The sequence below is a fragment of the Psychromarinibacter sediminicola genome (assembly GCF_029168335.1).
GTDB lineage: Bacteria > Pseudomonadota > Alphaproteobacteria > Rhodobacterales > Rhodobacteraceae > Psychromarinibacter > Psychromarinibacter sediminicola.
Genome location: NZ_JARGYC010000008.1, coordinates 1 through 55,355 on the forward strand (window position 1 = coordinate 1; position 55,355 = coordinate 55,355).

The 55,355-nt window shown below is 69.4% G+C and carries 52 protein-coding genes (1 of these 52 running past the window's edge); 25 read left to right on the forward strand and 27 right to left on the reverse strand.

All coding sequences use genetic code 11. From position 1 onward, the window contains the following. Positions 1–259 precede the first annotated feature (259 nt). The 3 genes from dusA to P1J78_RS04535 form a co-directional block, all read right to left on the reverse strand. Positions 260–1,258, reverse strand: a complete 999-nt coding sequence (gene dusA, locus P1J78_RS04525) for a tRNA dihydrouridine(20/20a) synthase DusA (RefSeq protein WP_275566137.1) — start codon at positions 1,256–1,258, stop codon at positions 260–262. A 568-nt stretch (positions 1,259–1,826) separates the two neighbouring features. After that, complete coding sequence (locus P1J78_RS04530; protein WP_275566138.1) at positions 1,827–3,368, reverse strand: sulfatase family protein; 1,542 nt, start codon at positions 3,366–3,368, stop codon at positions 1,827–1,829. 99 nt (positions 3,369–3,467) lie between these two features. After that, a complete protein-coding gene (locus P1J78_RS04535; RefSeq protein ID WP_275566139.1) occupies positions 3,468–5,252 on the reverse strand; it encodes a sulfatase in 1,785 nt (594 codons plus the stop codon). A gap of 278 nt (positions 5,253–5,530) precedes the next feature. Between P1J78_RS04535 and P1J78_RS04540 the strand changes: the two genes are divergently transcribed. From P1J78_RS04540 to P1J78_RS04570, 7 genes are all read left to right on the forward strand, one after another. Continuing rightward, positions 5,531–7,051, forward strand: a complete 1,521-nt coding sequence (locus tag P1J78_RS04540; protein WP_275566140.1) for a sulfatase — start codon at positions 5,531–5,533, stop codon at positions 7,049–7,051. A gap of 31 nt (positions 7,052–7,082) precedes the next feature. Then, a complete protein-coding gene (locus P1J78_RS04545) occupies positions 7,083–8,381 on the forward strand; it encodes an extracellular solute-binding protein (RefSeq protein WP_275566141.1) in 1,299 nt (432 codons plus the stop codon). 64 nt (positions 8,382–8,445) lie between these two features. Then, positions 8,446–9,357 carry a carbohydrate ABC transporter permease gene (locus P1J78_RS04550; RefSeq protein WP_275566142.1) on the forward strand — a complete coding sequence of 304 codons (912 nt, stop codon included), beginning with the start codon at positions 8,446–8,448 and terminating at the stop codon, positions 9,355–9,357. Continuing rightward, positions 9,354–10,187 (forward strand): carbohydrate ABC transporter permease, encoded by an 834-nt coding sequence (locus P1J78_RS04555; RefSeq protein ID WP_275566143.1) that lies wholly within the window; start codon positions 9,354–9,356, stop codon positions 10,185–10,187. Before P1J78_RS04550 ends, P1J78_RS04555 begins: the two co-directional genes overlap by 4 nt. A gap of 8 nt (positions 10,188–10,195) precedes the next feature. Further along, positions 10,196–11,311: an ABC transporter ATP-binding protein gene (locus P1J78_RS04560; protein ID WP_275566144.1), complete on the forward strand. Its 1,116-nt coding sequence runs from the start codon at positions 10,196–10,198 to the stop codon at positions 11,309–11,311. Beyond that, positions 11,311–12,246 carry a DUF4432 family protein gene (locus tag P1J78_RS04565; RefSeq protein WP_275566145.1) on the forward strand — a complete coding sequence of 312 codons (936 nt, stop codon included), beginning with the start codon at positions 11,311–11,313 and terminating at the stop codon, positions 12,244–12,246. Before P1J78_RS04560 ends, P1J78_RS04565 begins: the two co-directional genes overlap by 1 nt. Positions 12,247–12,455: 209 nt before the next feature. Continuing rightward, on the forward strand, positions 12,456–13,370 hold the full coding sequence (locus P1J78_RS04570) for a LysR family transcriptional regulator (RefSeq protein WP_275566146.1): 915 nt from the start codon (positions 12,456–12,458) through the stop codon (positions 13,368–13,370). Positions 13,371–13,376: 6 nt separating this feature from the next. Here P1J78_RS04570 and P1J78_RS04575 read toward each other — a convergent pair whose 3' ends face one another. Together P1J78_RS04575 and P1J78_RS04580 are read right to left on the reverse strand one after the other, a co-directional pair. After that, positions 13,377–14,336: a formylglycine-generating enzyme family protein gene (locus P1J78_RS04575; protein WP_275566147.1), complete on the reverse strand. Its 960-nt coding sequence runs from the start codon at positions 14,334–14,336 to the stop codon at positions 13,377–13,379. Between the two features lie 421 nt (positions 14,337–14,757). Continuing rightward, positions 14,758–15,735, reverse strand: coding sequence for a DUF808 domain-containing protein (locus P1J78_RS04580; RefSeq protein WP_275566148.1), 978 nt, complete (start codon positions 15,733–15,735; stop codon positions 14,758–14,760). Positions 15,736–15,850: 115 nt separating this feature from the next. Between P1J78_RS04580 and P1J78_RS04585 the strand changes: the two genes are divergently transcribed. Together P1J78_RS04585 and P1J78_RS04590 are read left to right on the forward strand one after the other, a co-directional pair. Further along, positions 15,851–16,897 (forward strand): NAD(P)-dependent oxidoreductase, encoded by a 1,047-nt coding sequence (locus tag P1J78_RS04585; protein WP_275566149.1) that lies wholly within the window; start codon positions 15,851–15,853, stop codon positions 16,895–16,897. 96 nt (positions 16,898–16,993) lie between these two features. Further along, the gene (locus P1J78_RS04590; RefSeq protein ID WP_275566150.1) at positions 16,994–17,899 is read left to right on the forward strand and encodes an MBL fold metallo-hydrolase; all 906 of its coding nucleotides are present in this window, start codon (positions 16,994–16,996) and stop codon (positions 17,897–17,899) included. Between the two features lie 20 nt (positions 17,900–17,919). On the opposite strand, the gene P1J78_RS04595 is transcribed toward P1J78_RS04590, so the two are convergent. The 13 genes from P1J78_RS04595 to P1J78_RS04655 form a co-directional block, all read right to left on the reverse strand. Continuing rightward, positions 17,920–18,984 (reverse strand): YeeE/YedE family protein, encoded by a 1,065-nt coding sequence (locus P1J78_RS04595; protein ID WP_275566151.1) that lies wholly within the window; start codon positions 18,982–18,984, stop codon positions 17,920–17,922. Between the two features lie 114 nt (positions 18,985–19,098). Then, the gene (locus tag P1J78_RS04600) at positions 19,099–19,530 is read right to left on the reverse strand and encodes a DUF302 domain-containing protein (protein ID WP_275566152.1); all 432 of its coding nucleotides are present in this window, start codon (positions 19,528–19,530) and stop codon (positions 19,099–19,101) included. A gap of 66 nt (positions 19,531–19,596) precedes the next feature. Next, a complete protein-coding gene (locus P1J78_RS04605) occupies positions 19,597–20,853 on the reverse strand; it encodes an NAD(P)/FAD-dependent oxidoreductase (RefSeq protein WP_275566153.1) in 1,257 nt (418 codons plus the stop codon). 27 nt (positions 20,854–20,880) lie between these two features. Further along, a complete protein-coding gene (locus P1J78_RS04610) occupies positions 20,881–21,588 on the reverse strand; it encodes a c-type cytochrome (RefSeq protein ID WP_275566154.1) in 708 nt (235 codons plus the stop codon). Further along, entirely contained in the window at positions 21,588–22,865 is a 1,278-nt protein-coding gene (locus P1J78_RS04615) for a c-type cytochrome (RefSeq protein WP_275566155.1), read from the reverse strand. Before P1J78_RS04615 ends, P1J78_RS04610 begins: the two co-directional genes overlap by 1 nt. After that, positions 22,849–24,120 (reverse strand): sulfite dehydrogenase, encoded by a 1,272-nt coding sequence (soxC, locus tag P1J78_RS04620; RefSeq protein WP_275566156.1) that lies wholly within the window; start codon positions 24,118–24,120, stop codon positions 22,849–22,851. The genes P1J78_RS04615 and soxC overlap by 17 nt, the downstream gene beginning before the upstream one ends. Positions 24,121–24,146: 26 nt before the next feature. Next, positions 24,147–25,844: a thiosulfohydrolase SoxB gene (gene soxB / locus P1J78_RS04625; protein WP_275566157.1), complete on the reverse strand. Its 1,698-nt coding sequence runs from the start codon at positions 25,842–25,844 to the stop codon at positions 24,147–24,149. Positions 25,845–25,936: 92 nt separating this feature from the next. After that, the gene (gene soxA, locus P1J78_RS04630) at positions 25,937–26,791 is read right to left on the reverse strand and encodes a sulfur oxidation c-type cytochrome SoxA (RefSeq protein WP_374213167.1); all 855 of its coding nucleotides are present in this window, start codon (positions 26,789–26,791) and stop codon (positions 25,937–25,939) included. Between the two features lie 58 nt (positions 26,792–26,849). Next, entirely contained in the window at positions 26,850–27,179 is a 330-nt protein-coding gene (soxZ, locus tag P1J78_RS04635) for a thiosulfate oxidation carrier complex protein SoxZ (RefSeq protein ID WP_275566158.1), read from the reverse strand. Between the two features lie 21 nt (positions 27,180–27,200). Then, the gene (gene soxY / locus P1J78_RS04640) at positions 27,201–27,617 is read right to left on the reverse strand and encodes a thiosulfate oxidation carrier protein SoxY (protein WP_275566159.1); all 417 of its coding nucleotides are present in this window, start codon (positions 27,615–27,617) and stop codon (positions 27,201–27,203) included. A gap of 29 nt (positions 27,618–27,646) precedes the next feature. Further along, the gene (gene soxX / locus P1J78_RS04645) at positions 27,647–28,120 is read right to left on the reverse strand and encodes a sulfur oxidation c-type cytochrome SoxX (protein WP_275566160.1); all 474 of its coding nucleotides are present in this window, start codon (positions 28,118–28,120) and stop codon (positions 27,647–27,649) included. A gap of 125 nt (positions 28,121–28,245) precedes the next feature. Further along, positions 28,246–28,815: a thioredoxin family protein gene (locus tag P1J78_RS04650; protein WP_275566161.1), complete on the reverse strand. Its 570-nt coding sequence runs from the start codon at positions 28,813–28,815 to the stop codon at positions 28,246–28,248. Between the two features lie 17 nt (positions 28,816–28,832). Next, positions 28,833–29,564 (reverse strand): cytochrome c biogenesis CcdA family protein, encoded by a 732-nt coding sequence (locus P1J78_RS04655; RefSeq protein ID WP_275566162.1) that lies wholly within the window; start codon positions 29,562–29,564, stop codon positions 28,833–28,835. A gap of 70 nt (positions 29,565–29,634) precedes the next feature. Between P1J78_RS04655 and P1J78_RS04660 the strand changes: the two genes are divergently transcribed. The 3 genes from P1J78_RS04660 to P1J78_RS04670 all read left to right on the forward strand — a co-directional run bounded on the left by P1J78_RS04660 (position 29,635) and on the right by P1J78_RS04670 (position 31,548). Beyond that, entirely contained in the window at positions 29,635–30,030 is a 396-nt protein-coding gene (locus tag P1J78_RS04660) for a thioredoxin fold domain-containing protein (RefSeq protein WP_275566163.1), read from the forward strand. 127 nt (positions 30,031–30,157) lie between these two features. Continuing rightward, on the forward strand, positions 30,158–30,454 hold the full coding sequence (locus tag P1J78_RS04665; RefSeq protein ID WP_275566226.1) for an ArsR/SmtB family transcription factor: 297 nt from the start codon (positions 30,158–30,160) through the stop codon (positions 30,452–30,454). Between the two features lie 38 nt (positions 30,455–30,492). Further along, positions 30,493–31,548 (forward strand): YeeE/YedE family protein, encoded by a 1,056-nt coding sequence (locus P1J78_RS04670; protein WP_275566164.1) that lies wholly within the window; start codon positions 30,493–30,495, stop codon positions 31,546–31,548. A 39-nt stretch (positions 31,549–31,587) separates the two neighbouring features. Here P1J78_RS04670 and P1J78_RS04675 read toward each other — a convergent pair whose 3' ends face one another. After that, the gene (locus P1J78_RS04675; RefSeq protein WP_275566165.1) at positions 31,588–33,411 is read right to left on the reverse strand and encodes an ABC-F family ATP-binding cassette domain-containing protein; all 1,824 of its coding nucleotides are present in this window, start codon (positions 33,409–33,411) and stop codon (positions 31,588–31,590) included. Positions 33,412–33,512: 101 nt separating this feature from the next. Then, positions 33,513–34,232: a GNAT family N-acetyltransferase gene (locus P1J78_RS04680; protein ID WP_374213168.1), complete on the reverse strand. Its 720-nt coding sequence runs from the start codon at positions 34,230–34,232 to the stop codon at positions 33,513–33,515. Between the two features lie 150 nt (positions 34,233–34,382). On the opposite strand from P1J78_RS04680, the gene msrB reads away from it, so the two are divergent. Further along, on the forward strand, positions 34,383–34,802 hold the full coding sequence (msrB, locus tag P1J78_RS04685) for a peptide-methionine (R)-S-oxide reductase MsrB (protein ID WP_275566167.1): 420 nt from the start codon (positions 34,383–34,385) through the stop codon (positions 34,800–34,802). Between the two features lie 288 nt (positions 34,803–35,090). Here the strand turns inward: msrB and P1J78_RS04690 are convergent, their stop codons facing one another. Then, a complete protein-coding gene (locus P1J78_RS04690; protein WP_275566168.1) occupies positions 35,091–35,546 on the reverse strand; it encodes an outer membrane protein assembly factor BamE in 456 nt (151 codons plus the stop codon). A gap of 72 nt (positions 35,547–35,618) precedes the next feature. Here P1J78_RS04690 and P1J78_RS04695 point away from each other — a divergent pair, with 72 nt between their 5' ends. From P1J78_RS04695 to P1J78_RS04725, 7 genes are all read left to right on the forward strand, one after another. Then, the gene (locus P1J78_RS04695) at positions 35,619–36,185 is read left to right on the forward strand and encodes a YceD family protein (RefSeq protein ID WP_275566169.1); all 567 of its coding nucleotides are present in this window, start codon (positions 35,619–35,621) and stop codon (positions 36,183–36,185) included. A gap of 108 nt (positions 36,186–36,293) precedes the next feature. After that, complete coding sequence (locus P1J78_RS04700) at positions 36,294–36,899, forward strand: DUF4833 domain-containing protein (protein ID WP_275566170.1); 606 nt, start codon at positions 36,294–36,296, stop codon at positions 36,897–36,899. A gap of 70 nt (positions 36,900–36,969) precedes the next feature. After that, positions 36,970–38,094 carry an inositol-3-phosphate synthase gene (locus P1J78_RS04705; RefSeq protein WP_275566171.1) on the forward strand — a complete coding sequence of 375 codons (1,125 nt, stop codon included), beginning with the start codon at positions 36,970–36,972 and terminating at the stop codon, positions 38,092–38,094. Further along, positions 38,091–38,876, forward strand: a complete 786-nt coding sequence (locus P1J78_RS04710) for an SDR family oxidoreductase (RefSeq protein WP_275566172.1) — start codon at positions 38,091–38,093, stop codon at positions 38,874–38,876. Before P1J78_RS04705 ends, P1J78_RS04710 begins: the two co-directional genes overlap by 4 nt. Continuing rightward, a complete protein-coding gene (locus P1J78_RS04715) occupies positions 38,873–39,784 on the forward strand; it encodes a phosphatidate cytidylyltransferase (protein ID WP_275566173.1) in 912 nt (303 codons plus the stop codon). Before P1J78_RS04710 ends, P1J78_RS04715 begins: the two co-directional genes overlap by 4 nt. 83 nt (positions 39,785–39,867) lie before the next feature. Continuing rightward, positions 39,868–41,091, forward strand: a complete 1,224-nt coding sequence (locus tag P1J78_RS04720) for an LptF/LptG family permease (RefSeq protein WP_275566174.1) — start codon at positions 39,868–39,870, stop codon at positions 41,089–41,091. Further along, complete coding sequence (locus tag P1J78_RS04725; protein ID WP_275566175.1) at positions 41,088–42,194, forward strand: LptF/LptG family permease; 1,107 nt, start codon at positions 41,088–41,090, stop codon at positions 42,192–42,194. Before P1J78_RS04720 ends, P1J78_RS04725 begins: the two co-directional genes overlap by 4 nt. A 24-nt stretch (positions 42,195–42,218) precedes the next feature. Here P1J78_RS04725 and P1J78_RS04730 read toward each other — a convergent pair whose 3' ends face one another. After that, positions 42,219–42,992, reverse strand: a complete 774-nt coding sequence (locus P1J78_RS04730; RefSeq protein WP_275566176.1) for a phosphocholine cytidylyltransferase family protein — start codon at positions 42,990–42,992, stop codon at positions 42,219–42,221. Positions 42,993–43,155: 163 nt separating this feature from the next. Between P1J78_RS04730 and P1J78_RS04735 the strand changes: the two genes are divergently transcribed. After that, complete coding sequence (locus P1J78_RS04735; protein ID WP_275566177.1) at positions 43,156–44,274, forward strand: glycosyltransferase family 4 protein; 1,119 nt, start codon at positions 43,156–43,158, stop codon at positions 44,272–44,274. Here P1J78_RS04735 and P1J78_RS04740 read toward each other — a convergent pair. Continuing rightward, entirely contained in the window at positions 44,271–45,365 is a 1,095-nt protein-coding gene (locus tag P1J78_RS04740; protein ID WP_275566178.1) for a fatty acid desaturase, read from the reverse strand. The two genes, P1J78_RS04735 and P1J78_RS04740, sit on opposite strands and share 4 nt — an antisense overlap. A 66-nt stretch (positions 45,366–45,431) precedes the next feature. Then, positions 45,432–46,397 carry a stealth family protein gene (locus P1J78_RS04745; RefSeq protein WP_275566179.1) on the reverse strand — a complete coding sequence of 322 codons (966 nt, stop codon included), beginning with the start codon at positions 46,395–46,397 and terminating at the stop codon, positions 45,432–45,434. 107 nt (positions 46,398–46,504) lie between these two features. On the opposite strand from P1J78_RS04745, the gene P1J78_RS04750 reads away from it, so the two are divergent. The 3 genes from P1J78_RS04750 to P1J78_RS04760 are packed head-to-tail and all read left to right on the forward strand — an operon-like array spanning position 46,505 to position 50,396. Continuing rightward, positions 46,505–48,049, forward strand: coding sequence for a xylulokinase (locus P1J78_RS04750; RefSeq protein ID WP_275566180.1), 1,545 nt, complete (start codon positions 46,505–46,507; stop codon positions 48,047–48,049). Continuing rightward, the gene (locus P1J78_RS04755; protein ID WP_275566181.1) at positions 48,046–48,663 is read left to right on the forward strand and encodes a CDP-alcohol phosphatidyltransferase family protein; all 618 of its coding nucleotides are present in this window, start codon (positions 48,046–48,048) and stop codon (positions 48,661–48,663) included. Before P1J78_RS04750 ends, P1J78_RS04755 begins: the two co-directional genes overlap by 4 nt. A 50-nt stretch (positions 48,664–48,713) precedes the next feature. Beyond that, positions 48,714–50,396 carry a cyclic peptide export ABC transporter gene (locus P1J78_RS04760; RefSeq protein ID WP_275566182.1) on the forward strand — a complete coding sequence of 561 codons (1,683 nt, stop codon included), beginning with the start codon at positions 48,714–48,716 and terminating at the stop codon, positions 50,394–50,396. 82 nt (positions 50,397–50,478) lie between these two features. Here the strand turns inward: P1J78_RS04760 and P1J78_RS04765 are convergent, their stop codons facing one another. The 3 genes from P1J78_RS04765 to P1J78_RS04775 form a co-directional block, all read right to left on the reverse strand. After that, entirely contained in the window at positions 50,479–52,758 is a 2,280-nt protein-coding gene (locus P1J78_RS04765; protein ID WP_275566183.1) for an AfsR/SARP family transcriptional regulator, read from the reverse strand. A gap of 147 nt (positions 52,759–52,905) precedes the next feature. Continuing rightward, the gene (locus tag P1J78_RS04770) at positions 52,906–53,520 is read right to left on the reverse strand and encodes a CPBP family intramembrane glutamic endopeptidase (protein WP_275566184.1); all 615 of its coding nucleotides are present in this window, start codon (positions 53,518–53,520) and stop codon (positions 52,906–52,908) included. A 293-nt stretch (positions 53,521–53,813) separates the two neighbouring features. After that, positions 53,814–55,001 (reverse strand): hypothetical protein, encoded by a 1,188-nt coding sequence (locus tag P1J78_RS04775; protein ID WP_275566185.1) that lies wholly within the window; start codon positions 54,999–55,001, stop codon positions 53,814–53,816. Positions 55,002–55,289: 288 nt separating this feature from the next. Here P1J78_RS04775 and P1J78_RS04780 point away from each other — a divergent pair, with 288 nt between their 5' ends. Further along, on the forward strand, positions 55,290–55,355 hold the beginning of the coding sequence (locus tag P1J78_RS04780) for a hypothetical protein (RefSeq protein ID WP_275566186.1). Its footprint extends 87 nt past the window's final position; 66 of the gene's 153 nt are visible here — the first part of the coding sequence; its start codon is at positions 55,290–55,292; the stop codon falls past the right edge of the window.

A 55,355-nucleotide genomic window follows, 5' to 3' on the forward strand; every position in this document is an offset into this window, starting at 1 on the left:
CCGCCGGGGCGCGGTCGAGCTTTGCGATGCCGGAGACATAAGCATGTATGTCGAACACTTGGCACCGTCCTCGCCAGTAGCGCCGCCCCGGTGGGCGGGGCGGCGCTGCACGGCGTTCCGCCGCGCGACGCAGGTGGAAATGTCCCACGGCTGATCCAATGTCCTATCGCGCGGACACCCGCGGCCCTGTTAGCGCTATCCACATAAAAATCAGCGCCTTAGCCCCCTGCCCAACCTCGGACACCCTCGGACACCCGCCTCAGGAGGCCCGTTTCTCCCCCTCCGGCTCCACCTCCGCCAGCGCCGCGTCCAGCAGCGCCACGCCGGCCCCCGGCCGGTGCGCCCCCTCGCTCAGCACCCGCCGCCAGCCCCGCGCCCCCGGCCGGCCGGCGAACAGCCCCAGCATGTGCCGCGTCACCTGATGCAGCCGCCCGCCCTCGGCCAGATGCGCCGCGATATAGGGCTTCATCAGCTCGACGGCCTCCTCCGCCCGCGCCAGCGGCGGCGGCTCGCCCCAGATCGCCCGGTCCGCCTCCAACAGGATGTCGGCCGGGCGATGATAGGCCGCCCGCCCGATCATCACCCCGTCCACCCCCTGCGCCAGATGCGCCCGCGCCTCCTCCAGCGACCCGATCCCGCCATTGACCGAGACGTGAAGCTCCGGGAACTCGGCCTTCATCCGGTAGACGAGGTCATAGTCCAGGGGCGGCACCTCGCGGTTCTCCTTCGGGCTCAGCCCCTGCAGCCACGCCTTGCGCGCATGGATCGTCACCCGCCGCACGCCCGCGTCGCGGATCGTCTCCAGGAAGGCCGGCAGCACTTCCTCGGGGGCCTGCGCGTCCACCCCGATCCGGCATTTCACCGTGACCTCCACCGGTTGCGCCGCGACCATCGCCGCCACGCAGTCGGCCACCAGCGCCGGCTGCTCCATCAGAACGGCGCCGAAGCACCCCGACTGCACCCGGTCCGACGGGCAGCCGACATTCAGGTTGATCTCGTCATAGCCCGCCTCCGCCGCCATCCGCGCCGCCGCCGCCAGTTCCCCGGGCTCCGCTCCGCCCAGCTGCACCGCCACCGGATGCTCGGCCGGATCGAACCGCAACAGATGCCGCGCCCCGCCCCGCACCAGCGCCGCCGCCGTCACCATCTCGGTGTAAAGCAGGGCATTCCGGCTGAGGAGCCGATGCAGGTACCGACAGTGGCGGTCGGTCCAGTCCATCATGGGCGCAACGGAAAGTCTGTTATTCGCTTCAGTCATCTAGACGCGCTTCTTAAGGCACAGGATGGGCGGGCGGGCGGACGCTGCCGACAGGCCTGCGGCTCATGTCAGATCGTTTCTCAAGATGAAAGCTCCAACGTCACTCAAGACCACTCTTCCGCCTGCGATCCGGTTCAGGACACACGCGCCCTTCATTGAGGGTTGCACGACCCGGGCGATCATATCCCCGCAACGCGCATATTCAAACGCGCCGGTTCCGGGCCAAAGGGAGCGCCTGGGGCAGCGGGATCCGTGACCCGGGTTGCCGTCATGAATTCGAAGAGCGGCCCGCGCCGTCCGTCGTGAAGGACCGGATCGTCCGAACGGCGCCTTCGAAGGCCTTGCCCTCGGCATCGGCAAGCGCCGCAGCGACAAGGCGCGGTTCACCCTGCGGCATCGCTCCGGGTCCCGACCAGCATCGTGGCCATGGTCCGGTGGCGCCGCGCGGACCTGTCGTTCCGCGACACGCCGGCCGGATCAACAGCCATGCGAGCGATGCCAGCGGAGGCGAGACTTGGATGCCCAGGAGCAAGCCCGTCAGGGCTGTCCAAACGGACGCCGCTGACCGCTATCGCGCGCTTCCCGGCCCGGCCAGAAGCGTTTCGCTGTCATGTTCGGGCACATCGCCGATCTCGGCCATCTTCGCGTCCAGCTTTTTCAGCATGGCGGCGAAGACCTCGGCATGGTCCGGATCGTCCGCGAGGTTGTGCTGCTCGTGCGGGTCGGTCTCGCAGTCGAACAGCTCCCATTCCGGCGCCTCGTCGCCCGGGTTGGCGCCGATCTGGCCGAGCGGATCGTTGTACCAGTGGATCAGCTTGTAGCGCGCATCGCGGAGTCCGTAATGCGCGAACGCATTGTGGATCTCGTCCTTGTGCATCCAGTAGCGGTGATACGCCACGTCCTGCCAGTCGCCGCCCGCCGTCTCCTCGAACAGGGGCCGCAGGGACGTGCCCTGCATGTAGCTCGGCACGGCCTCGTCCGCGTAATCGAGGAAGGTCGGGGCAAAGTCGACATTGGTCGCGATCCCCTGCGAGACCGTGCCCGCCCGGATGCCCTTTGGATAGCGCACGAGAAACGGCATCTGGAGGCTTTCTTCATACATGAACCGCTTGTCGAACCAACCGTGCTCGCCCAGGAAGAAGCCCTGGTCGGAGGTGTAGACGACGATGGTGTCCTCGGCGAGACCCGCGCGGTCGAGATGGTCGAGAAGGCGCCCGACATTCTCGTCGATCCCCGCGATGGTGCGCAGATAGCGTTTGACGTAGCGCTGGTACTTGAACAGGTCGAGCTCGCGCTTCGTCTCGAACCGGAAAGGTTCGCCCGTGGCGCGATCTATCAGCACCAGCCCCTCGGGATCGTCGGGCACCTTGCGCTGAAGCGATCCCGGCTTTTCCTGCATGCCGACCTCCGCGCCCCCTTCGGGCAGCACCAGCCCGAGATCCTCGTAGGTCATGTCGATCCGGACCCGCATCTTCGCCGCCGCGGCCGCGGCCGCGCGGTCGGAATAGTCGTCGTCATAGGTCTCCGGCACCGGCAGGTCGTCGACATAGAGATCGGCGTGCCGCGGATGCGGAACGAAGGGCCGGTGCGGCGCCTTGTGATGGCACATCATGAAGAACGGCCGGTCGGGATCGCGCCGGTCGATGAAGTCGATGCACTGGTCGGTGATGATGTCCGAGGCGTAGCCCGGCACCGCGCGTTCGCCCTCGGCGTCGATCATCACCGGATCGAAATAGTCGCCCTGCCCCGGCAGAACCGACCATTCGTCGAAGCCCGAGGGCTCGTGCGCCCTGCCCTCGCCCAGATGCCATTTCCCGAAGATCGCGGTCTGATAGCCGGCGCGGCGCATGTGCTTGGCGACGTTGGGCAACCGGTTGTCGAGATGGGTGTCCAGCGTGGTGACCAGGTTCACGTGGTTGTAGGTGCCGGTGAGGATCGAGGCCCGGCTCGGCGTGCAGATCGAGTTCGTGACGTAGCAATGATCGAGCCGCATCCCCTCCTGCGCCAGCCGGTCGATGTTCGGGGTGCGGTTCAGGCCGGAGCCATAGGCCGAGATGGCATTCGCGGCATGGTCGACGGACATGATGAACAGGATGTTGGGCGCGGTCATGGGCTTGGTCTCGACTGGTTCGGGTGGGGGCGTGTTGTCGAAGGCGACGCGGACGCCCGGGGTGCTGGCGGCCCTGTCTGGAGCGGGGTCGGAGCGGCGTCAGGTCGGCGCAGGTCCGGTCTGCAGGGCCGACCAGAGGCGGGATGACCGGCGGCGCGGCATGGCCATCCGTGATCGTGTCGCCAACCGCCGGCGCGCTCGGGACCGACGTGAAGGCGCGTCCGCCGCGCGACCCCGACCGGCGTCACCGCCGCCGCGGCCGCCAGGGCTGCCGTCCTCCGCATGCTCGTCTGGTCTCCTCCCATTTCCGTGCCGCGACCGCCTCACATTCGGCTTCGGGCTGCCGGGGATGGCGGCGTCACCGGCTTTCCCTCCGGCGTGATCGCGTACCAGCCATAGGCCTCGTCCGGCGTGTCGAGGCCACGCAGGATGGCGCCCAGGGCCGTGTAGAGCCGGTCCTCCACCGCGGCGTCGCGGATCGGGGCTGTCTGGCCGGGATCGTGCCGGAGGTCGTACAGCGCAAAGCCCTGGTCCTCGAATGTCTGGCCGTCGTGGTTGGGCACGCGCATCGCGTCCGGCAACGCCTTGATCCGCATCAGCGGCATCTCCTTGCTGAAGTCGAATGGCGGTGCCATCTCGGCGGTCTTCAACTCGGCCGCGCTGAAGGGCGCGCGCATGCTGCGGGTTCAGCGTGTATTCGAAGAGCCCCTCGCCCAGCGTATCCGGAGGATAGTGGAACATCACGTATCGCCCGTCCGTCACCCCCAGCGGCCCGCCGAAGACTCCGAAGGCGACAACCCGTTCGTCCCGATCCGCCTCGCCGCGGAGATGCGGCATCAGCGACCGTGCCCGGACCTCGGCGGGGATATCGCAGCCGAAGATGTCGAGGATCGTCGGCATCAGGTCCGGCGTCTGGGTCACGGCATCACAGCGCTGGCCCGCCCGGTCCGGCAGATCGGGGTGATGAATGAACAGAGGGATGTGGGTCACTTCCTCGTAATAGGGCATTCGGCACTTGCCCCACCATTCGTGTTCCGACAGCAGGAATCCGTGGTCCGTCGACAGGATCAGCGCGGTGTCCTGCCACAGATCGTGCTCGTCGAAGTAGTCGAGGAGCCGCCCGAGATAGTCGTCGCACATTCGGACGAGCGCGGCATAGTTCGCCCGAATCTCGGCGATCTCGTCGGGCGTCTCGGTCACGCGCTTGTAGTCCGGCCAGTTCAGGACGGGGCCCTCATAGGCGCTGTCGCCTTCCTTGCGGAAGCGGTCGGGCGCGAAGAACGGCTCGTGCGGGTCGAAGAGCTCCAGCTGCAACAGCCAGTTGTCGCTGCCGCGGTTGGTGTCCAGGAACTCCCGCGCGGCGGCGAAGCATCGCGGCGTCGGCTGATCCGCCTCTGCGGCCATGTGCTCGACATTGACCAGGTGGTGCAGCCGCGCCGGCTTCTTCGCCGGATCGTAGTGGGGGGCCGCGTAGCGCCGGGCGAAATCGTCGAGCGGCGGCGCCACCATGGCCTTCCAGGGGTCGTATTCCTGTCCGCGCACGAAGTCCCAGGAGCTATAGCGGGTATGATAGCCGGCGCCGCCATCCTCGAAATAGTGGAAATGGTCGGTGACCAGATGGCTGTAGGTGCCGCCGGCCTTCAGGATCTGGGCGAAGGAATTGTCATAGGGTTCGAGCGGTCCCCAGCTGCGGTGCATGAAGCTGACGCGGCCGGTCTGCATGTCGCGGCGGGCGGGCATGCAGGGCATGCTGCCGACATAGTGGCGGTCGAAGGTCACCGAGCGATCCGCGAGGCGCTGGAAATTCGGAGTCTCGAGTCCCCCGCCGTAGCTCTGCAGAGCCAGGCGATTCAGCGAGTCGAACAGAACGAACACCAGTCTCACGGCGGCTCTCCTCCTTAGGCGGCCAACCTTCCGCCCAAGCTGGTATCAAGCTTCCGTTAACCTAACCAATTCCAAAACGACCCGTCGCGATAACCTGCATCTATGCGAAGTCTGCGCCATGACCGCCCGGGCGCGCCTCGCCTCCCGGGCGGCGTGCCGCGACGGCCGCGACCGGCGGGATCGACAGGATATCCCGAAGTTATCGCCTGGATGCATATCGGAATTACTCAATAAGGCGCATCCCGTGTACGGCATACGAACGGAGGAGGAGGATATCCATGCGAACCGTCCTGGTCTTGCTGGACAGTCTGAACCGGCTCGCCCTTGGAGCGTATGGCGGAACCGAGGTCGCGACCCCGAATATCGACCGGTTCGCCGCGCGGGCTCTGACCTTCGATTCCCACTATGTCGGTTCCCTGCCCTGCATGCCGGCGCGGCGCGATCTGCACACCGGGCGGCTGAACTTCATGCACCGCTCGTGGGGGCCGCTCGAGCCGTTCGACAATTCGATGCCCAGGAGTCTCGGCCAGGCGGGCACCTACACGCATCTGGTGACCGATCACTTCCATTATTTCGAGGACGGCGGCGCAAACTACCACACGCGCTACGCGACATGGGATCTGGTCCGGGGGCAGGAATACGACACCTGGAAGGCCAAGGTCGCCCCGGATCTCGAACGCTACGGGCGGGAGTTCTCCGACCGTCACTACAATGACGGCGCGCGGACCCGGCTGCAGCACCAGATCAACCGGGACCATATCCGCGACGAGGCGGACCATCCCGGCCCGCAATGCTTCGACAAGGCGCTCGAATTCCTCGACGAGAACCGGGAGGCGCAGGACTGGCTGCTCCAGATCGAGTGCTTCGATCCGCACGAGCCGTTCTTCGTGCCCGAGGGATACAAGGCGGCCCTGCCCCCCTCGGGGTATGACGGTCCGGTCCTCGACTGGCCGCGCTACGGACCCTGCGACGACACGCCCGAGGAGATCGCCGAGATCCGCCGCAACTACCATGCGCTCGTCGCGATGTGCGACGCGCATTTCGGCCGGTTGCTCGACTATTTCGACCGCCACGATCTGTGGGACGACACCGCGCTGATCCTGACGACGGATCACGGCTTTCTCCTGGGCGAGCACGAGTGGTGGGGCAAGAACATCCCGCCCTATTTCGAGGAAATCAGCCATATCCCGTTGATCATGCACGTGCCCGGCCGCGGCGATCTTGCCGCGACGCGCACGGAGCAGACGACGCAGACGACGGACCTGATGCCGACCCTGCTGGACCTGCACGGCGCCGACATGCCGCCAGAGGTGCGGGGCCGGTCGCTTCTGCGGCTGGTCGACGAGCCCGAGGACCGGATCGCCGTCTTCGGCCAGTTCGGCGGGCCCATCGGCGCCAGCGACGGGCGGCATGCGCTTTATCTCTATCCCGACCGGATGGAGGAGTCGGGGCTCCACGAATACACGCTGATGCCGTCGCATCTGAAACTGCCCTTCGGCACCGACGAACTGGCAGCGGCGACGCTCGTGCCACCGTTCGACTTCACCAAGGGCGTGCCCCTTCTGCGCGTGCCGGCCGCGCCGGGCCAGACGAAGCGTCCGCCCGGCGCCGCGCGGGAGCTGCTGGCGTCTTTCGGAACGATGCTCTTCGATCTCGTGGCCGATCCGCAGCAGATGACGCCGATCCATTGCGAGGCCGCCATGCACCGCCTGACGGCCGCCATCGTCGATACGCTCGACGCGCACGATGCGCCGGCCGAGCTCTACGACCGCTTTGCTCTCAGGAGCCGAGCGACCTGAAGCGAAACTTCAATGGGAGGAGAAGACGACCATGTCGACCCTCAAGACCATTCTCGGAACCACCGCGCTGTCGGTGCTGGCGGGAACCTCGGCGCAGGCCGCGGAAATCGACATGCTCATCAACCAATCGCCCTGGCTCAACGGCTTCATCGCGATGGTCGAGGAATACGAGGCGCAGAGCGACAACACGATCAACCTCGACGTGACGCCGTTCGGCGGAATGCTCGAAAAGACGCGCAACTCGGTGCGCGGGTCTGACGGGCGCTACGACCTCATCGCCCTGAACGCGGCCGGCATGGCCGAGTTCTACGCCGGCGGCTTCCTCGAACCGCTGACGAATATCGACGACGGCTTCGCGCTCAACGAGAACATCCTGACCTTTGGCGGCTCGACCGGCTGGGACAGCGAGGCCGGCGGCTTCTCGGAGGATGGCGACCTTCTCGGCGTGCCGATCAACGGGAACGTCAACGTGCTCTACTACCGGACGGATCTCTACGAGGACGCCGGGCTCGACGTCCCCGAGACCTGGGACGCGCTTCTGTCGAACGCGAAGGCGCTGGCCTCGGATGATGTCTATGGCTTCGTTCCCCGGGCGGCGCGCGACTCGATCCTCTACAATTTCACGCCGTACATCTTCAGCCACGGCGGATCGTTCTTCGCGGACCCGTCGGCGGGCGACTACAACGTGACCATCGCCTCGCCCGAAGCCCTCGCGGCGCTCGAAACCTATATCGAACTGGCGAACGAGGCCGGCCCGCCCAACTCGGGCGCCGTCGCGCAGGCCGAGCTGATCCAGCTGATGTCCACGGGGCGCGGCGCGCATGCGATCGCCGTGGTCGCGGCCTACCCGGTGCTGAACGATCCCAACAACTCGATCGTCGCCGGCAAGATCGGGACCGCGCTGATCCCCGCCGCCGAAGGGCATGAGCACGCCTCGGCGGCCGGTCACTGGGTGGCGGCGGTCCCCAGGAACGTGTCGGACGAGGCGAAATCCGCCGCGCTCGACTTCCTCGACTGGTTCCAGGCGAAGGAGCAGCAGCTCTACTATGTCCAGTCGGGCGGCATCCCGGTGCGCGACGATCTTGCGGACTCGGCCGGCGACAACCCGTCCTTCGCCTTCCTGCCCGCCTTCTCCGGCAACGCGGCGGTGAGCCACATGAACATGCCGCTTCCCGAGGGCAGCCAGATCAAGGACGCGATTTCGCTGTTCCTCAATCAGGCGGTGATCGGCGAGATCACCCCGACCGAGGCGCTGAACCAGGCGGCCGACGAGATGTACCGCATCCTGACCGAAGCGGGCTACGACATCGACGAGCCATCGAAGCTGTAATACGGCGCGTCCGGTGCGCCGTGTCCGCGGCGCACCGGTCCAACTTCCGACGGAACCCCTTCCCATGTCCGCAACGACCGCCCAGAGGCGCAACAGGATCTGGCGCTACGGCTCGCTTCTGCCGGCCGCCCTGCTGCTGATCGTCCTGACGATCTACCCGGTCTTCAACCTCGTCGGCCTCTCGCTGTCGGACGTCGAATGGATCGACGGCCGGGCCGACACGAGCTTTACCGGCCTCGACAATTTCGAACAGCTCTTCCAGCACGAGCCGGTCTACTGGGCCGGTGTGCGCAACACGATCGTCTTCGCGGTCTGCGCCGTCACCGCGCAGATGATCTTTGGCTTCGCGATGGCGCTGGCGGCCCGGCGCGCGTCGGGCTTCGGGCGGGTCGCGCTGACGACGATCTTCCTCATGCCGATCGTGATCCCGCCGATCGTCATCGGCGCCATGTGGCGGCTGCTGCTCGGGCGCGATTTCGGCGCGGTGAACACGCTTCTGGGCTATGTCGGGCTGGGGCCCGTCGATTTCCTCGGCAACCCCGACGTGGCGCTCGCCTCGGTCATCATGGTCGATATCTGGCACTGGACGCCCTTCGTCTTCCTGCTGATGCTGACCGGCCTGGAAAGCCTCGACGACGAGGTGTTCGAAGCGGCGCGGTTCGACGTGAAGACGAACTGGCAGGAACTGCGCTACGTCACGATCCCGCTGATGATCCCGACCATCCTGATCACAGCGGGGCTTCGCATCGTGCTGACGTTCAAGGTCTTCGACGAGGTCTACCTCCTGACCGCGGGCGGCCCGGGCACGGCCACCGAGGTCATCAACTTCTCGATCTACCGGACCTTCTTCGCGCAGGACCGGGTCGGCGTCGGCTCGGCCATGTCGCTGCTGACGCTGGTGGCGGTCGCCGTTCTGATCGTTGCCGTGAACCTCGTGATCCGGGCACGACGCAAGGCGAAGGAGATCGCGGAATGAGCGGCAAGTCAGCGCGCAAGGGCTTTCTGGGCGGCCACCTCGTCGCCTGGGGCTATGCGCTCATCATCGTCGGGCCGATGTTCTGGATCCTGTCGAACTCGTTCAAGCGGCAGATCGACATCCTGATGGGCACCGGCTTCGCGACGCCGATCCTCGACAACTACCGCACGCTGCTGTTCTCGCGGCAGTCGGACTTCCTGATGAACCTCTGGAACAGCGCGCTCGTGGGGGTCGTCTCGACGGTGATCGTGCTGGTCATCGCGACGCTGGCGGCCTTCACCGTCGTCCGGCTGGAGCCGCCGAAATGGGCGACATTCCTGCTCCTCGGCTGGGCGCTGGTGTTCCACATGCTGCCGACGCTGACCTTCGTGGGCTCGTGGTACGTCATGTTCTCGAACCTGGGGCTGCACGGCACCTATACCGCGGTGATCCTGACGCATATCGTCCACGCCCTGCCGCAGACCGTGTTCCTGATGGTCGGGTTCCTGCTGAACATCCCCAACGACCTGATCCAGGCGGCGCGGATGGACGGGTGCAGCTATGGGCAGGTCTTCCGCCGGATCGTCCTGCCGCTCTCGTTCGGCGGCATGGCGGCGGCGGGGGCGCTGGCCTTCATCCAGTCCTGGTCGGACTTCGCCATCGCCTTGAACCTGACCGACCAGGACACGATGACCGCACCGGTCGCGATCGCGACCTTCGCGCAGGAACACCAGATCCGTTACGGCGAAATGGCGTCCGCCTCGGTCCTGTCGATGGTCCCGGCGCTGATCCTGATCCTGTTCGGGCAACGATACGTCGTGCGCGGCCTGATGGCCGGCGCCGTGAAGTGAGGCAAGACATGGCATACCTGACGCTGGAAAAACTCCGCAAGGCCTACGGCAAGCACGTCGTCATTCCCGAGATCGACCTCGAACTCGAGGCCGGCGAGTTCGTCTGCCTCGTCGGTCCGTCGGGGTCGGGCAAATCCACCCTTCTGCGGATGATCGCCGGGCTCGAGTCCATCTCGGGCGGGCGGGTGACGGTCGCGGGCGCGGACATCACCGGCACCGATCCCTCGGACCGCGACATGGCGATGGTGTTCCAGAGCTATGCGCTTTATCCGCACATGACCGTGCGCGACAACATGAGCTTCGCGCTACGGATGCGGAACGAGGACAAGGCGCTGATCCAGGAGCGCGTGGCCGAGGCGGTCGAGATGCTGGATCTCCACGGGCTCGAAGACCGCAAGCCGTCGGCGCTGTCGGGCGGACAGCGTCAGCGCGTCGCGATGGGGCGCTGCATCGTGCGCAAGCCCAAGCTGTTCCTCTTCGACGAGCCGCTGTCGAACCTGGATGCCAAGCTCAGGACGGCGACGCGCCACCAGATCCGGCGCCTCCACGACCAGCTCGGCGCGACCTCGATCTTCGTGACCCACGACCAGGTCGAAGCGATGACGATGGCCGACCGGATCGCGCTGCTCGACCATGGCGAAGTCATGCAGATCGGCACGCCGCAGGAGCTTTACCTCAACCCGAAGAACCGCTTCACCGCGGGGTTCCTCGGATCCCCCGAGATGAACTTCTTCTCCGGCACCGCCGAGATGGCCGAAAACGGCCTGCACGTCCGTGCGTCCGACAGCCTGTTCCTCCCGGCGTCGGACGCGCGCCTCAAGCGTCTCTCGGACCGCCTCGTGCCGGGCCAGACGGTCGAGGTGGGCGTCCGCCCCGAGCATTTCGTCATCGCCGACGCGCCCGGCCCCGACACGCTGTCGCTGCCCGTCGAGGGGCAGGAATGGCTCGGTCACGAGGCGTTCGTTTTCGGGCGGATCGGCAAGCAGGAGGTCGGCGTTCGCGTCGCCAGCGGCGCGGCCGCGGACGACACGCTGCCCAGGACCGGAAGCGCGGTGCCTCTGACGGTTCTCGAGGATACGTGGCATGTGTTCGATCCCGAAACCGGCGAGACCCTGTCGCTCTGATGGTGCGGCTCTTCGGCGAGGACTGGACGCGGCAAGACCTGGAGCGCGCCCTGCCCGATCCCGGTGCGCTTTTCGGCATCGAGCATCTGCAGGTCGCGGACGGTCCGGCGCGCGGGCAGCGGGTCATGCGGATCGAGGCGGGGGCCGGCCTGCGGGTCGAGCTTCTGCCCGACCGCCTGTGCGATATCGGCGCCGTCTGGTGCGATGGCGTGCCGTATTTCTGGACCGGACCGAACGGCGCGCAGACCCGCCTGACCTCGGGAACGAACGGCACGCTCTACGGCCTTCTGCAGACCTGCGGATTCGACCATATCCGCGCCGCCGAGACCGTGGACGGCACCGCCTATCTGCAGCACGGCGGCATGATGCAGACCCCGGCGCGCATCCTGTCGGCGGCGGCGCGGTGGAGCGGCGACACATGCGTTTTCCGCATCGAGGCCGAAGCCCGCCAATTCGCGCTCGGCACCGGCACGCTGCGGCTGCGACGCGAGGTCGAGATCCCGCTCGGCGCGCGCGAGATCCGGATCGCGGACGCGCTGGACGTCATCGGCCAGCCGGTGCCGGTCATGGCGATGTACCACGTCAATCTCGGCCTGCCGCTCGCGCGCGGAACCAGCCGGCTGCATCTGAACGGCGCGGACCTGACCGAAAGCGCTCTCGGTACGGACGCGATCACCACGCGCCCGAGCCGGCCGGCATCGCAGGTCACCCTCGGCACGCCGGGCGGTCCGACCTTCCGTATCGACTACGACGGCGGCGCGTTCCCCGTTCTCCAGACGCTGCGGAACATGTCGCCCGGCACCGGCCTGATCTGCATCGAGCCCGCGACCCACGAGCGCCGCCGGCGCGCCGACCTGATCGAGAGCGGCGCGCTTGTGCCCTCGCCGCCGGGCACGACGCACCGCTTTGGCGCGGTCCTGCGGTTCGAGCCCTGACGCCGGACGACCGCGCCACGGGGGCGGATCGACCCGATCGGCATCGCTTTTCCCGAACTGACGCCGCCGCGCGTCGCGCCGAACCTCCCAGGCCAGCGCGCCGCTGCCTCGGACACGGCGGCACGCGCGTCGGTCCTCCGCCCGATCAGCACAAGTGCTTCCCGGCATCCCCGGAATAGCCTAGGGTTATCCCGGGAGAGAGGCGAAACATGCGGGACATCTGGAGACTTCAGCACTTCCTCGGCGTGGTCGAGGCCTCGTCGATCCACGGCGCAGCGCGGAACCTGAACATCAGCCAGCCCGCGATGACGAAGTCCATCCGCCTTCTCGAGGAGGCGCTCGACACCGAACTGCTGGTCCGGCTGCCGCGCGGCGTGCGGCTGACCGAGGCGGGCGAGGCCCTCTATGCCCGCGCGCGCGAGATCGAGGCCTCGTGGAACGCCGCCATCGTGGAGATCGGCGCGCAGTCCAGCGGCATGGGCGGCGTCATGCGGCTCGGCGGCGGTCCGGTCTATTGCTCGATCCATTTTCCCGGCATGCTGGCCGACCTGCGCCGCCGGTTTCCGAACCTGCGCATCCAGGTCTCCACCGGCGTCGGCAACGAGCTTCTGCCCGAACTCGCCCGCGGCGACATCCGGGCCTATGCGGGCGGCATGCCCGAAGAGGTTCACGAGCTCGGCTCGGACTTTCTGACCGAGGAGCTCTACCGTCAAAGGAACGCCGTCTTCGCCTCGCGCGACCATCCCTTGTTTCGCAACGAGACCGTGACGCTGGAGGACACGCTGACCTACCCGTGGCTATGCCTCTTCAGCGGGCAGCAGGCGAACCTGCGGATCCGGGACTATTTCCGCGCCCGCGGCCTGCCAGAGCCTCGGCTGGCGCTGGAAAGTCACTCGCTGCAGATCGCGTTCAAGATGATCGCCGAGCATCGGTTCCTTGCCTGCATGCCCACGCCGCTTGCCGGGTCCGACGCCGGGATCGACCTTGCCGAGGTCGAGATGGACGGCTTTTCCTGGAGCATTCCCACCGGCGTCACCATGCACCGCCGCTCCGCCGAGTTCGGTCCGATCCGCCAGATGATCCGGTCCCTGCGGAGCGCGACGGAAGCCCTGCGCACCGGCTAGGGCGGCTCATGGCCCTTCGCAGGCGACGCGGAAGCCCGAGTTGCCGGTCGAGCTGTCAGGGTCGTTCCGGGTCCGCGAATGGACGTGGTACCGGTCGCAGTAGCTGACATGGCAGAGGTAGGAGCCGCCGCGCTGGACGCGGGCATAGCCGTCCGGTGCGCCGCCCGGATCGCGCAGCGGGAACGGGCCCTTCGGCGGATGCGGCGCGTAGCGGTCGCGCGCCCATTCCCAGACATTGCCGCAGGCGTTGTAGAGCCCGTAGCCGTTCGGCGCGAAGGCGGTCACCGGCGCCGTGCCGAGATAGCCGTCCTCTTCCGTGTTCTCGGTCGGAAAGCGCCCCTGCCACGTGTTCATCGCGGGCGTGCCGTCCGGCATCATCTCGTTGCCCCAGGGAAACTTCTTGCGGGCCAGCCCCCCGCGCGCAGCGAATTCCCATTGCGCCTCGGTCGGCAGGGCCAGCCCGGCCCAGCTGCAATAGGCCAGCGCATCGAACCACGCGACATGGACCACCGGATGATCCGCGCGGCCCGCCACGTCGCTGCCCGGGCCCTCCGGCGCGAACCAGCACGCGCCCTTCACCTTGCGCCACCAGCGCAGGCCGGGAGGCGAGACGGGATGAGCGGCGGGGTCGTCGAGCAGCAGGTGAAAGACATAGGACCACCCCTCGCGTTCGGCGACGGTGCGATAGCCGGTCGCCTCCACGAAGCGGGCATAGTCGGCATTGGTGCAGGCGGTCGCCGAGATGCTAAAGGGCGAGAGCTTTACCTTGCGGCGGGGGGAGTCGTAATCCTCGGGGAACCGCGACTGGCGCGTGCCCATCTCGAAGAACCCGCCCCTCAGCGGGATCAGCCGGTCCTTCAGCTCCGCGCGCACGGCCTCGGGCGCGGGCGGCACGTCAAGCGCGGCCTCCATGTAGAGGTCGGGATCGGTCCCAGCGCCCTGCCCCGTGTCGCAACATCCAGACATCGTGCCTCCCAGGTCGGCGCGGCCCGCTCTTCGGACGCGGCCCGCGCATGTCGTCGAGATCCCGACGATAGTCGCTCCGGCGCCGGCGTGCCACCAGGCGCCGGAGTCTTTCGAGAACCTCATTCATACTGCCCTTTCGCGCCCGGCCGGGCCCCGCCCGGCCGTCGTGGGACGGCTCGTCTCCGATCAATGAACGTATTTTTTCGTGGCGACGATCGACAGCGGCTTGCGCACCTCTTGTGCCACGTCCCCGGGCCTTTGCGTCCCGGCCAGCTCAAGCCTCAGCCGCCGCCCGGCCGCCGCACCCAGCTCTTCGTGGGCCTTCGCGTCCAGGGCCGTCTTGGACGTCCTCAGAGACCTGCCCGCCTTGCCGGCGACCCGAACAACCTCGACTACCGTCCCGGCGGCTTCGGCCGGGCCGTCATCCCGCCTTCGCGCCGGTACGCTTTCCGAGGACCGCCCGGGCCGGCGCTATGACGTATTTCACCAGCGGGATCAGGAGGGCCCCGAGCAACAGCCCGATCAGCCCGTCCAGCACGGCCGTCACGATCCATGCCACGGCGCCCGGCGCGGTCGTGACCGCCTGTGCCGCCGCGCCCGCGAGGTCGTGGATGACGTCGTAGGGCGCGTGCAGGCCCAACTCGTGCAGCCCGTGGACGATGATCGAGCCCCCGACCCAGATCATCGCCGCCGTCCCGACGACCACCAGCAGCCACATCAGCCCGGGCATGCTGCGAACGATCCAGACCCCGAGCGTCCGCGTAGCAGCAAGCCGCCCGGCAGAGGCCATGTGCAGCCCCACGTCGTCGGCTTTCACGATCAGCGCGACCGCGCCGTAGACCACCAGGGTGATGATCATCCCTGCAACCGCGAGCGCCCCGGCCACGAACCAGATCGACAGATCCGCGGGCAGCGCCGCGAGCGTGATCGTCATGATCTCGGCCGACAGGATGAAGTCCGTCTTGATCGCTGCGGAAACCTTTTTCTCCTCCAGGTGGGCGTCCGCAAGTTTCTCGGCGTAGACCTTCTCGGCGTGGTGGTCGTGGGGGTTGAGCGCATGCCAGACCTTTTCGGCCCCTTCGAAACACAGATAGGCGCCGCCCAGCATCAGCAGCGGGGTGATCGCCCACGGCGCGAAGAGCGACAGCAACAGCGCGAGCGGCAGCAGGATGACGAGCTTGTTGAAGAGCGAGCCGCGCGCGATCTTCCAGACGATCGGAAGCTCCCGCTCGGCCGAGAAGCCGTGGACGAATTTCGGCGTGACCGCCGCGTCGTCGATCACCGCACCGGCTGCCTTTGAGGACGCCTTGACCGCCTGCCCGACGACATCGTCGACCGAGGCCGCCGCCACCTTGGCAATCGCCGCCACGTCGTCGAGAAGCGCCAGAAGTCCGCTCATGTCTCTTCCCCTACCTCAGGCGCGGAGTCCGGCCGCTGTTTTGCGTTCGCAAGGGACACCATGTCCCCGATTTGCTCAAGGCCCAACCTAGGCGCGTGCGCCAGCGCGTCCAACGTTGCGGACAACGCCCTGCCCGGCCCTCCGAAACCGGGCTTTCCCGCGCCGGCGGGTTTCAATAGTCTGGCCCGGCCGCGCCTCCGCACCCGGCGCAAGACGCGCGCGCGCCGTCGGAGGTCGCCGGACCAGACGCCCCCAGAACAAGGAGAGAGAGATGGCACAGGAAAAGATCGGCTTCGTGGGAACCGGGTTCATGGGGCACGGGATGGCCAAGAACATTCTGGCCGCCGGCTATCCGCTGACGGTCATCGCCCACCGCAACCGCGCGCCCGTCGAGGATCTGCTGTCGCGCGGCGCGAGCGAGGCCGCGACGCTGGAGGAGCTGGCGCGGGCCTCGTCCATCGTGTTCATCTGCGCGCCGGGATCGCCGCAGGTCGAGGCGATCGTCGAGGCGCTGTCGGACGGGCTCGACGCGGGCGATGTCGTCGTCGACTGCTCCACCGCCGATCCGGTGTCGACGGCGCAGCTCGCCGAGACCCTCGCGGCGCGCGGCGTCCACATGGCCGACGCGCCGCTGGGCGGCACGCCGGTTCAGGCCGAGGAAGGAACGCTCTCGGCGATGATCGGCGCCGATCCGGAGGTGTTCGACCGGATCCGCCCGGTGGTCGAGACATGGGCCGCCAACATCGTCCGCATCGGTGCCACCGGCGACGGCCACAAGATGAAGCTGCTCAACAACTTCCTGTCGCTCGGCTATGCCGCGCTGTATGCCGAGGCGCTGGCGCTGGGCGAGAAGGTCGGCCTCTCGCGCGAGACCTTCGACAGCGTGATCCGCGGAAGCCGGATGGATTGCGGCTTTTACCAGACCTTCATGGGCTACGTGATCGAGGGCAACCGCGAGGCGCACAAATTCACATTGTCCAATGCCTTCAAGGATCTGCGGTATCTGGAGAGCCTGGCCGACGATGCCGGGCTCGCCAATCCCGTCGGCAACGCGGCCAAGAACAGCTTTGCGATGGCCTGTGCCGACGGTGGCGACGGCCCCGAGGATTACGTCCCACACCTGGCGGATTTCGTCGCGCGCCGGAACGGGCTGGACCGCTAGCCGGCCGCCCGGCCGCCGCCGCCCGAAATTTCCGGTTGCATTCGCCTCCCGGCTCCCATCAAATTCAATTATCGAAATCTTTGGGAGGACAGTATCATGCACAGGCGCGAGGTATTGGCGGGGCTGGCAGCGGCCGGCGCGGGCGCGCTGCTGCCGCGCTTCGCGGTGGCCGAGATACCGGCGGGGGCCGGAACGGTGCGCACGGTGAGCGACGGCAACCTGGTCCTGCCCCGCAGCTTCGTCCTCGGCGGTCTGCCGGAGGAGGAGCTTGCGCCGATCCTGAAGGCGCACGGCGTCTCCGGCGACCAGCTGACCCCGCCCTGTAACGTCACGCTCTACCAGGACGACACGCGCACCGTGCTGTTCGACGTCGGCGCCGGCGCGACCTTCATGCCCTCGGCGGGCGAGCTGTTCGAGAGCCTGGACGCGGCGGGCGTCGCGCCCGAGGACGTGACGGAGGTGGTCTTCACCCATGCCCATCCCGACCACCTGTGGGGGCTGCTGGACGATTTCGGCGACCCCGCCTTCCCCAACGCGCGGCTGATGATGGGGCGTGCGGAATGGGACTACTGGACCGACCCCGAGACGGTAAACACCATCGGGGCGGAACGGCAGGCCTTCGCCGTCGGCGCGGCGCGGCGGCTGGAGATGGTCGCGGACCAGATGGAGTTCTTCGAGGACGACGACGAGGTGCTACCCGGCATCGTCGCCGTGGGCACTTTCGGGCATACGCCCGGCCACATGTCCTTCGATGTGGGCGGCGGCGACGGCGTGTTCGTGATCGGGGATGCGGTGGCGAACGCCCATGTCGCCTTTGCCCGGCCCGGCTGGGCCACGGCCAACGATCAGGATCCGGAGACGGCGGCGGCGACACGCACCGCGCTGATGGGCCGGCTGGCCGAGGAGGCGCGGACGGTCATCGGCTTCCACCTGCCGCATGGCGGGACCGGGCGCGTCGTGGCGGAGGGGGACGGGTATCGGTTCGAGGCCGCGGACAGCTAGGAAGGACGCGCCGGGCAGGTCTACGGCGTCACCGCCACGGGCCCCCGGCGCGCTATCAGCAGCTGCATGATCAGCGCGCCGGCCCACATCGACGCCACCGCGACCCAGGCGGTCAGCGACAGGATCGCGCCGCCCGAGACCCCGGCGCCCACGGCGCAGCCCCCGGCCAGCATCGCGCCGAAGCCCATCAGGACGGCGCCCAGCATGTAGCGCTCCATCGGCGTATCCGGCCCGAAGCGCTCGATCTTCCATTCGCGCGCCAGAAGCGCCGTGGCGGCCGAGCCGACGAAGACGCCGGGGACAAGTCCGATACCGAAGGACAGCACGACCGAGCGCTCCGCAACCAGCGCCATCAGGGTGTCGGTGGACGGCCCGGTGAAGGTGACCGACGAGATCGGGATGACCTCGAAGGACACTGCCGCGATGGCGTAGGTGCCGATCCAGCCCAGGGCCACGGCCACGCCCACCAGCATCGCCGCGATCCAGCGCGTCGCCCCGATCCGGCGATGGAAGGCCAGCGCGAAGGCACCGGCCAGTCCGAAAAGCCCGAACACCAGCGGCACCCGCGGGCCGAGCCCGAGGATCTGGCCCAGGTCCCGCGCCGCGCCGCCCGGCACCGTCCAGAGCGTTGCCAGCGCCTCGCGCGCCGGCGCGAGAATGCCGGTATAGCTCGCCTGCGCCACCAGCGTGACGACGAGCCCCGTCACCAGGGCGCGCATGTTGCCCGTGCCCGACAGCACCAGAAGTCGGCTGGCGCAGCCGCGCGCCAGGATCATGCCCGCGCCGAACATCAGCCCGCCCAGGATCGCCCCGCTGAGCGAGCCGGTGGCCGCCAGCTGGCGCGACCCCGTGACGTCGAGGACGCCGCTGCGGATGGCCAGCTGCGTGACGCTCAGTGCGGAGAAAAACGCCAGAAGCCAAACGGCCATGCGCTCGCCCAGCCGGTGCTCGGACACCTCGATGGTCGCCGCCCGGAGGCAGAACCGCGAGTGCTGCGCCGCCGCGCCGAACAGAAGGCCGACAAGCACGCCCAGCCCGCCCAGCAGCGCTGGCTCGCCATAGCTGTCGATGAGGGTTTCAAGCATGAGACCGGTCCTTTCGGGACACCTACCAGCCGGAGGCCCCGCGCGGGATGATCTGGATCAATCCCGCCCGCCCCGGTGCGCCCCGGAACGGGCGATTGCCTGTGCGCGGCCGCGTCAGCCGGCCATCGCCTCTTCGATGATGCCTTCCAGCAGGTCCTCGACCGCGTCCATCGCGCCGTCGGGATAGTCGCGGTGGCCGATCATCACCTGCCCGTCCCGCTCGGCCACGAAGATGCCGTAGGGGCAGTGCTGCAGGTTCATCGGGTCGGCCTCCATCACCTCGCGGCTGACGACGGCCGAGCAGAAGATGTAGATGTCGGCGGCCTCGAACAGCGTCACGTCGCTGCCCACATCCTCGCCCGTGCGGTTCAGCATGTCGCCGACATGGCTGACATAGTCGATCACCAGCCCCCGGTTCACGATCGCCGTTTCCACGGCGAAGGAGGCGTCCTCGAAGCTGCCGTCGTAGTCGTGAACGATCGGGTCCTGGGCCAGCGCCGGGCCGGCGAGGGTCAGCGCGGCGGCGGCGGCGAGTAGTCTTTTCATCACTTGGTCCTCTCTTGCATGGTCAGGCCCCCGGATCCCGCGCGTCCGGACCCGGGGACGCTGCAGTCAGCCGAACATGTCGGCGGTGATGCCGGCGTACCAGCCGACGGATTCCTCGTAGGTGGCCTTTCGCAGGTCGGCGTCCTCGCCGGTCTGGCTGATGAAGCCGTCGACCTTGGCGATCTTATCCGGCGTCGCCTCGTAGGTGGCGCCGACCTTCACGCCGTCGTTCTCGTCGATCAGCGACCAGCAGGTATTGGCGTATTTGGCCGGGAACACGCGGCTGCCGGTGAGCGCCCCGCGCACGGCGTTGGCGCAGACCTTCGCCTGGGAGTTGGCCGAGAAGCCGGATTTCGGCATGTCGCCCTGCGCGCTGGCGTCGCCCAGCACGTAGACATCCGGGTCCGCCTTGGTCGACATGTCAGAGGCATTGACGGGGGCCCAGTTGCCGTCGGTCACGCCGGCCAGCTCGGCGATGCGGCCCGCCTTCATCGCGGGGATCACGTTGCAGACATCGACCTTTTCGACCGCCCCGTCGATATCGACGGTCATCTCGTCCGGGTTCACGCTGACATTCGCGCCGCCGAAGTCCGGGCCGATGCGTTCGACCATGCCGCCATAGTGCTTCTGCCAGCCCTCCTCGAACAGCGCCTGCTTGGAAAACGACTGCTTGGGGTCGACGATCAGGATCTTGGCGCTGGGGTTGGTCTGTTTCAGGACATGCGCGACCATGCTGATCCGCTCGTAGGGCCCCGGCGGGCAGCGGTAGGGGTTCGGCGGCGCGACCATCGCGTAGAGCCCGCCTTCCGGCATCGCCTCGACCTGCGCCTTCAGCAGTTCCGACTGCGAGCCGGCCTTGTAGGCATGCGGCATCGCGTTCTGCGCGGTGATGTCCCAACCGGGCACCGCGCCGTCGACGAAATCGATGCCGGGCGACAGGATCAGCTTGTCGTAGGGCAGCGTGTCGCCGCCGGTCAGCGTCACCGTCATCGCGTCGCGATCCACGCCGACCGCCCAGTCATGGACGACGTTGATGCCGTAGTCCGAGGCGAGCGTGCCGTAGGTATGGCCGATCGAGGCCAGATCGCGGAAGCCGCCGATATAGAGGTTCGAGAAGAAGCAGGTGTAGTATTTCCGCGTGGGCTCGACCAGCGTCACGTCGATGGCGCCATCGCTGTCCTTGGCGATGTAGCGCGCCGCCGTGGCGCCGCCCGCGCCGCCGCCGATCACCACAACCTTCGGCTTGCCCTGGGCCCGGACCATCGGAGCCGCCAGCGTCGCGACGGCGGCCGTGCCCAGGAATGTGCGTCTGTCCAAAGTCATTCTCTCCTCCTCCCTGTAATGCGCCCCCTAGTCCTCCGGGGCCGCGAAATATGCGGCGAGCGCCGCAATCTCCTCGTCGTTCAGGCGGCCGGCGATCATGTTCATCACCGGGTGCTCGCGCGCCTTCGACTTGTAGGCGTGCATCGCGACGACGAAATCCTCCTCGGGCCAGTAGACGATCGAGGGGATGCCCTCGTCCCCGCCCTCGGCCTGGTGGCAGGTGGTGCATTCCGAGGACAGGTAGGCGCCGTATTCGGCATCCCCGGGAATCGCCAGGATCTCGGGGTCGACATCGTGGTCGGTGGGCGGCGCCGTGGGGTCGGCCTCGGGGATGTCGCGGGGCGAGGCCGAGAAGGTCCGCAGGTAGGCGATCAGGTCGGCCCGCTCCTGCGGATCGGCGATGCCGCGAAAGCTCATCCGGCTGCGCGGGACGATGGCCTTGGGGTTTTCCAGAAAGGCCGACAGCGTGTCGATATGCCATTCCAGCCCCTTCGCGCCGGCGCGCTCGAAGGCGGTGGAATAGCGGAAGCCCTCGACAGAGGCGGCGGGCCGGCCGAACACGTTGTTCAACACCGGCCCGATCCGGTTCACCGCGTCCGGGCCGACCTGGTGGCAGCCCGAGCACTGTTCGAAAAGCGCCTCGCCCCGCTCGGCATCGCCGATCTCGGCAGCCGCCGCGGCCTGCCCGAAGCAGACGACGGCAGCCAGGGAGATACCGGGGCCGGTGCGGCGCATCACTCGAAGGTCCGCAGATAGGCGATGACCGCCTCGATGTCCGCCTCGTCCCGGAAGCCGGCGAAGGACATCCTGTTGCCCTTGATATAGCCGCGCGGGTCTTCGAGGAAGGCGGCCAGATGCTCCTCGGTCCAGACGAAGTCTTCCTCGTTCAGGTCCTCAAGCGCGTTGGAGTAGCGGAAGTCCTCGATAGCCCCGGCCACCCGGCCGACCACGCCGTTCAGCACCGGGCCGGTGCGGTTCTTCGCGCCGTCGCCCACCTGGTGGCAGGCCTTGCACTTGCGGAACGCGGCCTCGCCGGCGGCGACCAGTTCGGGGTCGATCTCCTCGTCCTCCTCGGGCTGGGCCATCTCGGCTGTCGCTTCGGCCGCCTCCTCCTCGGTGCTGTCCTCGGTGACCGGTTCCTCGACCATCTGCTCGTCGTCGGCCGTTTCCTCGGCATTCTCCTCCTCGGGCGTTACGTCCAGCACGGTCGCGCGCATGGTGATCTCGACCGCGTCCTTGCAGTTCTCCATGCAGGGCTCGGTCCGCCAGTCGGGATATTCCGTCTCGGCCCGGTCGTCGACGATGAAGCCGTCGGCGTTGGGCATCTCGACATCCAGGAAGTTCTCGTCCGACAGGACGAAATCGTCCTCCACGAGGTAGTTGGAATAGAGGATGTAGGCGACGATGGCATAGGTCTCGTCCGCCGTCAGGCTCTGCGCGTCGCCGAAGGGCATCGAGCGGTGGACATAGTCAAAGGCGGTCGACAGGTAGGGCCAGTAGCTGCCCACCGTCTTCACCGGGTCCGCATCGGCCAGCGTGCCCTCTCCACCGGCCAGGCTCGGCCAGTTGCCGACGCCTTCCGCGAAGTCGCCGTGACAGACGGCGCAGCGCTCGACGAACAGTGTCTCGCCGTCCAGCACCGAGCCGGAGCCTTCGGGCAGGCCCCTGCCGTCGGGCATTACGTTGACGTCCCAGGCGGCGATCTCCTCGTCGGTCGCCTCCCGGCCCAGCCCGAAGGTCGGTCCCGGCTCATAGGCGGCCTCGGTGGCCTCCGGGATCGCTACGGCCTCGGGTTCGGCCTCGGCCGTCTCCACGGCGGCCATGTCGCTGTCGGCTGCGGCGGTCTCCTCGGCGGCCGGTGCGTGGCTTTCGGCCTCGGCCGGCGTCACGAGCTCGCCGCGCGCCGGCGCCGGCATGTCCACGACGAACTGGTCGGCGAGGATATAGGCCCCGCCCAGAACGGCGGCGGCACCGCCCAGGGAGGGCGCGAACAGGTTAAGAAACTTCGACATTTTCCGCCTCGCCGTTTTCCTTGACCCACCAGGTCTGGATACAGTTGTTGTGATAGATCGAGTTCAGCCCGCGCACCTCGCGGAGCTGCGTCTTGGTGGGCTGCACGTAGCCGGTCTCGTCCATGGCGCGCGACTGCAGGAACATCTCGCTGCCGTCCCACTCTATATCGAGGTAGAAACGGGTCAGCGCCTTGCTGTCGCCCTGCGTGCCGAGCCGCGCGGTCTCCCACGTCTTGCCGCCGTCCTTGGAGACGTCGACGCGGGTGATCCTGCCATGGCCCGACCAGGCCATGCCGGTGATGACCATCGGGCCGGGACCGTGGGGGATCGGCATCTGCGGGCTGGGCGAGGTGATGACCGATTTCGCGTCCATCACCCAGGTCCACTTGCGCGCCGTGCCGTCGGCCAGCACGTCGGTGTATTTCGACGTCTCCTCGCGACTTTCCACCGGGGCGTCCGTCACCTCGATCCGGCGCAGCCACTTCACCCACATGTTGCCTTCCCAGCCCGGCACCACCAGCCGGACGGGATAGCCATGCTCCATGCGAAGCGCCTCGCCGTTGGCCTTGAAGGCGACCAGCACGTCGTCGAGCGCCTTCTCCATCGGGATCGAGCGGCCGTTCGACGAGGCATCCGCGCCCTCGACGAAGACCCACTTGTCGGCAAGATCGCCCGCGGCGCCCAGCCCCGCCTCGTTCAGCAGGGTGCGCAGCGAGACGCCGGAATATTCCATGTTGTGGATCATCCCGTGCGTGAACTGCGCGCCGTTCAGCTGCGCGCCGGCCCATTCCATGCCGGTATTGGCGGCGCATTCGCAGAAATAGACGTGGTTCTCGCGCGGGAAGCGCTCCAGGTCGGCATAGGTGAAAACGAGCGGCCGGTCCACGAGCCCGTTGATCATCAGCCGGTAGTCTTCCTTCTTCAGCTCGATGGCGCCCGAATGGTGCCGCTCGAAGGCGCAGCCCTGCGGGGTGATCGTGCCGTCCAGCGCATGGATCGGCGTGAAGTTGATCGAGCTGATCGTGTCGGCCGTCAGCCACTCCACGTTGCGCCGGATCACGTCCGACTCGTACTCGATGGGCAGGCCGTAGGGCGTGGCGTCCACGCCCTCGCCCAGCCCCTGCGCCCAGGGCTGCACCTCGGTGATCAGCGGGTCGCCCTCGGCCTTCGCCGCACCCGCGGCCAGCGCCGCGCCGCCGGCGGCCGCGCCGGCCAGGACGCCCCGCCGCGTGACCTTGTTCTCGGGTTCACTCATGCCTCATCCTCCGTCTTGCAGGCCGCTCAGCCGCGCACCACCTGCACGTTGTCCCGCGGCTCGACCACGACGGTGCCGTGCCGCTTGATGTAGTTCTCCACCACGTCCCAGATCTGCGGGCCCTCGGTGCCCTCGTTCACGCTGGCCCAGCCGGCGACGACGTAGCTCTTGGCCGGGTCGATGGATTCGCCCGTCTTCAGCAGGGTCAGGTCCGAGATCCGCTCGCCCTGCGGCTTGGTGATGTCGATGCGGTAGCTCATGCCGCCGATCCGCACCATGTCGCCGCCCTGCTGGTAGTAGGGGTCGGGGTTGAACAGGTTGTCGCCCACGTCCTCCAGCACGATCTTGATGAATTCGCCGGTCATTTCCGTGCGATAGGCCTTGCCGTAGGTCATCGAGGTGACGTTCCAGATGTCCTCGCGGGTGATCGGCTCGCCCGGCATCAGGCTGGGGCCCCAGCGCACGCCCGGCGACATGGCGATGTCCGCCTCGCGCTCTTCGAGAAGCGCGTCGCAGATCAGGTCGTCCCAGGTGCCGTTGAAGTTGCCGCGCCGGTAGAGCAGCGAGTCGGTGGTGCCGACCACCTCCTTCAGGTCCGCCTCGTAGGGCGCGCGCTGCTCGTCGATCAGCGCCGTCATGTCCGGATCGGGCGCGATCACGTCCGAGAAGATGGGGATCAGCTTGTGGCGGAAGCCCATCATCTGCCCGTCGCGCACGTCGAGGTCGACGCGGCTGACGAACTTGCCGTTCGAGCCCGACGCCACGATGATCGTGTCGCCCACCAGCACCGGCTCGGGCAGCGCGTCGTGGGTGTGGCCCGACAGGATGACGTCGATGCCGCTGACGATGCCGGCCATCTTCTTGTCGACGTCGAAGCCGTTATGCGACAGGCAGACCACCAGCTCGGCGCCCTGCCCGCGCACCTCGTCGACCATCTCCTGCATGTTCTCGTCGCGGATGCCGAAGCTGTAGTCGGGGAACATCCAGCCGGGGTTCGCGATCGGCATGTAGGGGAAGGCCTGGCCGATGACGGCGATCTTCACGCCGCCACGCTCGTAGAACTTGTAGGGCGCGAAATGCTCGGCCGGCTCGTCCCACATCGCGTCGAAGATGTTCTGGCCCAGCGCCGCGAAGGGTAGCCCCTCGACCAGCTCGCGTACCCGCTCCTGGCCCAGCGTGAACTCCCAGTGGAAGGTCATCGCGTCGGGCTTCAGCGCGTTCATCGCGTTGACCATGTCCTGGCCTTCGGTGTGATAGCAGGTGTAGCTGCCGTGCCAGGTGTCGCCGCCGTCCAGGAGCAGCGCCTCGGGCCGGTCGGCGCGGATCGCGTTGACCACGGTCGCCACGCGGTCCAGCCCGCCCATCCGGCCATAGGTCTTCCCCAGCGCCACGAAGTCGTCGTAGGTCAGCGCGTAATGCGACGGGCTGCCGTCGGCGATGCCGTAGAGCTGGCGGAACGCGGCGCCGGTGATATGCGGTACCTCGCCCTTGTTGGGGCCCACGCCGATGTTGATCTCGGGCTCGCGGAACCAGATCGGCTTCAGCTGCGCGTGGATGTCGGTGATGTGGATCAGCGACACGTTGCCGAACGTGTCGAAGGACAGAAGATCGTCCTGGCTCAGCGCCTGCTGCGCGGCCAGCCGCGACCACTTGCCGAAGCCCGAGGCCCCGTAGAGGGCGGCCGAGGCCATCGCGGCCTGCAGGAAATCACGACGCGAGATCATTCTGGGGGCGCTCCTCGCACAACACATGCGCGTTTTTGAATAAGTCAGGGAAGAAAGCGCCCGCACGATGACTCGCGCGGGCGCTTCCGGGTTCAGTTGCGGACGGCGGGCGTCTCGACGGACAGGCCGTTGCCGCGCGAGGCGACGTAGAGCTCCAGCGCGCGGAAGGCGTCGGAGCCCTCGGCGAAGGTCTCGGCCCGCGTGTCGCGGATGCAGCCGCGGAAGCGGTTGTGCCGCGAGATCAGCGTCGCCTGCTTCAGGCGATAGGTCGGGAAGCCGTTGATCTGGCCCTGCGACAGGTGGTCCGCGCGGATCATGTAGCCGTAATTGTCCTCGTGGCAGTTCGCGCAGGACAGCTCCAGCTGGCCGTAGCGGGTATAGTACATCTCCTTGCCCTGCTCCCAGAAGGGGGCGGCGGGGCCGTCGATGGCCACGTTCATCGGCATCCCGCGGGACTGCACGCCGATCAGCGCGATCATCGACTGCATGTCGATGCCCGACCACTTCCAGGCGTCGGCTTCCATGCGCTCGGTCCGGCACTCGTTGATGAGATCCTCCATCACCACCAGCTCGCCGTCCTCGTCCACCTTCGGCATCGAGGCGGTCAGCCCCTCGAAGGTCGACACGTCGCCGTGGCACGAGGCACAGCTTTCGCCGGCGGCGCCCTCGACGGTGTTCCAGACGTCGGCGGCCTCGTCGACGAAGATCATCGCCGGGTTGTCGAAGTCGTCCATTTCCAGCGCCTGGGTCTCGTCGGCGCGGAACCGCCACCCGGAATAGATCGTGTCGAGGTATTCCATGTGGTCGGGCGCCTCGGTCTCGGTGACGATCTCGGTCTCGCCGTTGATGACCAGTTCGTCCTCGTCCGGCTGCGCCAGTGCGGGCGCGGCGGCCAGACCCAGAACCGCGGCCATCGCCGCGAGGCTTGGAGCGCAAGCTCTTAGCATTCAATTTCCTCCCTGAGTGTCGCCCGGCGACCGTGCGCCGCCGGGACAGAGGGCCCGATCAGGCGACCTCGATGGATTTCGCTTCCTCGTAGACGCTGCCGTCGTCGTCGTACCAGGTGAACTGGAACTCGCCCGATTCCGGCACGGTCGCGTCGAACTCGAAGTACGGGTTCGTCGAGATCGCGGGCTCCAGCGTGACGTCGATGACCGTCTCGCCGTTGAACGCGCAGGTGAAGCGGTTGATGATCGACCGCGGGATGACGTTGCCGTCGCTGTCCTTGCGCTGGCCCGATTCCATCTTGTGGCTGATCAGCGTCTTGATGGTGATCGCTTCGCCGGCGGAAGCGGATCTCGGCACCTTGACGCGGGGTCTAACACCTTCTGCCATGTCTTTATCCTTTCTGAGAAATCAGCCGCCGCAGCCGCCGATCGTGACCTTCACTTCCTTCGACGCCTTGACGAAGCTGCCATCGGCCATCTTCGCCACGGCCACCACGTCCTGGGTGCCGGCAAGCCGGATCCGGGTGGCGGCGTATTGCGAGGCCGAGAGCGGGCCGAAGTTGAACTGGGCCACGCCCGGCTGCGGGTTGCCCGCGGCCAGAACCAGGATCGCCTCGGCGCCCGGCGCGGACACCTCGATCGGAACCGTGTTGCCGTTCTCGGCGATTTCCGGGGCGGTCAGGGTCAGCCCTTCGCTGCCCGTCTCGGCCCCGCCGGTGAACTCGGCGATGGCGTCTTCCGTCGCCGCCACCACGCGGAACGGAAGGACCGTCGCCGCGGCCGCGCCCAGCCCGATCAGGAGCGTGTCGCGTCGTGTGATGCTCATGTCTCGTTTCCTTTCGTTGACCTGGACGGTCACTCTTCCTTCAGGGTCATCAGGAAGGCGACCACGTCCTCGATTTCCTGTGCCGTCAGCAGCGGCGGAAGCGGTTCTTCGGCCGCCTTGCCGGTATAGGCGTCGCCCGGTCGAATGTAGCCCGTCGACTTGTAGAACGACGGCATCATCGATTCGGGGAACATCTTCTTAGCGTTGGTCACGATCCCGCGGATCTCGGCCTCGGACCAGCGGTCCGCCACGCCGTCCAGCATCGGGCCGATCTCGCCGTGGAACGGCAGATCGGACAGCGCCGAGACCTCGTGACAGGCGATGCAGTTGCCCGAGCCCTTGTTCATCAACTCGCGGCCGTTGGCCACGTCGCCCGGAACGCCGGTCAGCGAGTCCATTACCGCGCCGTCCTCGAACATCACCTCGCCGGGCGCCGGCGGCTCAGCCCAGGCCGCGCCCGCCATCAGCAGGGTTGCGGCAAGGATCGCAGATGTCTTTCTCATGAGTCCTCCCATCTCACTGTCGGCATACCGTAGCGCACCGGCCGCCCGACTCGCAACATTAAATTCAACTAAGTGAATTTGGCCATATGTCGCAGGCCGGGGCGGGCGCGGCGCCGGCATCGCCGTCAGCCTTTCTGTGCGTTGATCATGTCGGCGTGGTATTTCTGAAAGCTGGGCTGCTCGAGATAGATCTTGTCGCGCACCCAGGTCAGCAGGTTCTTGGTGGTGTTCGCGCTGAACGCCCCCGGCATCACGACCAGGGCGGCATCCTCGGCCGTCTGGTCCTCGGGCACCTCCTCGGGGAACAGCATGATCGTCGGCGTGAACTGCTGGCGCCAGCGCCGCACGGCCTCTTTCTCGCGCATCGCCTCGCCGTCGAAGTCGGTCACCTCGACATCGCCGAACATGTTGATCTGGATGACGAAGAAGTCCTCCTCCAGCATGGTGGCGATGTCGTCGCGCACGAAGACCTCCTCGTGCATCTTGCGGCAATAGATGCAGCCGCGCTGTTCGATGATCAGCATCAGGCGCTTGCCCTCGGCGTTGGCCTCGGCCAGGTCGTCCTGCAGGTCCTTGAACGTGTCGCGCATCCAGGACGATTTGTGCAGCCCGTCGTCGCCGACGCCCAACTCCTCGCCCCAGGCGGCGCCTGCCATGAACAGAACCGCCGCAGCCATCGTCAGAATCCGTGTCATCTCCATCCTCCCTGTTGTCAGCCAATGTTGGGCCAGAACTGGACCATCCAGTTGGCGATGTAGTTGACGGTCTCGGTCGCGATCAGCACGCCGAACAGGACCAGAAGCGCGCCCATGACCTTCTCGATCGTGCCCAGGTGTTTCCGGAACCCGCGCATCCAGCGCAGGAACGGCCTGATGAACAGCGCGGCCAGCACGAAGGGCGCGGTCATTCCCACGGCATAGGTCAGAAGCAGCCCCATCCCCTGCCCCACCGTCTCCTGCCCGCCGGCCATGAACAGGATCGCGGCCAGCACCGGCCCCACGCAGGGCGTCCAGCCGAAGGCGAAGGCCAGCCCGATCACGAAGGCGCCCGCCACGGTGGTGCCGTCGGTGCTGCCCGCCTCGGAGCGGAACTGCCGGTAGAGAAACCCGATCCGGATCACGCCCAGGAAATGCAGCCCCATGACGATGATGATCGCCGCCGCGACCCAGCGCAGCACGTCGAACCAGTCGCGCACGAACTGCCCGAAGGCCGTCGCCGCCGCGCCCAGCCCCACGAAGATCGTGGCCACCCCGGCCGCGAAGGCCAGCGCCGAGAAGAAGGCCCGCCGCTGCACCCCCGGCGGCAGCGGCGCCCCGTCCTGCAGCGTCGCCACCCCCGACCCGGCCAGGTAGGACAGGTAGAACGGCACGATCGGCAGGATGCAGGGCGACAGGAAGGACAGGAGCCCGGCCAGCAGCGCGCCCGCAAGCGTGACGTCGAACATCTCCTCCCCCCGTATCGCTTTCGGTCAAGTCGCTTGCCGAACCGGCATCAACACATTACATTAGTCGAATATGGAGATCGTATTCAAGACTCGCAATGCGATTGCCCCGCTTTTCGCCACGGCATTCGCATTTCTGACGGCCGCCGCCGCGCCCGCCGACACCTCGCTGGTGATGGCGGAGGAAGCCGGCTGCATGTGGTGTGCCCGCTGGAATGCCGAGGTCGCGCCGGAATACCCCAAGACCGCCGAGGGCCGCGCCGCGCCGCTGCGGCGGATCGACAAGACCGCGCCCGTGCCCGACGACCTGACGCTGGACGGACCCGTCCGGTTCACCCCCACCTTCATTCTGGTGCGGGACGGGCAAGAGATCGACCGGATCGAGGGTTACCCCGGCGAGGATTTTTTCTGGCCACTGCTGCAACGAATGCTTATGGAATCGGGGATCGAGTACGATGCCGCGGGATGAGATGTTGGACCGGGATACCGGCAGAGACGACAGCGACTACGCGGAGAGCGGGACGCAGGACGGCGACACCCGCGAATCCAGCCTGCCCCGGTTCACCGGCGACACCTGCTCGGACGAGCTGGACGCGATGATGGCCAACGCGCAGCGGGCCTCGAACTTCCTCAAGGCGATCAGCCACGAAGGCCGGCTGATGATCCTGTGCCACCTCGCCAGCGGCGAGAAGTCGGTGACGGAGCTGGAGGAACTGCTCTCGGCCCGGCAGGCCGCCGTTTCGCAGCAGCTGTCGCGCCTGCGGCTGGAGGGGCTGGTCAAGCCGCGCCGCGAGGGCAAGGCGATCTACTACAGCTTGACCGACGACCGATCCACGCGGATCATGGAGGTCGTCTACGATCTGTTCTGCAGCAAGGACGCGCCGAAAAAATAGCCAAGGGCTGTCGGCGCGCGGGGGGGAGGAGACCGGCCATGCTGGACATGCTCGGCGAACCGCTTGTCGTCACGCTGATCGGGCTGGCCGGTGGCCTGTGCCTCGGTCTGGCGGCGCGGCTGGGGCGATTCTGTTCGATGGGCGCCATCGAGGACGCCCTTTACGGCAACGACGGGCGAAGGCTGCGCATGTGGGGCGTCGCCATCGGCATCGCCGTCATCGGCAGCTTCCTGGCCATGGCGCTCGGCTGGTTCGACCCGGCGCAGACGCTCTACCTGTCGAACACCTGGTATCCGCTGGCCAGCATCGCCGGCGGGCTGGTCTTCGGCTACGGCATGGCGCTCGCCGGCAATTGCGGCTTCGGCGCGCTGGCCCGCGTCGGCGGCGGCGACTTCCGCTCCTTCGTGATCGTGTTGGTCATGGGCCTGTCGGCCTATATCGCCCTGTCGGGTCCGCTCGCCGCGTTGCGCGTCTGGGCTTTTCCCGTCGCCGCGCCCGAGGGCCAGCTGCCCGGCATCGCCCATGTTCTGGGCGGCATGACCGGCCTGCCCGTCACCGTGACCGGCATCGTGCTCGGCGCCGCGCTTCTGGTATTCTCGGGCGCGAACCGCCGCCTGCTGCAATCCCCGGGCATGGTCTTCTGGTCCGTCGTCGTCGGCCTCGCCATCGTCGGCGCCTGGGTCGGCACGTCCTGGGTCGCGGCCAAAGGGTTCGAGGCGCTGCCGGTCGTCTCGCACAGCTTCGCGCGGCCGCTGGGCGATTCGATGCTCTGGCTGATGATGTCCTCGGGCCTGTCGATCAACTTCGCCGTCGGCTCCGTCGCGGGCGTCCTGGTCGGCGCCTTCGCCGGCAGCCTGATCAAGGGCCATTTCCGCTGGGAAGCCTGCGAGGATCCGCGCGAGCTGCGCCGCCAGATCGGGGGCGCCGCGCTGATGGGCGTGGGCGCGGCCGTCGCCGTGGGCTGCACCGTGGGCCAGGGGCTTTCGGCCTTCTCCGTCCTGGCCTTCAGCGCACCCGTCACCGCCGCCGCCATCTTCGCCGGCGCCGCGCTCGGGCTGAAACAGCTGATCACCGGCTTCGTCCCGGCGGAGTAGAACGTGTCGCGTGCCATCCGTTCGCGCGACACCCCATAGTCACCCCGCCGCTTCGGCCTTCTCTTCCAGGCGTAGCCACTCGGCCTCGGCCTTCTCCAGCGCGGCCTGCCGCTCGGTCAGCGCCTCGGTCGCCTTCTCGAACTTCACCGGCGCCTTGGTGAACAGCTCCGGATCGGCGAGGTAGTCGGACAGCTTGGCGATCTCCGCCTCCAGCCGCTCGATCTCCGCCGGCAGCGCCTCCAGCCGGTGCTTCTCGGTAAAGCTCAGCCCCGGCTCCGCGGCCTTTGGCGCGGGCTTCGCGCCCTTCAGGCCAGGTTTCTTCGCCGGTTTCGCCGGCGCCGGCGCCACCGCCGCCTCGCCCCGCTGCGCGCGGTAATCGCTCCAGCCCCCGGCATAGACGGTCGCCCGCCCGTCGCCCTCCATCGCCACGGTCGTCGTCGCCACCCGGTCCAGGAAATCCCGGTCGTGGCTGACCAGCAGCACCGTGCCGTCGTAATCGGCCAGGATCTCCTGCAAGAGGTCCAGCGTCTCGATATCCAGGTCGTTCGTCGGCTCGTCCAGCACCAGCAGGTTGGAATTGCGCGCCATGATCCGCGCCAGCAGAAGCCGCGCCTTCTCGCCGCCCGAGAGCGAACGTACGGGCGCCCGCGCCTGCGCGTCGTCGAACAGGAACTCCTTGAGATAGCCGACAACGTGCTTCGGCGTGCCGCGCACCATCACCTGGTCCGACTGCCCCGAGATCCGCATCTGCGGATCGTGCGTCAGGCTCTCCCACAACGTGGCGTCGGTGTCGAGCTGGGCGCGGTTCTGGTCGAACACCGCCATCTCGATGTTGGTGCCGAGCGTGACCGAGCCCTCGTCCGGCGCCAGCTCCCCGGTCAGCATCTGCAGAAGCGTGGTCTTCCCCGCCCCGTTCGGACCCACAAAGGCCACCCGGTCGCCGCGCAGCACGCGCAGGGAAAACGGCCGCAGGATCACACGCTCGCCGTAGCGCTTGGAGATCTCGCGCGCCTCGATCACCCGCTTGCCCGATTGCGGGCCCGAGTCCAGCGCCATATCCGCCGTGCCCTGCCGCCGGATCATCGCCCGGCGCTCCTCGCGCATCGCCTGCAGGTTCCGCACCCGCCCCTGGTTGCGCTTGCGCCGCGCGGAAATGCCCTCCACGGCCCAACGCGCCTCGGCCTTGATCTTGCGGTCCAGCTTGTGCCGCGCCTGGTCCTCCTCCTCCCAGACCTTGTCGCGCCAGCTTTCGAAATCCTCGAACCCCTTCTCCTGCCGCCGCACCACGCCGCGGTCGAGCCACAAAGTCGCCCGTGTCAGCGCGCGCAGGAACGCCCGGTCGTGCGAGATCAGCACGAAGGCCGTGCGCGTGCCCTTCAGCTGCTCCTCCAGCCAGGAGATCGCCTGGATATCCAGGTGGTTCGTCGGCTCGTCCAAGAGCATCAGCTCCGGCGCCTCGGCCCAGAGCTTGGCCAGCGCCGCGCGCCGCCGCTCGCCGCCCGAGGCCGCCGCGACCGTGGTGGCGGGGTCGAACTTCAGACCCTCGGCCGCCATCTCCACCCGATACGCCTCGCCCGGCTCCAGCGCGCTCGCCGCGAAATCGCCCAGCGTGTCGTAGCCGCTCATGTCGGGATGCTGCTGCATGTAGCCCACCGACATCCCCGGCGACAGCACCCGCGCGCCCCGGTCGGGCTCCACCAGCCCGGCCATCACCTTCATCAGCGTCGACTTGCCGGATCCGTTGCGCCCGACCAGCGCGATCCGGTCGCCCGGCTGCACCACCAGGTCGACGCCGTCGAACAGCGGATCGCCCCCGAAGGTCAGCGCGATATCGGTCAGTTGAAGAAGAGGAGCCTTGGCCATGCCGGCCAGCTAGTCGCACGCGGCGGAAAGGTCAATCCGCGCCCCCGCCCCGCTTCTTCTGGCCCGAAATACTCCCGCCGGAGGCAAGAAGATTCTGGCGCCTACCCCGCCACCAGGCGCAGCGCCCGGGCCCGCCCCGGCGGCACCGCCTTGATCTCCAGCCCGGTGAAGACGTGCAGCGTGTTCATGTCGTCGTCGACGACCGCGTGGTCGCTCACCCAGCCGCCCATCATCAGGTAGGTGCGCAGCAGCGGCGGCATCGTCCGCATCGCGCGCTTGGCATCCGGTTTCCGCCGCAGCCGGCTGGCGAACCGGAACACCTTCGGCGCCTTCACCCGCGGCAGCCAGCGCTTCGGCGCCAGGTGCCGCTCCTTCAGCATCGCGAAGGCGTCGAGATAGGCGTCGGTCTCGGTCCCCTGGAAGGACGAGCAGCCGAACAGCATCTCGACCCCCTCCTCGTCGACGAAGCGGGTCATCGCCCCCCAGGCCACCCGCAGGATATCCGGCTCGCGCGCGAAGTCCGGGTCGATGCAGAACCGCCCCATCTCGACCATCGGGCCCGAGAACCCTTCGAGCGCCTTCAGCTCGTAATACTGCGCCGAATAGCTCCGCCCGATCTCGGCGCCGTCCTTCAGCGGCAGCAGCCGGAAACAGCACACCAGCCGCCCGCCGCGCCCCTCTTCCACCAGCACGTGATGACAGCGCGCGTCGAACGGATCGGTGTCACGCCCGCCCGCGCGCGGGGCGGCGCCGGTTTCGGCGATGAAGGTGCGATAGCGCAGCGCCTGCGCCGCCGCGATGTCGTCCGGGCCCTCGGCCATCCGCGCCCGATACCTGCCCCGTCGCAACATGCCCACCTCACGATCATGCGGCCCGGCTTGGAATGCCCCGGCACCATCTTACCTATGATTCCGAAATCGCCTACAGACAACATGTGACAGCGATCTGACGAAACAAGCCGGAGACGCGCGATGGACAAGCCCGCCCCCACCGAGACCCGAGAAACGGTCGAGAAATCCGAGGCCGAGTGGCGCGACCAGCTCAGCGACCTGGCCTTCAAGGTCACCCGCAAGCACGGGACCGAGCGCGCCTTCACCCATGACGACTTCCCGAAAGAGCCGGGGACGTTCCACTGCATCTGCTGCGGCGCGACGCTCTTCGACCAGGCCCACAAGTTCGACAGCGGCACCGGCTGGCCCTCGTTCTGGCAGCCGGCCGACCCCGAGATGGTCGGCGAGAGCGTCGACCGGTCGTGGTTCATGAAGCGCACCGAGGTCCACTGCACCCGCTGCGCCGCGCATCTGGGGCACGTCTTCCCCGACGGCCCCGAGCCGACGGGCCTGCGCTACTGCATCAACGGCGTCGCGCTGGATTTCCGCCCAGACGACTGACGCCACGACCGCACGCCGGGGCCGGGTCAAGGATGGCCGGCAGGCCACCGCCGCAGGCGGCGCGCAGCGTCCTTGAGGCGGGCCCGGCGGGCCGCATCCTCGAATAGGCGTCTTGAGGGGCACACCTGCCCCTCAAGCGCGTCTCAGCAGACAATGCGGCGTCGCAACGGGCGCCACGTTCGGGATAGCGCCGCACCTTCTCACCCCGCACCGACCGCCCGGACGGCCGCGCAGCGGTCGGCCGGGGAAAAGAGCGCGCGGCCGAAGGCCGCTCCATTCGAGAACGGCTCAGTTGAGAAGCTGGTCGGCGGTGAAGTTGCCGAAGCTGCCGAACAGCTGGCGCAGGAACGAAATGCCCTTGATGTTGCTGTCGGTGACCCGGCGCGAGATGGTGATCACGCGGCCGTCCTCCAGCCCGAAGCGCTCGATGTTCTCGACGACCCCGTCCCGGTCGAAGGAGATCGCGACGACCTCGCGGTCGATCTCCTGGCGCTGGCGGAAGCCGTAGGCGCGGAACTTGGACTTCACGTAATACCAGCCGCCCGCGTCCAGGATGCCGGAGGCCGACGGCCGGCCGACGACTTCGGCCACGGTCTCGCGCGTGTCGACGCCCACGACGATCTGGTTCAGCACGTCGTCGGGCGGCACGTAGCCGTGGTTGCGGTCGATGTTCGAACAGGCGGCGACGAGGGCCAGAAGCCCCGCGCAGAAGGCCAGCCGGATCGCGGCGGTGATGCTGCTCATGTCGCCCCTCTTGCCATGGACTGGCCAAGCTTTTAGCTGCATTAGCAGATCGCAGCCCGAAGGTTCAAGCAAATGGACGATCCGGCCCGCCCCGTCGCCACGGCCCCGAAACTCCGCCTGTCCAGCCTGCCCCGCCGGGCGGACCAGCCGTTCCGGCTGGAACCCGATGCCGACACCCGTGCGGCGCTCGCGCAGGAACTGGGCCTGTCGTCCCTGCGCAAGCTGCGGCTGGAGGGGCGGCTGAGCCCGGAGGACCGCGACGACTGGCGGCTGGAGGCGATGCTGGGCGCGACGGTCGTGCAGCCCTGCGTGGCCACGCTCGCCCCGGTGACCACCCGGATCGACCTGCCGGTCGAACGGCTCTACACCGCCGACCCGCCGCCGCTGCCCGCGGGCGACGAGGTGGAGGTGCCCGAGGACGACCATGTCGAGGAACTGCCGGCGGTCCTGGACCTCGCGGCGCTGATGGCGGAGGAACTGGCGCTGGCGCTGCCGGCCTACCCGCGCGCCGAGGGCGCGGCGCCGGTGGAGGAGATATCCACCCCGCCCGGCGCCGCCCCGATCGAGGAGGAGGAGGAGACCAAGCCCTTCGCCGGGCTCGCCGCGCTGCGCGACAAGATCGCGAAGGACGACGAGTGATCCCGCGGGGCGCGCAGCCCCGGAGAACGGCGCCCGCGCCCTGCAATTCCCCGCCGATCCGATAAAAAGCCACCTCGCAAATACCGCAGCGCGGCATATATTCCGCGCATGAACCGCAGACAGCTCCTCGCCTCCTCTGGCGCCGCCGCCCTCGCCCTGCCCTTCGGCTCCGCCGCCGACGCCGCGCAGCTCACCAGCGTCCGGGTCGAGCGCAACGCCCGCCTGCCGCTCGTCCGCCCGGACTGGCCGGTGCCAGACGACCCGAACCAGAAATTCTTCATCCAGCGGTCGACCAACGCCAACACGCTGGTCTTCGCGGTGAACTACAACGGCGACGGCAGCGTGTCGCAGTCCGATCCGTCGCACATCTACTGGCGGCGCTACGCGAGCAACGGCGCGCGCAAGCCGCTGAAGCCGATCGAGCGGCTGATCGCCGGCGCCATCCAGGTCCGCAAACGCCCCGAGCCCGATGCCTGGGACATCATCGTGCGCCCGATGCAGCGGCTCAACATGGTGGTGATCCAGACCGGCCCGCACGAGACCCAGCTGATCGGGCATATCGGCGGCGTGCGGGCGCGGCCGATCTACTGCTATGCCGATGTGGACGAAAGCGGGCTGATCCCGCGGGTCACGGCGCTGTCGATGCACGGGCTGCTGCCCGGCGGCGGCGCCATCTCCGAGTATTACAGCGTCGCAGGCGGGCAGATCCGCTAATAACCGCTGGCGCTTCGGTCCTTCATCTGCGAAAAGCCGCATCCAGAAAAACGACAAGATCGAGGGATACATGAGCACCCCCACCGGCGGCCGCATCCGTACGGCCATCGTAGGCGTCGGCAACTGCGCCTCCTCGCTCGTTCAGGCCATCTCGTACTGTCGCGCCAAGGGGCCCGAGGCCATTGGCGTCAGCTTTCCCGTTCTCGGCGGCTACCGGCCCGAGGATATCGAGATCGTCGCCGCCTTCGACGTCGACCGCCGCAAGGTGAACCGCCCGGTGGGCGAGGCCGTGCTGGCCGATCCGAACTGCACCGAGGTGTTCTGGGACAGCCTCGACGACCAGCCCGCCCCGGTCCGCCGCGGCCCCGACCTGGACGGCGTCTCGGCCTATATGCGCAACCAGCCGCCCGAGGTCAGCTTCGTCCCCTCCGATGACACGCCGCTCACGCAGGACGAGATCGTCGCGGTGCTGAAGGAGGCGCAGGCGGAGGTGCTGATCGTGTTCCTGCCCGTCGGCTCGGTCCAGGCGGTGGAATGCTACGCCCAATGCGCGCTGGATGCCGGCTGCGCGGTGGTCAACGGCATTCCGATCTTCCTGGCCTCCAACCCGACCTGGGCGAAGAAGTTCGAGGCGGCCGGCCTGCCGATCCTGGGCGACGACTTCAAGGCGCAGTTCGGCGCGACCATAGTACACCGCGCGCTGGCGCATCTGGCCGACCTGCGGGGGGTCAAGATCGACCGGACCTACCAGCTGAATGTCGGCGGCAATACCGACTTCATGAACATGATGGACATGGACCGGCTGGCGCTGAAGCGCGAGTCGAAGACGGAAGCCGTGCAATCGGCGATGGATGCACGGCTCGCCGACGGCGACATCCGGATCGGGCCGTCGGACTACGTGCCGTGGCTCGACGACCGCAAGGTGGCCTATGTCCGGCTGGAGGGTCGGCTGCTGGGCGGCGCGAAGACCTCGATGGAGGTGCGGCTGGAGGTCGAGGACAGCCCGAACGCCGCCGCCATGGCGATCAGCGCCATCCGCTGCGCCCGCATCGCGCGCGAGCGCGGGATCAAGGGCGCCGTCGCCGATGCCAGCGCCTTCCTGTTCAAGCATCCGCCGGTGCAGCTGGACGACAGCGAGGCGCATGACCTGCTGCTCGCCTTCACCGGCGACGCGCCGGAGGACGCCGGCGCGTGAGCGGCGCGGCCACCCGGCCGGCCTTCATCACCGGCGGCTCCAGCGGCATCGGGCTGGAGCTCGCCCGCCAGCTTGCGGCGCGCGGCCACCCCGTAGCGGTCTTCGCGCGCGATCCCGGGCGGTTGCGCCGCGCGGTTGAAATCCTGCCCGAACTGAGCACCTACGAATGCGACGTGGGCGACGCACCGGCGGTCGAGGCCGCCGTCGGCCGCGCCATCGCCGAGCTGGGACCGCCCGGCTGGGCCATCGCCAATGCCGGCGTCGCGGAGCCGGGCCTGTTCCTGGAACAGCCCGCGGTGACGCACGAGACCCACATGCGCGTCAACTACATGGGCGCGCTGCACTTCGCCCGCGCCTGCGCGCCCGCAATGCCCGACGGCGCCAGGCTGGTCTTCGTGTCCTCCGGGGCGGCGTTCTTCGGCATCTACGGCTACGGCGCCTATGCGCCGTCGAAATTCGCCCTGCGCGGGCTGGCCGAGGTTCTGCGCGTGGAACTGGCGCCGCGCGGCATCTCGGTGACGCTGGCCTATCCGCCGGACACCGAAACGCCGATGCTGGCGGCGGAGGCGCGCACGAAATCCGAGGCGACGCGAAAAATCACCGCCGGCGGCGGGGTCTGGCAGCCGGCCGATGTCGCGCGCCTGATCCTGAAACGCGCCGAGCGCGGCCGGTTCGCGGTCGCGCCGGGGGCGCAGATGACGGCGCTTTTGTGGCTGCACTCGCTCCTCGCCCCCGCGCTCCGGCGCTGGCAGGCGGGTATCGTCCGGAGGTCCGGGCGATGATGCTGGCGCCGGCGGGGGCGGCGGGCGTGGTTCAGATGCTGGCGCTGGCCTGCCTGGTGCTGCTGGCGATCGGCTATCTGGTGGTGCTGGCGCTGATGTTCGTGCCCGCCACGCGTCGCGCCGCACGCGAGACCTTTCCGATCCTGCTGACCGAGACGCTGATCGTCGGCGTCGTGGCCGGGGCCTTTTTCCTCGGCGGCTGGGCCATCCTGGCGCTGGCGGTGCTGCTGACCCTGCGCACCGCCTACGAGGCCGCGCGCGTCACCCTGCCCCGCATCGGCATCCCCGGTCTGCTTCCGGCGCTGCTGGTGGCGGCGGGGACGCTGGTGCTGGCGCTTCTCGCCGCACCGCTGCACCCGGTGCTGCTGGCCTCCGGCGCGGGCGGCGCGACGATTCTCGCGATCTGGATCGCCCGCCACTTCGCCCGCGGCCGGCCCGTGCGCATCTTTGCCGAGCTCGCCGCCTTCCCCGTCCTGCCGCTCGTCGTCTTCACCGCCGCCGCCCTGCACGGCGGCGCGGCGACGCTGCTGATCGCCTTCCTGCTGGTCGAGACCTTCGACAGCTACGCGCTGCTGGGCGGCAAGCTGTTCGGCCGGCGCAAGGCGTTCCCGGTGCTCAGCCCGAAGAAGACGGTCGAGGGGCTCGTCACCGGCGCCGTGATGCTGATGCTGACCGCCGCCGCCGCCGGCGCACTGCTCTTCGGCTTCCCCGTCGGCGCCGCCGCGCTCGTCGCGCTGCTCACCGGGCTCTTGACCGTGGCCGGCGATCTCGCCGCCTCGCGGCTGAAGCGCGCCGCCGGGGTCAAGGACTTCCCGCGGATCCTGCCGCACCAGGGCGGCCTGCTGGACATCACCGACGCCTGGATCGCCGCCGGCGCCGGGCTGACCGTGCTCGCCGCGCTGTCGTGACGGCAGGCGCCGCGCGAGATGTTTGAACCCGCCCCGGACTCGCCGCATCATCGTCCCGACGACGCAGCGAAGGCCCCCCGCCGATGATCCGCCACCGCAGCCCGATGATCCGGCTTCTCAGCCAGCGCGCCCTGCGGCTGATCCTGGGGCTGCTGGTGCTGATCGAGGCGATCTTCATCGCCGACACCTTCACCTCGACCCTGGAAGGCGTGATCCGGCTGGGCGGCACTGCCTTCGACCTGCTTCGCGTGCTGATCCTCGGCTCGCCCGAGGTCATCGCTTTCGCGCTACCCATCGTGCTGTTTCTCGGCCTCTACTTCGCCGTCACCCAGGCGCGCGACGCCAACGAACTGGTGATCTGCGCCGCCGCGTCCGAGCCGTGGCAGCGCATCCCGCGGCTGGCGCTGACCCTGGGCACGCTGGGCTTCGCGCTGTCGCTGCTGATCTCGGGGCTGATCACGCCGCTGTCGAACTACGCCCTGCGGCTGACCTATGGCGAGTTGCAGGCGCGGCTTCTGGTCGAGCAGCTGACCAGCCCGGCCAGGGAGGCCGTCCTGCGCGAATTCGACGGCCGCGCCGTCATCGCCACCCCGCCCTCGGACCCGGAGACCGCCCCGGAGGCCGCGCGCGGCGGATTGTTCGTGTTCCGCCCCGGCGGCGGCGGACGCTGGACCGCCTCGATCGCCGACAACTGGTCGGTCGAGGGGCCCGACGACAACGGGGTCTTCCGCATCCGGCTGGAGGATTTCCGCGAGTATCGCGGGCGCGCGGGCGCGGCGCCCACCGCCGAGACCGGCCCGCGCATCAGCTCTCAACTGCCCTCCGCGCTGCAGTTCGCGCAGATCAATGTCGAGAATTTCGAGATCGACTTCACCGTCGAGGACATCCTCGCCGCGCGCGACCAGGTCCGCGCCTTCGGCGAGCGCTATCTGTTCGACGAGGACGGGCCGCTGGCCGGCCCCGAGCGGGTGCTGAGCGACGGCCGGACCGTCGCCGCACCGACCCGCGCCTTCGGCGAGATGCTGGCCCGCGCCCTTCTGTGCCTGGTCGCGGCCTCGGTGGCGCTGGCGGCGGCGGTCTGGTCGGGCACCCGGCAGGGACGGTTCGCCGCGCTGCCCGCCGGGCTTATCGCCGTGCTGGCCTGCGACGTCGCGGCGCGCGCGATCCTCGGCGAGGCCGCGGCGCTGGGCTATCCGCGGTTCTGGCCGGCCGCGGCGGCCATCGCGGCGCTGGGGATGGCCCCGGCGCTCGGCTATGTCTGGACGCGCGGCGAGCTCATCGTGGCGCCGCCGCGCAGCACCCGATGATCGACCGGCTGCGCATCCTGGTCCTCGGCATCGCCACGCGGCGGGCGCTGTCGGACTATCTGCTGGGCACCGGCCTGATCCTGTTCATCCTGGCGAGCATCGCCTACACCATCGACCTGGCCCGGTGGTTCCCGCAGATCCGCACCGCCGCCGCCGAGCGCGACGTGTCGCTTCTGTCGCTGCTGCTGCCCTATCTCGGCCAGCGCGGCGTGGACATCGTGACGCGGATGCTGCCGGTCGCCGCCTTTTTCGGTCCGTTCATCGCCGAGATCGCCCGCCGCCTGCGGCTGGAGACCGTGATCCTCGCCACCGCCGGCGTCTCGCCGCTCTACACCCGCGCCGCGCTGATGTGGCTGGCGCTGCTGCTGGGCCTGCTGAACTGGGGCCTGGAAGCCAGCTGGCGCCCCGCCGCCGTCTGGGCGCAGGTCGACAGCGGCTTTGGCGGTTACGCCGCGCGATTCCGCCGCGACTGGGTCGAGGGCAAGTGGTTCGTCCGCGGCGACATCGCGATCCGCGGCGACGTGCTGCGCACCGATACACCCGAAATGCGCGACGTGCTGATCTTCGAGGGCGTCGGCGGCGGCGCGCTGCGCAGCATCCGGGGCGCCGAGCGGATCGTCTCCGTCGACGGCCGCTATCGCTGGCGCATGGAGGGCGTGACCGAGTGGCGCAGCGAGCCGGAGGCAGGCGGCGACAGGCCCCGCGAGGTCGAGCTGCCGCTCGTCCCCGAGCAGCTGACCTATTACGGCGTTCTGCCCTACATGCTGCCGACGCCGGCGCTGAACGCCGTGTCCGATCTGCGAGCGCGCGCGCCCGAGGCCCCGGCCTATGCCACCGCCTTGTGGCGGCGCTGGACCGCCGTCTTCCTGCCCGGCGCCATCGCCTATCTGGCCATCGCGCTGGCCAATCTGGGCTTCGAGGGGCGCCGCGCGCTGATCCCCCGGCTGATCGCCCTCGGGACGCTGGGCTACGCCTCGGTGGTGACGGTCAAGGTGTTCCGGTCGCTGGGGCAGTTCGACATCCTGCCGCCGGCCCTGTCGGTGCCGGGATCGCTGCTCTTGCTGGCGGTCGCCGCCGCCTTCGTCGCGCGCCGGGCCCCCTGACGCCCGCAGGCCGCAGGCGCCGGCTCAGCCCTGCCCGGCGGTGGCGGCGGCCGGCATCCGGGGATGCGCCGCCCGCGCCGCGGCGATCCGCGGAAAGACGACACGCTCGGCGCGGGCCAGCATCGCCTCGTCGTCCACCTCGGCCCAGGGCAGGTCGTCGAGCCGGATGCAGGGCACCGGCACGCGCCGGCCCAGCTCCACCAGCCCCGGCTCGTAATGCTCCGCCGGCACGTCGGCCAGTACGTCCTCGACGGCGCGGCGCATCTCGGGCACCGCCGCGGCCTCCAGCTTGGTGATGCCGACCAGCTCGCCCAGATGCGGCTCGGGCCGGGCATCGGCGATCTTGGAGATCTCCTGCAGGTGCCCCTCGTCCCCGGCCCAGACATAGACCTCGTCGCCGGCGCCGGTGGGTCCAGACGTCACCAGCCGGTTGCCCGGCGCCAGCGCCGCCTCCAGCGCCTCCGGCGCATAGACCAGATCGGATTCGAGAATCACGACATCGCCGTCCAGCCCGTCCAGCGCCGTGGCCAGGGTCTGCAGGCTACCGGTGCTGTCGTAGAGCGGGTTATGGATCAGCTCCACGTCCCGCTCGGCGCCGAAGGCCTCGCGGTACTGCTCCGCCAGGTGGCCGGTGACAATCCGCACCCGGCCGATGCCGAAGGCGCGCAGGGTGGCCAGCGACTGCGCCGCCATCGTCTCGCCCCCCATCTCGATCAGCCCCTTGGGATAGAGCTTGCCGCGCGGGCCCATGCGGACGCCCAGACCGGCCGCGAGAATGATCGCCGTTGTGTCGTTCATGCGGCCTCCAGCCTGCGGTCACCTGCCCCGTGTGTCGCGGGGGACGTTATGCTAGGGGGGGCGGAGCATCAAGGCGAGGAACCGGCGTGACCAGGCGGAATCGGCAGCTTTCGGGGCCCGGCCCGGCGGGGTCTTGCCGGCCGGCCGCAGTGCGGGCGCCGCGGTGAAGATCGTCCAGCTCTGCCCCTACGACATGGACCGCCCCGGCGGCGTCCAGCGCCATGTGCGCGACCTGGCCGCCTGGTGCCGCGCGCAGGGGCACGAGACCCGCATTCTGTGCCCGCCCGCCCCCGGCGGCGCCCCCGGCACCGACGAAGCGGTCACCCGGCTCGGCCGGTCGCGGATGCTGCGGGTCCACGGCACCGGCTTCGAGATCGCCCGCGCCGGCCGGTCCGAGCTGCGCCGCACGGCCGCGGCGCTGCAGGACTGGGGCGCCGACGTGGTGCATATGCACACGCCCTGGACGCCGATGCTGGTGGCGCAGCTCTGGCGCGCGCTGGGGCTGCCGACGCTGGCGACGGTGCATGCCACCCTGCCCGCGCCCGACGCGAAGGGACCGGTCGACCGCTACATCCGCTGGTCGGCGCGCCGCATCCTGCCCCGCTGCGACGCCGTCGCGGTGCCGTCCGAAGCGCCGCTTGAGATGCTGCGGCGGGTGATCCCCAACCTATCGGCCGAGCTGCGCGCCCCCGCCATCGACCTCTCGCCGTGGCGCATGGCCCGCGCCGCCGGGGCGGCGCGCCGTCCCGGCCTATCGCTCGTCTTCCTCGGGCGGCTGGAGCCGCGCAAGGGGCTCGACGTCCTGCTCGCCGCCTGGCCGCGAATCCGCGCGGCGATGCCCGGCGCGCATCTGACCATCGCGGGCGACGGCCCGCTGCGGGCCGAGGCCGAGGCGGCGCGGGGCGACGGCGTCCTGATCGTCAGCCGCCCCGACGACGCGGCCGCGCAGACGCTGCTCGCCGCGGCCGACCTGCTGATCGCGCCCGCCCCCTACGGCGAGAGCTTCGGCCTGATCCTGGCCGAGGCGATGGCGGCCGGCGCCCTGCCCGTCGCGGCGGCGAATCCCGGCTATGCCTCCGTCCTGACGGGCGACGGCGTCGATCTGCTGGTCCCGCCCGGCGACGCAGGCGCGCTGGCCGACAAGGTGATCGCGCTGGCCGAAGACCCCGAGCGGCGCGCGCGCCTCCGGGACTGGGCGACGGCCCGCGCCGCCACCTTCGACGTCGCGGCCCAGGGGCCCGCCTACCTGGAGATCTACCGCCGGATCGCAGGCGCCGCCTAGCCGGACCGCCCGGCGCAGCGCGCGCTGTTGTCCTGCCCGTGCAGCGGCGAGTTCCGGCTGGCGGTGAAATCGCCCTTCACATGCTCCAGCCAGTAACCGGCATAGGTCTTGTCGGCCTTCGCCGTGAACACCTCCGGCGCCGTGCGGGTCAAGAGCGGCAGCCGCGTCCAGGCCACGTTCGGGAAGGTGTGATGCTCGTTGTGATAGCCGGTGTTGAACAGCAGCCAGTTGATCGGCCCGTAGGTCGACCGCGAGGGCGCGTCGTCGTCGGTCCCCTCGTGCTCGCTGAGCGACTGGCCGAGGTTCCAGATGCCGAGCTTGCCCAGAAACAGCGACAGCGCCCAGATGTGATACAACAGCGCCCAGGGCCCGAGAAGCAGCAACAGCGTCAGGTTCGACAGGATCGACACGCCGATGAACAGCCGCATCTGCCATTTCGGCGGCCTGCTCGCAGGCACGTGCCGCTCCGGGTCGCTTTGCGGCCGGCCGGTGATCCAGGCGTTGAGCTTGGGGAAGATCTCGTCGCCGATGATCGGGCCCAGCGGCAGCGCGTGGATGAACAGGGTCAGGCCGGTCAGCACGTGCTGCAGCCGCGGGTTGTCCGAGCGCAGCTGCATCCGGCTCTGGAAGGCGCAGATATCCTCGTGCTCGTAGTCCCGCTCGTAATCGCCGATATAGGGGTGGTGGCTGGTGATATGCTCATGCTGGTAGATGAGCTGTTTGCCGTAACTCCCCAGAATCCATTCCAGACCCAGATCGAAAGCCAGCTTCGCGCGGTCCCGCCGGAAGATCAGCCGATGCGCCGTCTCGTGGACCAGCCCGCCTGCGGAATGGATCAGCAGTTGCCCCGGCACGAAGGCGGCAAGGAAGATGACACACAGCGCGGCATCCGACACGGCCCAGGCGATCCCCCAATGCAGCGCCAGCAGCACCGGCAGCGCCAGCACGGTGCGCGGGTCGGCGCCCGACACGCCGCCCAGCTCGGGATGCGCGGCGATGGCGGCCTTGCGCATCTCGTTGTGCCGCCGCGCCTGCGGCGAGATGCCGGCCTTGCGGCCGTCCTTGGGAACCTGTGCGGGGGACTGATCCATCGTCGCGTTGCCTTCCGATGCCGGCCCGGCCGCGCCGCGCGCGGGGACCGGTCCCTGTCTAGGAAATCACGCCGGCGCGCGCAATGGCGCCGGCTTCTCCCAGGGCGCGGGGTCGGGAAACCATAGCGCCAGCTGCCGCCGCACCATCGCCACCACGCGCGGGTTCGGGCGCTGGCCGAAACTGTCGTTCAGCGTCACCGTCAGCGGTTTGCGACGGGTCAGCTTCCACAGCTCCCACCGGGTGATCGGTGCGAAATTCTCAATCGAAACATAGCCTTCCACGGCATTGCTCAACCTGTCGGGCGCCACCACGGCATGCCCCGTCTCCACCGCGTAATGCTGCAACAGGAACTCCGGCGGCACGTTGTCGGGGGCGCGAAAGCGCGACCGGCGGGTCGTGGCGATCGCCTGCGCGAAATCGGCGCACATCGCCTTGGCCACCGGCACCTCCCAAAGCTGCGGCCCGTGGATCACGTGGCGCCGCCCGGTCCCGCCGCCGAACCGCGCCGCCAGCGCCCGGTCGGCGGTGGCCAGCGCCAGGTTCCACGGGCTCGCCTTGGCCGGATCGTGATCCTGCCGCACCCGGCGCTTCGACAGGTGCACCTGCATCCGCCCGTCCGCCGCGACCATCGCGTCGCGCCAGTCGGGCGACATCACCAGCATGTCGTCCTCGAGATAGGCGAACCGCTCCGTCACATCAGGAATGCGGTGCAGATGGCTGACAATGCAGAAGGAATTATAGGTCGGCAGGTTGGCCGGCGCGATGATCCGGTCGTGATGGACGAGGTTGATCTTCGGGTGATCGACGTCCAGCCAGGGCGGCACCTGCGGCCGGCAGGTCACCAGGTGGATCCTCCGCAGCCAGGGGCAGTTCCGCGCCACCGACCGCATCGAGTAGCGGATCAGGTCCAGATTGTCGCGCGTCCGGTTCGGGTTCAGGTCGCGCGGATCGTCGGCATAGCGGTTCAGCTCTTCCAGGTAGCCCGGAAAGCTGTCGTCGACCCAGGTATAGACGATGTCCATCTGATCCATGCCGTCCCTTTCGGCAAGCGGCGCGGCGATTGCAAGCCCGGGTGTTGCCAAAGCCGTGCCCGCGTGGCACCTCCCGTCTCCATCCGACCCAGCAGGACCCTGCCCGCGTGACCACGCCAGACCTGATCCTTGCCGCCGATTTCGGCACGTCCGGCGTCAAGATCGGCGCGGTGGGGCCGGACCTTGCGCTGGTCGCGACGGTCACCGAGACCTACCCGCTGCACCTGCCCGCCCCGGCACGGGCCGAGCAGATGCCCGAGGACTGGTGGGCCGCGCTGGCCCGCGGCATCGCGCGGCTCGGGGCGGAGGTTCCCCACCTCGCCGCCCGCACCGGCGCGCTGGTCTTCACCGCGCAGATGTGCGGCGTGATCTGCGCCGATGCCGAAGGCCACGCGCTGCGCCCGGCGCTCGTCTGGCTCGACAAGCGCTCCGCCCCGGTGATCCGGCGGAAGACGGGCGGGTTTCCCCGGATCGCGGGCTATGGCGCGGGCTTTCTCGCCCGCTCGATCCGGCTGGCCAACGGGGCGCCGTCGCATAACGGCATGGACCCGCCGGGCAAGATGCTGTGGATCATGGAGGAGGAACCGGAGGTCTTCGCCCGCACCGCGCATTTCCTCGACGTGAAGGACTGGCTGATCCAGCGCGCCACCGGCGAAGCCACCACCACGGCCGACAGCGCCAACCTGACCTGGCTGATGGACACGCGCCGGGGCCGCGAGGGCTGGTCGCCGGCGCTGGCGGCGCGCTACGGCCTCCCGCTCGACCGGCTGCCCGCCATCGTCGACGGCGCGGCCGAGGTCGGGCCGCTGACCCCGGCGGCGGCAAGCCAGCTGGAGCTGCGCCCCGGCACGCCGGTGCTGGGCGGCGGCGGCGATGTCAGCGCCACGGCCATCGGCTCGGGCGCGGTGGCCGACGGCGCGCTGCATGTGTGTCTGTCGACCTCGTCCTGGGTGGCGGGGTTCTTCGACCGCCGGGTGCTGAACGTCTTCGCCGCCTATGCCACGATCACCGCCTCGATCGACCGCCGCCCGCTGCTGATCGCCACGCAGGAGGTCGCCGGCTCGGCGCTGTCCTGGCTCGCGGCCACCATGGGCGCGGGCGACGACCTTGCCGCGTTCTACGCCGATGCGGGCCCGGCGCAAAAGACCGACCCGCTGTTCCTGCCCTGGCTGGCGGGCGAGCGTGTGCCGGTGGACGAGGAGCGCCTGCGCGGCGCCTTCTACGGGCTGAGCCTGCGCCACGACGCGGGCGCGCTGAAACGCGCCGCGATCGAGGGCGTCGCGCTCAACACCCGCTGGGTCTTCGAGAAGGTGCTGGCCGAGAAGGGCGCGACGGTCGACGGCCCGGTGCCCGTGGTCGGCGGCGCGGCGGCGAATCCGCATCTGGTGCAGGCGCTGGCCGACGCGCTGAACCGTCCCGTGCGGGTGGGCGACGCGGCCTGTTCCGGGGTGCGGGGCGCCGCGGCGATGGCGGCGCCGGCGCTGGGCTGGGCGCCGGATGTCTGGACGGCGGCGCGATCCTTCGTGCAAGGATCGGCCCCGGTGGTGGACCCGGACCCGGCCCGCCGCGGCCTGGTCGAGGACCGCTACGGCGAGCTCAAGGCGGTGCGCAAGGCGCTGGTGAAACTCTACCGGCGAAGGACGGCGACATGATCGACGGGCTGATGAAGGACGTGATCGACCCCGTGTGGGAGGCGATGGCCCGCCCGCTGGTCCGCGCCCGGCTGACCCCGAACCAGGTGACGGCGCTGGGGCTGGCGCTGATCGTCCTCGTCTCGACGCTCTATCTCTGGCACGGCTCGCACTGGGTCTACGGGCTGACGCTGGCGGTCGCCTTCGTCTTCGACGCGCTCGACGGTGCGGTGGCGCGGCAGCGGGGGATGAGCAGCAGGCTCGGCGGCTATTTCGACGCGATGGTCGACCGCTATCAGGAGCTGATCGTGCTGGCCGCCATCGCCTGGGTCACGGGCCTCTGGGCGCTGGCGCTGCTGGCCTTCTCGGGCGCGATGCTGACGAGCTATGCCAAGGCCCGCGCCGCCATCGAGACGCCGGTCTCCAACACCGACTGGCCCGACCTGTTCGAGCGGCTGGAGCGGATCGTCTACCTCTGCGTCCTGCTGGTGCTGGCCGGGCTTGTGCCCTGGGCCTGGCTCCTGCCCGCGGGGCTCGCCGTCTACGCCGCGCTGTGCCACCTGACGGCACTGCAACGCGCCCGGCGCGCGGCGCGGATCCTGCGCGCGGCGGACCGGGACGGCCCGCGCCATTGACGCCTTGGCCCGGATATGATTGCTGAGCGCCATTCCAGACAAGGGACCAGATGAGGACTTCGGCTTTCGGGAAACTGCGCGACCTCGTGGGCTTCCTGGTCCGCGATGGCGAGATGCTGCGCAGTCCGATCCTGCTCTACGCCGTCGGCGCCTCGGGCGCGCGCACCGGCATGATCTATGCGGTCAACGAGACCGCCGAGCGCGGCGGCGCCACCTGGGGCCTGTTCGGCCTTCTGGCGGCGGCGGTGGTCGGGTCGCTGGTGCTGTCGCACCAGGCGCGGGTGCATGGCATCGTGATGGTGGAGAACCTCACGCTGAAGCTGCGCCGCCGGATATCCGACCACGTGCTGAGCGCCGATGTCGGCTTCTTCCAGTCGCGCGATCCGGGCGAGGTCTATTCCGCGCTGACCGGCCATGTCATGGCCCTCTCCGGCGCGTCGACCCGCCTGGTCGAGACGGTGCAGGCGGTGCTGCTGCTGCTGTTCTGCCTGGTCTACATGGCGCTGGAAAGCTGGCCGGCCGTCCCGGCCACCCTGGCGGCGCTGGCGCTGGGGCTGGCGGCCTTCGCGCTGGCCGAGCTTCCGGCGCGCAAGCTGCTGCGCCTGGCCAACGATAAGCGCGCCGAGTTCTACACCGCAATGAACGACATGCTGCGCGGCTACAAGGAGCTGCGCCTGCGCCAGGCGCGGCGGATCGACCTGGCCAAGCGCGTGGAACAGGTGGTCGAGGAGGCGCGCCTCCGCACGATCGCCGCGGAACGGATATTCTCGTTCAGCACGATGGCCGCGACCGCGGCGCTGGCCTTCCTGCTGGTCAGCATCGTGGTGCTGCTGCCGCCGCTCACCGGCGCGGGCAGCGTCGTGATCCTGCAGGTGCTGACCGTCGTGCTGTTCACCTTCGGACCGATCGAGCGCGTCGTCGGATCGCTGCCGGCCTATGCGCGGGCCATCGTCGCATACGACCAGATGAACGAGGTGCTGGCGGACATGGCCCGCAACTCGGAATCCGAGGCGGTCCGGCGCGCGCCGGACAGCCGGCCCTCGTTCCGGCGGCTGGAGCTGCGCGGCGTGACCGCCATCCTGCGCCGGCCGACGCCGGCCGCGGGCAGCACGGTCGAGGACAGTTTCACCCTGGGGCCCATCGACCTGGTGCTGGAACCCGGCCAGTCGGTGTTCATCACCGGCGGAAACGGCATGGGAAAGTCCACGCTGCTGCAGATCCTCACCGGCCTGCGCCACCCCGACGCGGGCGAGATCCTGGTCGACGGCGTTCCGGTCACCCGGGACACGGTGGGCGAGTATCGCGGCCTGTTCAGCGCCGTGTTCTCCGAGTTCCACCTGTTCCGCCAGCTCTACGGCCTGAGCGCGGACGAGCGGCAGCGCCTGCAGACCCATATCGAGGAGCTGGGCCTGGCGCATGGCGTCTCCATCGCCGACGACGCGTTTTCCTCGCTGGCCCTGTCGACCGGTCAGATGCGGCGGCTGGCGCTGTCCATCGCGCTGGCCGAGGAACGGCCGATCATCGTGCTGGACGAGTTCGCCGCCGACCAGGACCCGGTGCGCCGCGCCTTCTTCTACGACGTGCTGGTGCCGCGCCTGTCGCGTGCCGGGCAGCTGTTGATCGCGGTCACCCACGACGAGCACTGCTTCGGGAAATCCGACCGGCTGATCCGGATGGAGGACGGCAGGATCGTCTCGGACAAGCTGAACCGCCCCGCCGAGGCCAGCGCCTGACGACCCCGCCCGAAGCGGCGAAAATTCTTCGAAGAATTTTGCCAAAACTCTTTCAAGAGTTTTGTGCGCCCGGTCCTGCCGGTCAGTCCATCGACAGCCGCTGCTGCAACGCCCGCGCCGCCCGGATATCGGCCATCGGCGGCCCGCCGGTCTCCACCGCGGCGAGCCCCGCCTCCAGCCGGGCCGCCGCCTCCTTCGGCCGGCCCGCCCGCCGCAGATGCGCCGCGAAGCCCACCGCGGCGCGGAGTTCGAACAGCCCCGCGCCAATCCGCCGCGCCGCCTCGATCGCCGCCATGTAGGCGCCCTCGGCCTGCCCGTCGCCGCCATGGCCCTGCCGCACCAGCGCAAGCGCCTGCAACCGCAGGAGTTCGGGCTCCACCACCTGCACGCCGCTCGCGGTGCCATGCGACAGCCCCTCGTCCGCCAGCACCAGCGCCTCGCCGGCGCGCCCCGCCTCCAGGCCCGCTTCGGCCATCCAGGCATGGAAGAACGGCACCATCAGCACGCCGCCCGCCGCGCGATACGCCGCCAGCGCCTCGGACATCTGCGCCGCCCCGGCGGCGTTGCCCATCCGGTCGCGCGCCCGTCCCACCAGCCCCAGCGCCACCGCCTGCCACTGGGGCCGGCCCCGCGCGGCGCCGAAGGCCGCGCGCGCGGCGGCCTGCGCGCTGCGGGTCTCGCCGAGATCCTCCTGCATCGCCGCCGCGATCACCTGGCACAGCATCAGCGTGGCCGGCCGCTCCGCGCCCTCGCATTCGCTCAGCACCCGGCGCAGCGTCTCGCCCGCCGGCCCGGGGCGGCCGCGCAGCGCCTGGGTCCAGGCCAGGAGCGCCCGGCCGGTCAGCCCGGGGTCGTAGCCATGCCCGTCCGGCAGGCTGTGCAGCGTCTCGGCCGTCACAAGCGCCTCTTCGGCCGCCGCCAGCCGCCCGCGGACCAGGGCCAGCCCGCCGGTCATCACCGCCGCCAGCCCCGGCCCCGTGCCGGGCAGCGCCGCCGCCCGGTCCGCCGCCTGCCGCGCCGTGTCGAGCGCGCCCCGGGCCATCGCCCGGCGCCAAGCGCGCCACGGCTCCGCCCCGGGCGGTTCCGTCTCGGCCGGCGCTGACTCGGCCGGCGCCCCGCCGGTCTCCGCCGGGGCCGAGACGCGCAGCAGCCCGTCGGCAGGCCCCGGCGCAAGGTCGAAGGACTCCGCCAGGGCCCCGCCCAGGTCGGCGGCCGCCAGCACCTCCCCTGGCCCGGCCAGGGCGGCCGAGCGCGCCGCGGCGTGCAGCGCCACGCTGGCCAGGCCGGCGGTGCCGATCACGGCCAGCGCCCCCCGGGCCAGCCCGCCGGCGGGATACATCGCCGGCGCCCCGGCCAGCGGCACCGGCTCTGCCGTCACCATCAGCGCCGCAAGCGCCGCCGCCTCCGGTTCGGCGAACAGCGCCACGACGCGGTCGCCGGGGCCCGACAGGCTGCGCCCGCCCAGCTCCGCCACGGTCCGGCGCGCGAAGTCCGAGAACTGGGTCTGCGCCTCGTAGAGCGCCACCGGGTCGAACCCGGTGTCGAGAGCCGCCGCCTCCGGCAGGACCAGCACCAGCGCCGCCGCGGAGGTGCCCCCGTCGTCCGCCTCCGCCTCCGGCGGCAGGGGCGGCATGTCGGGCCGCGCCCGGATCTCTTCGGCGAGCGCGCGCGTCTCCGCCGACGGGTCCACATGCAGCTGCCGCTGCAGCACCGCGCGGCAGGTCTCGTACTGGCGCAGCGCCGCCGCCTTGCGCCCGGCCTCCGCCAGCGCCCGCATCAGCGCGCGATGCGCCGGCTCGCGCAGCGGGTCGACCGCCAGGACCGCCTCGGCCGCGCGGATCACCTGCGGCGGCGCACCGGCCTCGACACTGGCGCGCAGCTGTTCGTCCAGCGCGCCCAGGGCCAGCGCCTTCAGCCGCGCCCGCTCCGCCTCCAGCCAGTCGGTGAAGGGCTCGGAGCGCAGGCTCAGCCCGTCCAGGAAGTCGCCGCCGTAAAGCGCCGCCGCTTCGCGCAGATCGCCCTGGCTGCCGCCGGCGATCCGCCGCTCCATCTCGGTCACGTCGGCCAGGGACGTCCCCCCAGTGAAGCGCAACGTGGCCTTGCCGGTCTCGATCGGGTCCAGCCCGGCACCCCGGAGCGCCTTGCGCAGCACCGCCAGCTCCTGCCGCAGGCTGGCGCGGGCCTGCGGCGTGCCGCTGTCGGGCCAGAGCAGGTCGGCGACGTCGTCGCGCGACAGCGTGCGCCCGCCCGATTGCAGGAGATAGGCGAGAAGCGCCCAGCTCCGGCGCGAGGTAAGGCGGACGGGCGCGCCATCCACCGCCGTCAGGCTCGGCTGCCCAAGCACCCTGATCCGTACCGTCATCCGCGCCCTTGCCGCCTTATCCATCGCCGCGCGCCGTCCCGACGGTCCGCGAGTCGTCCGCCCGTTCCGACGGGGCGGAGCATGCGCGCCCGCGCGCCGGATTCACAGGGTCTTTTTGCGGAATTTTTGCGGCCGGCGCGTTCCGGCCTATCCGGCCCGCGGAACGGCGGCCGCGCGCGTCGGTTGCGCCAGCGCCACGAGGAGGCCGGCGAACAGGGCATGCCCCGCGGCGAAGACGATCGCGTAGGTCCACAGGGCGTCTCCGGCCAGTTCCGGCAACAGGACGCGGCCGAACAGGACATTCGCGCCGCCATGCACGGCCGCCACCAGCAGGATGTTCATGCCGGCCACGCGCAGCGCCATGTAGGCCAGCGCCGCACCGGACGCCATCACGGCGGCGGGCAGCCCGTCGGGCAGATGAAACAGCGCCACGGCCATGGTCGAAATGCCGAAGGCGACCGGCAGCGCTCCCCCGAATATCTTCAGCACCGCCTCGCGAAAGAACAACTCCTGGGCGAGTGCAACGACGAGGATCTGCACGGCAAGCCCCCATCCGAGCGCGCTCCAATCGGGCACGTGGATGTAGTAACTTGTGAAGATCGCCCCGCAAGAGACTGTCACCAAAACAAGAATCGGAATTGCGAAACAAAGCGTCCCGGTTTTTTGCCAGGACCAGCCCAGGCGGTCGACGCCGTATTGGCGGCGGCCGGGCGCCCGAATCACATGGACGACATCGCGTCCCAGAACGATCAGCGCGGCCATGAGCGTGGCACAACCCACGAGCGAAAGCGCCACGAGCCGATCCGTTTCGACCCAGCCCTGCCGCAGGACCTCGGAGAGCCCGGCGACAAAAAACAAGAGAACAGCGAAGGTTAGCGGCATCCCCATCCCGCAGTTGCGTATTTGCCATAGCAACGCGAATTCTTGATTCCGTCAACCCGTTATCTGTTGGAATTTACCGATTCCAAGATCTCGCGCGCGCCACCGTCCAGCCGGGCGCTCACGGTCCCGCAACGACTCCAGAATTTCAACCGAAAGTTGTTACACCGGACCGGTCACTGCGCCTCCTCGGCCGCCTCGACCCGAAGCGCCGCGATCTGTGCCAGCGCCGTGTTCAGCTGCTCGCCGAGCGAGGCGATCTGCGACTGCGCATTGGCCAGCGCCTCCTCCCGCGCGTCGAGCTCGTCTTGCAGCGCCTGCGTCTCCGCGCGCAGGGCGTCGATCATGTCCGCCCGGGCCGCGGCCGTCTGCTCCGCCTCGGCCCCGGCGGCCAGGGCGACGGCCAGCTGCTCCTCCAGTTCCGCCTTTTCGCCGCGCAGCGCCTCGATGCGCCCGGCCGTGCCGGACAGCTCGGCCGACAGTTCCATCTCGCGCGCCGTCGCCGCCTCCATCTGCGCCTTGAGCGTCGCCAGCCGGTCCCCGGCCGCCGCGCCCGCGGCACGCGCCTCGGCCAGCGCCGCCTCGAGCTCCGCGATTCGCGCCTGCTGCGCCGCGCCGCGCCCGGCTTCCTCGATCGACAGCTGCAGCATCGTGTTCAGCATCCGCTCGGTCGGATTGCGCGGCTCCGACAGGCGCAACAGCCCCGCCGCCGCCGGCAGATGCGGCGCGCCATCCTGCTCCACCGCCATCCGGATCGCGGTGCGGTAGCTGCGCAGCGCCGCCGGCCGCTGGCCCTGCGCCTCGGATATCCGGCCGAGATTGTAGGCGAGCCGCGGCAGGTCCGGCTCGGCCGCGCGCGCCCGCGAACAGGTCCACAGCGCCGCGTCGGCGTCGATCTCGGGCACGGCCACGCCGCCGGCCCCGGCGCTCAGCCCCGGATCCTCCGGGTCGCCGGCCAGCCGGTCGCAGGCCGCCACCAGCCCCGCGCGCCGGTCGGCCTCCGCCTGCAGCTCCGCCAGCCGCCGCCGCGCCTCGGCCGCGAAGGCGCCGTCGGGATGGGCGTCGAGATAGCGGCGGAACCCCTCCTGCGTGTTGGCCGCGACAACCTCGTCCCACAGCACCTGCTCGGGGCCCGGCACGGAATCGGCGGTCGGCGCCGTGGGCGCGCCGCCGAAGGTGAAATCCTCCAGCGACGGCGCCGCCGCATCGGTCTCCTTCGGCGCGGGGTCGGGCTTGGTCGCCTCCGGCGGCGCCGGCTCGGCCGGCGCATCGAAGACGAACCCGCCGCCCTGCGCGAGCGCCGCTGCGGCAGAGGCCAGGACAAGGGGCGGGACGAGACGCAGGCGGGATACGGTCCGGCGCATGGGACACCTCTGGCAATCGGGTCAATCAACCCGGCAAGTATTGCCGGATTCCGACGCCCGATCAAATGTCCAGACTCGGCCGCCGCACCTGCCGCCGCCTGGCGTCGATGCGGCCGTTTGGCAACGATTGGCGCCGCATTGGAACCAAACACCACAATGGTGCCGCATTTTCGCCTGGCACCGGCCCAATCCCCGTGGTTCCCTGCGGCTTAAGGTCCCGATGGGGCTAGGCTTTCATCAGGGACCGGCGCGGCGCGCGAAGCGTCGCGATTCTGAGGAGAGCGACCCATGGCAGAGAAACCGAAGACGTCCGAGGACCAGCAGCCGGAGCCGACCGTCCGCGCCTGGCCGATG

Excerpts from the sequence above, each read along its gene's own strand:
- P1J78_RS04770 (WP_275566184.1), bottom strand. The coding sequence starts at position 53,520 with ATGGCCGCGCTGATCGTTCTGGGACGCGATGTCGTCCATGTGATTCGG.
- P1J78_RS04605 (WP_275566153.1), bottom strand. The coding sequence starts at position 20,853 with ATGACTTTGGACAGACGCACATTCCTGGGCACGGCCGCCGTCGCGACG.
- P1J78_RS04650 (WP_275566161.1), bottom strand. The coding sequence starts at position 28,815 with ATGACACGGATTCTGACGATGGCTGCGGCGGTTCTGTTCATGGCAGGC.
- soxZ (WP_275566158.1), bottom strand. The coding sequence starts at position 27,179 with ATGGCAGAAGGTGTTAGACCCCGCGTCAAGGTGCCGAGATCCGCTTCC.
- P1J78_RS04615 (WP_275566155.1), bottom strand. The coding sequence starts at position 22,865 with ATGTCGAAGTTTCTTAACCTGTTCGCGCCCTCCCTGGGCGGTGCCGCC.
- dusA (WP_275566137.1), bottom strand. The coding sequence starts at position 1,258 with ATGACTGAAGCGAATAACAGACTTTCCGTTGCGCCCATGATGGACTGG.
- P1J78_RS04675 (WP_275566165.1), bottom strand. The coding sequence starts at position 33,411 with ATGGCCAAGGCTCCTCTTCTTCAACTGACCGATATCGCGCTGACCTTC.
- P1J78_RS04655 (WP_275566162.1), bottom strand. The coding sequence starts at position 29,564 with ATGTTCGACGTCACGCTTGCGGGCGCGCTGCTGGCCGGGCTCCTGTCC.
- soxY (WP_275566159.1), bottom strand. The coding sequence starts at position 27,617 with ATGAGCATCACACGACGCGACACGCTCCTGATCGGGCTGGGCGCGGCC.
- P1J78_RS04570 (WP_275566146.1), top strand. The coding sequence starts at position 12,456 with ATGCGGGACATCTGGAGACTTCAGCACTTCCTCGGCGTGGTCGAGGCC.
- soxB (WP_275566157.1), bottom strand. The coding sequence starts at position 25,844 with ATGATCTCGCGTCGTGATTTCCTGCAGGCCGCGATGGCCTCGGCCGCC.
- P1J78_RS04740 (WP_275566178.1), bottom strand. The coding sequence starts at position 45,365 with ATGGATCAGTCCCCCGCACAGGTTCCCAAGGACGGCCGCAAGGCCGGC.
- P1J78_RS04705 (WP_275566171.1), top strand. The coding sequence starts at position 36,970 with ATGAGCACCCCCACCGGCGGCCGCATCCGTACGGCCATCGTAGGCGTC.
- P1J78_RS04755 (WP_275566181.1), top strand. The coding sequence starts at position 48,046 with ATGATCGACGGGCTGATGAAGGACGTGATCGACCCCGTGTGGGAGGCG.
- P1J78_RS04580 (WP_275566148.1), bottom strand. The coding sequence starts at position 15,735 with ATGAGCGGACTTCTGGCGCTTCTCGACGACGTGGCGGCGATTGCCAAG.
- P1J78_RS04695 (WP_275566169.1), top strand. The coding sequence starts at position 35,619 with ATGGACGATCCGGCCCGCCCCGTCGCCACGGCCCCGAAACTCCGCCTG.
- P1J78_RS04730 (WP_275566176.1), bottom strand. The coding sequence starts at position 42,992 with ATGAACGACACAACGGCGATCATTCTCGCGGCCGGTCTGGGCGTCCGC.
- P1J78_RS04670 (WP_275566164.1), top strand. The coding sequence starts at position 30,493 with ATGCTGGACATGCTCGGCGAACCGCTTGTCGTCACGCTGATCGGGCTG.
- P1J78_RS04590 (WP_275566150.1), top strand. The coding sequence starts at position 16,994 with ATGCACAGGCGCGAGGTATTGGCGGGGCTGGCAGCGGCCGGCGCGGGC.
- msrB (WP_275566167.1), top strand. The coding sequence starts at position 34,383 with ATGGACAAGCCCGCCCCCACCGAGACCCGAGAAACGGTCGAGAAATCC.
- P1J78_RS04665 (WP_275566226.1), top strand. The coding sequence starts at position 30,158 with ATGATGGCCAACGCGCAGCGGGCCTCGAACTTCCTCAAGGCGATCAGC.
- P1J78_RS04690 (WP_275566168.1), bottom strand. The coding sequence starts at position 35,546 with ATGAGCAGCATCACCGCCGCGATCCGGCTGGCCTTCTGCGCGGGGCTT.
- P1J78_RS04745 (WP_275566179.1), bottom strand. The coding sequence starts at position 46,397 with ATGGATCAGATGGACATCGTCTATACCTGGGTCGACGACAGCTTTCCG.
- P1J78_RS04765 (WP_275566183.1), bottom strand. The coding sequence starts at position 52,758 with ATGACGGTACGGATCAGGGTGCTTGGGCAGCCGAGCCTGACGGCGGTG.
- soxX (WP_275566160.1), bottom strand. The coding sequence starts at position 28,120 with ATGAGAAAGACATCTGCGATCCTTGCCGCAACCCTGCTGATGGCGGGC.
- P1J78_RS04775 (WP_275566185.1), bottom strand. The coding sequence starts at position 55,001 with ATGCGCCGGACCGTATCCCGCCTGCGTCTCGTCCCGCCCCTTGTCCTG.
- soxC (WP_275566156.1), bottom strand. The coding sequence starts at position 24,120 with ATGAGTGAACCCGAGAACAAGGTCACGCGGCGGGGCGTCCTGGCCGGC.
- P1J78_RS04560 (WP_275566144.1), top strand. The coding sequence starts at position 10,196 with ATGGCATACCTGACGCTGGAAAAACTCCGCAAGGCCTACGGCAAGCAC.
- P1J78_RS04595 (WP_275566151.1), bottom strand. The coding sequence starts at position 18,984 with ATGCTTGAAACCCTCATCGACAGCTATGGCGAGCCAGCGCTGCTGGGC.
- P1J78_RS04680 (WP_374213168.1), bottom strand. The coding sequence starts at position 34,232 with ATGGCCGAGGGCCCGGACGACATCGCGGCGGCGCAGGCGCTGCGCTAT.
- P1J78_RS04725 (WP_275566175.1), top strand. The coding sequence starts at position 41,088 with ATGATCGACCGGCTGCGCATCCTGGTCCTCGGCATCGCCACGCGGCGG.
- P1J78_RS04760 (WP_275566182.1), top strand. The coding sequence starts at position 48,714 with ATGAGGACTTCGGCTTTCGGGAAACTGCGCGACCTCGTGGGCTTCCTG.
- P1J78_RS04660 (WP_275566163.1), top strand. The coding sequence starts at position 29,635 with ATGGAGATCGTATTCAAGACTCGCAATGCGATTGCCCCGCTTTTCGCC.
- soxA (WP_374213167.1), bottom strand. The coding sequence starts at position 26,791 with ATGCTAAGAGCTTGCGCTCCAAGCCTCGCGGCGATGGCCGCGGTTCTG.
- P1J78_RS04530 (WP_275566138.1), bottom strand. The coding sequence starts at position 3,368 with ATGACCGCGCCCAACATCCTGTTCATCATGTCCGTCGACCATGCCGCG.
- P1J78_RS04700 (WP_275566170.1), top strand. The coding sequence starts at position 36,294 with ATGAACCGCAGACAGCTCCTCGCCTCCTCTGGCGCCGCCGCCCTCGCC.
- P1J78_RS04550 (WP_275566142.1), top strand. The coding sequence starts at position 8,446 with ATGTCCGCAACGACCGCCCAGAGGCGCAACAGGATCTGGCGCTACGGC.
- P1J78_RS04610 (WP_275566154.1), bottom strand. The coding sequence starts at position 21,588 with ATGCGCCGCACCGGCCCCGGTATCTCCCTGGCTGCCGTCGTCTGCTTC.
- P1J78_RS04565 (WP_275566145.1), top strand. The coding sequence starts at position 11,311 with ATGGTGCGGCTCTTCGGCGAGGACTGGACGCGGCAAGACCTGGAGCGC.
- P1J78_RS04575 (WP_275566147.1), bottom strand. The coding sequence starts at position 14,336 with ATGTCTGGATGTTGCGACACGGGGCAGGGCGCTGGGACCGATCCCGAC.
- P1J78_RS04545 (WP_275566141.1), top strand. The coding sequence starts at position 7,083 with ATGTCGACCCTCAAGACCATTCTCGGAACCACCGCGCTGTCGGTGCTG.
- P1J78_RS04600 (WP_275566152.1), bottom strand. The coding sequence starts at position 19,530 with ATGAAAAGACTACTCGCCGCCGCCGCCGCGCTGACCCTCGCCGGCCCG.
- P1J78_RS04715 (WP_275566173.1), top strand. The coding sequence starts at position 38,873 with ATGATGCTGGCGCCGGCGGGGGCGGCGGGCGTGGTTCAGATGCTGGCG.
- P1J78_RS04540 (WP_275566140.1), top strand. The coding sequence starts at position 5,531 with ATGCGAACCGTCCTGGTCTTGCTGGACAGTCTGAACCGGCTCGCCCTT.
- P1J78_RS04555 (WP_275566143.1), top strand. The coding sequence starts at position 9,354 with ATGAGCGGCAAGTCAGCGCGCAAGGGCTTTCTGGGCGGCCACCTCGTC.
- P1J78_RS04720 (WP_275566174.1), top strand. The coding sequence starts at position 39,868 with ATGATCCGCCACCGCAGCCCGATGATCCGGCTTCTCAGCCAGCGCGCC.